The organism is Streptococcus mitis NCTC 12261 (assembly GCF_000148585.2).
Classification (GTDB): domain Bacteria; phylum Bacillota; class Bacilli; order Lactobacillales; family Streptococcaceae; genus Streptococcus; species Streptococcus mitis.
Genome location: NZ_CP028414.1, coordinates 810,388 through 868,058, shown reverse-complemented (window position 1 = coordinate 868,058; position 57,671 = coordinate 810,388). Strand labels below are relative to the sequence as shown.

At 40.1% G+C, this 57,671-nt stretch carries 41 protein-coding genes and 1 other annotated feature (2 of these 42 only partly in view); of the genes, 3 read left to right on the top strand and 38 right to left on the bottom strand.

Annotated features, from left to right (window positions below; genetic code table 11):
• From SM12261_RS04560 to gyrA, 5 genes are all read right to left on the bottom strand, one after another.
• Positions 1 to 393: the 5' portion of a DUF2130 domain-containing protein gene (locus SM12261_RS04560; RefSeq protein WP_001002655.1), read on the bottom strand. It extends 882 nt beyond the left edge of the window; only the first 393 of its 1,275 coding nucleotides appear in the window; the start codon lies at positions 391 to 393; its stop codon lies off the left edge, out of view.
• A gap of 95 nt (positions 394 to 488) precedes the next feature.
• Positions 489 to 1,769: an O-acetylhomoserine aminocarboxypropyltransferase/cysteine synthase family protein gene (locus SM12261_RS04555; protein WP_000196309.1), complete on the bottom strand. Its 1,281-nt coding sequence runs from the start codon at positions 1,767 to 1,769 to the stop codon at positions 489 to 491.
• A 147-nt stretch (positions 1,770 to 1,916) separates the two neighbouring features.
• Positions 1,917 to 2,714, bottom strand: coding sequence for a formate/nitrite transporter family protein (locus tag SM12261_RS04550; protein WP_000254780.1), 798 nt, complete (start codon positions 2,712 to 2,714; stop codon positions 1,917 to 1,919).
• 142 nt (positions 2,715 to 2,856) lie between these two features.
• Positions 2,857 to 3,600, bottom strand: coding sequence for a class A sortase (locus tag SM12261_RS04545; RefSeq protein WP_000018498.1), 744 nt, complete (start codon positions 3,598 to 3,600; stop codon positions 2,857 to 2,859).
• Complete coding sequence (gene gyrA, locus SM12261_RS04540; RefSeq protein ID WP_135781822.1) at positions 3,600 to 6,068, bottom strand: DNA gyrase subunit A; 2,469 nt, start codon at positions 6,066 to 6,068, stop codon at positions 3,600 to 3,602. The genes SM12261_RS04545 and gyrA overlap by 1 nt, the downstream gene beginning before the upstream one ends.
• A gap of 194 nt (positions 6,069 to 6,262) precedes the next feature.
• Between gyrA and SM12261_RS04535 the strand changes: the two genes are divergently transcribed.
• A complete protein-coding gene (locus SM12261_RS04535; RefSeq protein ID WP_000204728.1) occupies positions 6,263 to 7,249 on the top strand; it encodes an L-lactate dehydrogenase in 987 nt (328 codons plus the stop codon).
• A 318-nt stretch (positions 7,250 to 7,567) separates the two neighbouring features.
• Here SM12261_RS04535 and pyk read toward each other — a convergent pair whose 3' ends face one another.
• The 4 genes from pyk to SM12261_RS04515 form a co-directional block, all read right to left on the bottom strand.
• On the bottom strand, positions 7,568 to 9,073 hold the full coding sequence (gene pyk, locus SM12261_RS04530; protein ID WP_020902894.1) for a pyruvate kinase: 1,506 nt from the start codon (positions 9,071 to 9,073) through the stop codon (positions 7,568 to 7,570).
• A gap of 56 nt (positions 9,074 to 9,129) precedes the next feature.
• Complete coding sequence (pfkA, locus tag SM12261_RS04525) at positions 9,130 to 10,137, bottom strand: 6-phosphofructokinase (RefSeq protein ID WP_000820863.1); 1,008 nt, start codon at positions 10,135 to 10,137, stop codon at positions 9,130 to 9,132.
• 81 nt (positions 10,138 to 10,218) lie between these two features.
• Positions 10,219 to 13,320 (bottom strand): DNA polymerase III subunit alpha, encoded by a 3,102-nt coding sequence (locus SM12261_RS04520; protein ID WP_000561494.1) that lies wholly within the window; start codon positions 13,318 to 13,320, stop codon positions 10,219 to 10,221.
• Between the two features lie 133 nt (positions 13,321 to 13,453).
• A complete protein-coding gene (locus tag SM12261_RS04515) occupies positions 13,454 to 26,428 on the bottom strand; it encodes a mucin-binding protein (RefSeq protein ID WP_115262376.1) in 12,975 nt (4,324 codons plus the stop codon).
• Between the two features lie 253 nt (positions 26,429 to 26,681).
• On the opposite strand from SM12261_RS04515, the gene SM12261_RS04510 reads away from it, so the two are divergent.
• Positions 26,682 to 28,964, top strand: a complete 2,283-nt coding sequence (locus SM12261_RS04510) for a Xaa-Pro dipeptidyl-peptidase (protein ID WP_001211996.1) — start codon at positions 26,682 to 26,684, stop codon at positions 28,962 to 28,964.
• A 466-nt stretch (positions 28,965 to 29,430) separates the two neighbouring features.
• Positions 29,431 to 29,901: an arginine repressor gene (locus SM12261_RS04505; RefSeq protein WP_001043026.1), complete on the top strand. Its 471-nt coding sequence runs from the start codon at positions 29,431 to 29,433 to the stop codon at positions 29,899 to 29,901.
• Between the two features lie 43 nt (positions 29,902 to 29,944).
• Here the strand turns inward: SM12261_RS04505 and SM12261_RS09490 are convergent, their stop codons facing one another.
• The 29 genes from SM12261_RS09490 to ybeY all read right to left on the bottom strand — a co-directional run.
• Complete coding sequence (locus tag SM12261_RS09490) at positions 29,945 to 30,103, bottom strand: hypothetical protein (RefSeq protein ID WP_004239381.1); 159 nt, start codon at positions 30,101 to 30,103, stop codon at positions 29,945 to 29,947.
• 9 nt (positions 30,104 to 30,112) lie between these two features.
• Entirely contained in the window at positions 30,113 to 31,423 is a 1,311-nt protein-coding gene (gene obgE / locus SM12261_RS04495) for a GTPase ObgE (protein ID WP_000061642.1), read from the bottom strand.
• 63 nt (positions 31,424 to 31,486) lie between these two features.
• Complete coding sequence (locus SM12261_RS04490) at positions 31,487 to 31,621, bottom strand: DUF4044 domain-containing protein (protein WP_000863852.1); 135 nt, start codon at positions 31,619 to 31,621, stop codon at positions 31,487 to 31,489.
• A 58-nt stretch (positions 31,622 to 31,679) separates the two neighbouring features.
• Positions 31,680 to 31,871 (bottom strand): PspC domain-containing protein, encoded by a 192-nt coding sequence (locus tag SM12261_RS04485; protein ID WP_000744434.1) that lies wholly within the window; start codon positions 31,869 to 31,871, stop codon positions 31,680 to 31,682.
• A gap of 14 nt (positions 31,872 to 31,885) precedes the next feature.
• Positions 31,886 to 33,211 (bottom strand): glycosyltransferase family 4 protein, encoded by a 1,326-nt coding sequence (locus tag SM12261_RS04480; protein WP_001219441.1) that lies wholly within the window; start codon positions 33,209 to 33,211, stop codon positions 31,886 to 31,888.
• Positions 33,212 to 33,226: 15 nt separating this feature from the next.
• Positions 33,227 to 34,270 carry an alpha-galactosylglucosyldiacylglycerol synthase gene (gene cpoA / locus SM12261_RS04475; protein WP_000412287.1) on the bottom strand — a complete coding sequence of 348 codons (1,044 nt, stop codon included), beginning with the start codon at positions 34,268 to 34,270 and terminating at the stop codon, positions 33,227 to 33,229.
• Positions 34,271 to 34,382: 112 nt separating this feature from the next.
• Complete coding sequence (locus SM12261_RS04470; protein WP_000331925.1) at positions 34,383 to 34,712, bottom strand: metal-sulfur cluster assembly factor; 330 nt, start codon at positions 34,710 to 34,712, stop codon at positions 34,383 to 34,385.
• Between the two features lie 14 nt (positions 34,713 to 34,726).
• Positions 34,727 to 35,836 carry an RNA polymerase sigma factor RpoD gene (gene rpoD, locus SM12261_RS04465; RefSeq protein ID WP_000201903.1) on the bottom strand — a complete coding sequence of 370 codons (1,110 nt, stop codon included), beginning with the start codon at positions 35,834 to 35,836 and terminating at the stop codon, positions 34,727 to 34,729.
• 2 nt (positions 35,837 to 35,838) lie between these two features.
• On the bottom strand, positions 35,839 to 37,599 hold the full coding sequence (dnaG, locus tag SM12261_RS04460) for a DNA primase (protein WP_000227853.1): 1,761 nt from the start codon (positions 37,597 to 37,599) through the stop codon (positions 35,839 to 35,841).
• Positions 37,600 to 37,688: 89 nt separating this feature from the next.
• Positions 37,689 to 38,447 (bottom strand): ABC transporter ATP-binding protein, encoded by a 759-nt coding sequence (locus tag SM12261_RS04455; RefSeq protein WP_000125442.1) that lies wholly within the window; start codon positions 38,445 to 38,447, stop codon positions 37,689 to 37,691.
• Positions 38,444 to 39,310 carry an ABC transporter permease gene (locus tag SM12261_RS04450; RefSeq protein ID WP_025169771.1) on the bottom strand — a complete coding sequence of 289 codons (867 nt, stop codon included), beginning with the start codon at positions 39,308 to 39,310 and terminating at the stop codon, positions 38,444 to 38,446. The genes SM12261_RS04455 and SM12261_RS04450 overlap by 4 nt, the downstream gene beginning before the upstream one ends.
• Positions 39,311 to 39,385: 75 nt before the next feature.
• Complete coding sequence (gene trpX, locus SM12261_RS04445) at positions 39,386 to 40,381, bottom strand: tryptophan ABC transporter substrate-binding protein (RefSeq protein WP_000792146.1); 996 nt, start codon at positions 40,379 to 40,381, stop codon at positions 39,386 to 39,388.
• Between the two features lie 110 nt (positions 40,382 to 40,491).
• Positions 40,492 to 40,709, bottom strand: a binding site (T-box leader).
• 96 nt (positions 40,710 to 40,805) lie between these two features.
• Complete coding sequence (gene ppc, locus SM12261_RS04440) at positions 40,806 to 43,502, bottom strand: phosphoenolpyruvate carboxylase (RefSeq protein ID WP_078228389.1); 2,697 nt, start codon at positions 43,500 to 43,502, stop codon at positions 40,806 to 40,808.
• 24 nt (positions 43,503 to 43,526) lie between these two features.
• Positions 43,527 to 44,750, bottom strand: coding sequence for a cell division peptidoglycan polymerase FtsW (gene ftsW, locus SM12261_RS04435; RefSeq protein WP_000703370.1), 1,224 nt, complete (start codon positions 44,748 to 44,750; stop codon positions 43,527 to 43,529).
• Between the two features lie 160 nt (positions 44,751 to 44,910).
• Positions 44,911 to 45,849: a peptidylprolyl isomerase PrsA gene (gene prsA, locus SM12261_RS04430; protein ID WP_000727954.1), complete on the bottom strand. Its 939-nt coding sequence runs from the start codon at positions 45,847 to 45,849 to the stop codon at positions 44,911 to 44,913.
• 66 nt (positions 45,850 to 45,915) lie between these two features.
• Positions 45,916 to 46,629, bottom strand: coding sequence for an O-methyltransferase (locus SM12261_RS04425; protein ID WP_004239376.1), 714 nt, complete (start codon positions 46,627 to 46,629; stop codon positions 45,916 to 45,918).
• A gap of 1 nt (position 46,630) precedes the next feature.
• Positions 46,631 to 48,433, bottom strand: a complete 1,803-nt coding sequence (pepF, locus tag SM12261_RS04420; protein ID WP_000244089.1) for an oligoendopeptidase F — start codon at positions 48,431 to 48,433, stop codon at positions 46,631 to 46,633.
• A gap of 18 nt (positions 48,434 to 48,451) precedes the next feature.
• Positions 48,452 to 49,405, bottom strand: a complete 954-nt coding sequence (locus SM12261_RS04415; RefSeq protein WP_000495920.1) for a competence protein CoiA — start codon at positions 49,403 to 49,405, stop codon at positions 48,452 to 48,454.
• 72 nt (positions 49,406 to 49,477) lie between these two features.
• Positions 49,478 to 50,338, bottom strand: a complete 861-nt coding sequence (tehB, locus tag SM12261_RS04410) for an SAM-dependent methyltransferase TehB (RefSeq protein WP_000413782.1) — start codon at positions 50,336 to 50,338, stop codon at positions 49,478 to 49,480.
• 14 nt (positions 50,339 to 50,352) lie between these two features.
• Positions 50,353 to 50,820, bottom strand: coding sequence for an SsrA-binding protein SmpB (smpB, locus tag SM12261_RS04405; protein WP_001051750.1), 468 nt, complete (start codon positions 50,818 to 50,820; stop codon positions 50,353 to 50,355).
• On the bottom strand, positions 50,783 to 53,137 hold the full coding sequence (gene rnr, locus SM12261_RS04400; protein WP_000654876.1) for a ribonuclease R: 2,355 nt from the start codon (positions 53,135 to 53,137) through the stop codon (positions 50,783 to 50,785). Before rnr ends, smpB begins: the two co-directional genes overlap by 38 nt.
• Positions 53,138 to 53,238: 101 nt before the next feature.
• Positions 53,239 to 53,472: a preprotein translocase subunit SecG gene (gene secG, locus SM12261_RS04395; protein WP_000282517.1), complete on the bottom strand. Its 234-nt coding sequence runs from the start codon at positions 53,470 to 53,472 to the stop codon at positions 53,239 to 53,241.
• Positions 53,473 to 53,511: 39 nt separating this feature from the next.
• Positions 53,512 to 53,661, bottom strand: a complete 150-nt coding sequence (gene rpmG / locus SM12261_RS04390; protein WP_001809104.1) for a 50S ribosomal protein L33 — start codon at positions 53,659 to 53,661, stop codon at positions 53,512 to 53,514.
• Positions 53,661 to 54,860 (bottom strand): multidrug efflux MFS transporter PmrA, encoded by a 1,200-nt coding sequence (gene pmrA / locus SM12261_RS04385; protein WP_000136129.1) that lies wholly within the window; start codon positions 54,858 to 54,860, stop codon positions 53,661 to 53,663. The genes rpmG and pmrA overlap by 1 nt, the downstream gene beginning before the upstream one ends.
• A complete protein-coding gene (gene coaE, locus SM12261_RS04380) occupies positions 54,847 to 55,452 on the bottom strand; it encodes a dephospho-CoA kinase (protein ID WP_000516209.1) in 606 nt (201 codons plus the stop codon). Before coaE ends, pmrA begins: the two co-directional genes overlap by 14 nt.
• Positions 55,452 to 56,276: a DNA-formamidopyrimidine glycosylase gene (gene mutM / locus SM12261_RS04375; RefSeq protein ID WP_001114620.1), complete on the bottom strand. Its 825-nt coding sequence runs from the start codon at positions 56,274 to 56,276 to the stop codon at positions 55,452 to 55,454. The genes coaE and mutM overlap by 1 nt, the downstream gene beginning before the upstream one ends.
• 48 nt (positions 56,277 to 56,324) lie before the next feature.
• Entirely contained in the window at positions 56,325 to 57,224 is a 900-nt protein-coding gene (era, locus tag SM12261_RS04370) for a GTPase Era (RefSeq protein ID WP_000143254.1), read from the bottom strand.
• Positions 57,225 to 57,240: 16 nt separating this feature from the next.
• The gene (locus SM12261_RS04365; protein WP_000378165.1) at positions 57,241 to 57,636 is read right to left on the bottom strand and encodes a diacylglycerol kinase family protein; all 396 of its coding nucleotides are present in this window, start codon (positions 57,634 to 57,636) and stop codon (positions 57,241 to 57,243) included.
• Positions 57,617 to 57,671 carry the end of an rRNA maturation RNase YbeY gene (ybeY, locus tag SM12261_RS04360; protein ID WP_000275156.1) on the bottom strand. The gene runs 443 nt beyond the window's last position, so 55 of the gene's 498 nt are visible here — the last part of the coding sequence; the start codon falls outside the window, past its right edge; the stop codon is at positions 57,617 to 57,619. The genes SM12261_RS04365 and ybeY overlap by 20 nt, the downstream gene beginning before the upstream one ends.

Here is a 57,671-nt window from a genome sequence, read left to right as displayed (position 1 = left end):
TCGTTCTTTTTCTAGGTCAGAAAGGGTCTTTTGCAGTTGATTTTCATGTTCCAAACGCAAGGTGGCCAATTGGTTTTCCAAGGCCTGTACTTCCTTATCCTTAGCCAATAAGGCCTGATTGCTTGTCTGTTCAACCTCTTTCTTGGCCAATTCTTTTTCTGTATCAAAGTTTTGGATTTGACTCTGTAATTGCGCAATTTCTTGGTCTTTTTGAGCTAGTTTAGACTGTTGCTCATTCATGGCCTTTTGCTCAGCCAAGGCCAGTTCCTGCTTCATGCGATCGTGTAGTTCCTTATCAAACTCTGCTGTTCTCACTTGGGACAAAAGTTCAACATACTGACTTTCATTTACTGTAAAGACTTCCCCACAGTTGGGGCATTTGATTTCGTTCATATCGTTCCTCTTTCTAGACTTCTGTAACCATTATATCATGCCTGAAGGAAAATCAAAAACAGTGAGTCGAAACCCACTGTTTATCTTTTTTTACTTTAAATTTTTTCCAAGGCCAAGCGCAAATCTTCGATCAAATCATCTACATTTTCAAGTCCAACAGACAAGCGGATTTGGTTTGGTGTGACACCTGCTGCTTCTAGGTCTTTTTCTGACAATTGACCGTGAGTGGTTGTTGCTGGATGGACAACAAGAGATTTAGCATCTGCTACGTTTGCAAGGTCAGAGAAGATTTCCAAACTATCAATTACCTTGCGAGCTTCTGCCTCCCCACCTTTGACATGGAAGGTAAAGATTGAGCCCACACCTTTAGGCAAGTATTTCTCAGCCAAGGCATGGTAAGGACTATCTGCAAGTTTTGGATAATTGACTTTTTCTACCTTAGGATGGTTGACAAGGAAATCAACAATTTTCTCTGCATTTTGCACATGACGTTCGACACGAAGAGAAAGTGTTTCCAGTCCTTGAAGCAAGAGGAAGGCATTAAATGGTGACAAGGCTGCACCTGTATCACGAAGCAATTGGACACGGACAGCGATAATAAAGGCTGCTGCACCCACATCACGAGTATAGCTCAAGTTGTGATAGCTTGGATCCTCGTCAACAAATTGAGGGAATTTCCCTGAAGCCGCCCAGTCAAAACGACCACTATCAACGATCACTCCACCAATAGTCGTACCATGGCCACCGATAAACTTAGTCGCAGAGTGAATGGCAATATCTACACCGTGAGAAAAGACATTAATCAAGTAAGGTGTGGCAAAGGTATTATCCGAAACAAGTGGAATTTGGTACTTATGAGCAATCTCAGCCAATTTTTCCAAGTCAGGAATGTTTATCAAGGGATTCCCCAAGGTTTCAATCAAAACTAGCTTGGTATTGTCTTTGATCGCTGCTTCTACTTCCTCCAAATTATCAACATCGACAAAGGTTGTTGTGATCCCATAACGAGGAAGGGTTTCTTTCAAGAGATTGAAAGTTCCACCGTAAATAGTTGAGGCTGCTACTACATGGTCACCAGCGTGGGCAAGTGCCAAAATCGTATAAGTCACTGCGGCCATACCTGATGCTGTTGCAAGAGCTCCAACACCACCTTCAAGAGCAGCAATTCTTTCTTCAAAAGCAGCTGTTGTAGGGTTGGTGATACGAGTATAAATGTTCCCTGGTTTTCTCAAGGCAAAAAGATCTGCACCTTCCTGCGTGTCATCAAAAACAAAAGATGTTGTTTGATAAATCGGCACTGCACGAGACTTGGTAGCTGGATCCACAACTTGACCAGCATGCAGTTGCAAAGTTTCAAATTTAAAATCACGAGTCATAAGGCGACCTCCAAATAGTTTGATTAAAGATATTGTAGCACCTTAAGGTATAGTTTACAAATATTAGTTTTCTATATTTTGATATAGTAAATAACTATTACCTTATTTTAAAAATGAAAAAAGCACGACTCAATCGTGCTCATTTTCTTAATCTACATAAGTATCTTCATTTTTATTGAGGAAGGCATATGGAAGACCCATCAAGAGGCCTCCTCCGATAAAGTTTCCGATGAAGGTTACACCCCAGTGGCGAAGCATATTTCCAATACCGAAGTTGGCAATTGAGTCAGCAGCAACACTGAATTTTACAATCGCGAAAGAAGCAAAGTTCGCAGCAATGTGCTCGTTTGTTAAGAATACAAACATGTAAATCGCTGATAAAACGAGCCATAGTTTAGCACCACCATCTTTGACCAAAACAAATGAAAGAATCGCAATATTTACGAAAATATTTGCCAAAATCGCCTCAAGCAAGATTAATTCATTTGAACGGCCTAACTTCATCTCAACAACCCCTGAGATGAAACTATCGTGAGTCAGATTTGCATAGGCTGCCGAATGAGCAAAGCCCCAACCTGCTATTAAAGCTCCGATAAGGTTGAATAAGGTACAGTAAAGTAAAATCTCAGCCGTTTTTCTCCAAGAAATTTTTTTCAAGAAACTACCAGCAGTCAAGAACATCATGTTTGATGTTACCAACTCAGCATTCAAGAAAACAATGTAGGCCAAGCCCCAAGCAAAGACAAATGGGAAGAGGAAGCGTCCACTACCTGGTGCAATTTTATTAATCAAGTCAGCCCCAACTGCACCAGCAGCAGTACTGAAGGTTAAAAATGCACCTGCGAACATAGAACGAATCGCATACTTAAATTTGCTTTGACTATAAAGACTTTCCTTCTTCTTGCAAGCAAATTCAATCTTTGAGATAAATTCTGAAGAAACCATAATAAACTCCTAAAATTTTTTTACCTGATAATTATATCACAAACTTTAGAATTAAGGAAACGTTTTCTGTATTTCATAAGAGTTTATTTTGAAATTCAATCTATAAAAAATCAGTAAAACCTAAGATTTTACTGATTTATCTTTAATAACGTTGTTTATATGGTTGATTGAAAGCTGTTAGAATTTCTTCAGGTGTTTGTGAATAATCTTTTGTATCTTTCAAGTCACCTTTTACGATAATACGTTCTGTCGCATCATAGTCAACACAAGTTACAAGTGTGATTTCATCAACTCCAGTACGGTCATCAATCTCATCAACGCGATCTGGAGTCACATGCTTCACTTCACGGATTTCATAGGTATAAACTTTATCCTTATCAGTAAGATAAATTTTCATCCCATTTTTAGCGCGTGATAATGGAGAAAAGAGCATTTGGCTGGCGTTTTCCGCCGTGAAGATGTGAAGGCTCGCAAGGGTATAGTTTCCTTTCCCCATCACTTGATCACGCTTCATTGTACCAGCTCCATAGAAGAGATTGACATTATCAAGCCCCTTAAAAATAGGCAAGTTAATTTCTACCTCAGGGACAGCAATTCCACCGATAACTGGCAATTTTTGCGAATCCCATTGTGAGGATAAGACAGCTTCTGACGAGATGGCTTTTACGGAATCAAAGTCAAAATTCCCTTCTGTATCTTGATTTTCTTCCAATTTTTCTTTTGATACCTGGCTGACTTGGTATTTATTGGTATTCCAAACCATGAACATATCACGAATTTTTGAATTGAAAATCAAAGCTATTGACAAGATGATTAAGAATCCTGCCAAGATATTGATTAGTAAATTTTTACGATTTGTTTTCTTTTTATTCTTTTTATGAGACATTATGCTTCACCTTCTGTTTCGTTTTCTGTCCCAACTTCTTCTTTTTCTGCAGCTGCAACCGTAGTAAAGGTTACAATTTTAGCATCTTGGTCCAGGCGCATCACTTTAACTCCCATAGTTGAGCGACCTGTTTGTGAAATATTGGCAACGTTGGTTCGAATCATGACACCTGTATCAGTGATAATCATCAAATCTTCATCGCCTTTAACGGTCATAAGACCAGCAAGAGAACCGTTCTTTTCTGTAATCTTAGCGGTTTGCATCCCTTTACCACCACGACCTTTAGTTGGATATTCGGTCGCAACTGTGCGCTTACCATACCCCTTTTCTGTGATGATAAGAACCTCGTCCTGGTCTGTAATCACACTAGCACCAACAACTGTGTCTCCGTCACGAAGGTTAACACCTTTCACACCAGTGGCGATACGACTCATACCACGAACGGCTGATTGATTAAAGCGAATTGAATAACCAAACTTGGTACCAATGATAATATCCGTGTCCTCTTCTGTCAGTAAGACATTAATCAACTCATCTTCATCCTTGAGGTTCAAAGCCTTGAGTCCATTCTGACGAATATTAGCAAATTCCTTAACGCTGGTTCTCTTCACAATACCATGACGGGTTGTGAAGAAGAGGTAAGCATCATCACTACGTTCAGACTCAACATTGATGATGGTCTGAATACTTTCACCTTCATCCAATTTCAAAAGATTGACAATTGGCAATCCCTTGGCAATACGGCCATACTCAGGAATTTCATAGCCTTTCAGGCGATAGACACGTCCTTTATTTGTGAAGAAGAGCAGATGATCATGGGTGCTAGTTGACACTAATTCACGAACAAAATCGTCATCCTTAACACCAGTTCCTTGAACACCACGACCCCCACGTTTTTGAGCAGTAAACTCAGCTTGGTCCAGACGTTTGATGTATCCTTTATTAGAAAGAGTGATCAAGACATCAGCTTCTTCAATTAGATCCTCATCTTCAAGACTCAAGACTTCACCGACCATCAATTCCGTACGACGTTGATCACCAAACTTACGCTTGACTTCATCTAATTCATCCTTGATGATTTGAGAAACACGTTCGGGCTTAGCAAGAATATCTGCTAAATCTGCAATCAGAGCCAAGAGGTCATCATACTCAGACTGAATCTTATCGCGTTCCAAACCTGTCAAACGACGAAGACGCATATCAAGAATGGCTTGACTTTGACGTTCAGAAAGCTTAAACTTACTCATCAACTCAGCTTGTGCTTCAGCATCCGTTTCACTAGCGCGGATGATACGAATCACTTCATCAATATGGTCTAGCGAAATCAAGAGACCTTCTAAGATATGAGCACGCGCTTCTGCTTTTTCCTTATCAAAACGAGTACGACGAACAACCACTTCTTTTTGGTGCTCGATATAAGCATCCAAAATCTGACGAAGGGACAAAATCTTTGGTACCCCATTTTGGATTGCAAGCATATTAAAACCAAAGTTGGTTTGCATCTGGGTCATCTTGAAGAGGTTGTTGAGGATAACATTGGCTGAGGCATCACGCTTGACTTCAATAACAAATCGAACACCTTCACGGTTTGACTCATCACGGACTGCTGTAATCCCCTCAATACGTTTTTCCTGAACCAAACGAACAATATGCTCATGCACCTTTGTTTTATTGACCATATAAGGAAATTCTGTTACAACAATACGCTCACGTCCAGTCTTAGTTTCTTCAATTTCAGTACGTGAACGGAGGACAATCGATCCTTTACCTGTTTCATAAGCCTTATGAATACCGGATTTCCCCATAACAAGAGCACCAGTTGGAAAATCTGGCCCAGGCAAGACTTCCATCAAGTCCTTAGTGGTCACTTCAGGATTGTCCATGACCAACTTCACTGCATCAATGGTTTCACCAAGGTTATGAGGTGGAATATTGGTTGCCATCCCAACCGCAATACCAGTTGCTCCATTAACCAAAAGATTAGGAAAACGCGCTGGCAAGACCAAGGGTTCACGTTCATTGGCATCATAGTTATCAACGAAGTCAACTGTATTTTTGTTAATATCACGAAGCATCTCCAGAGCAATCTTGCTCATACGTGCCTCAGTGTAACGCTGGGCGGCAGCACCATCACCATCCATGGAACCAAAGTTCCCATGACCATCTACAAGCATGTAACGGTAACTCCACCATTGAGCCATACGGACCATGGCTTCATAGATAGAGGAATCCCCGTGTGGGTGATATTTACCCATGACATCCCCTGTAATACGAGCAGATTTTTTATGAGGTTTGTCTGGAGTAACTCCCAATTCATTCATTCCGTAGAGAATCCGACGGTGAACAGGTTTCAAGCCATCTCGAACATCAGGAAGGGCCCGCGCTACGATAACACTCATGGCGTAGTCGATAAAGCTCGTCTTCATCTCCTTTGTCAGATTGACATTCACTAAATTTCTATCCTGCATTAATAAATGCCTCATTTCACTATTAGTAATTAACTATATTATACCATAATGTCCGCTATATTTCAGACATCTAAAACCACTAAAACGTTTACATCAAGAACTGAAATGTATATCCGTGACAAAGCTTTTCAAAAGTGATAAAATTGAAATAACTGGGGAAATCCCTGAATAAAATTAAGGAGATGTTTAGAATAATGACTTCAACTAAACAACACAAAAAAGTTATCCTTGTCGGTGATGGTGCTGTAGGTTCTTCTTACGCTTTTGCACTTGTTAACCAAGGAATTGCACAAGAGCTTGGAATTATCGAAATTCCACAATTGCATGAAAAAGCTGTTGGTGACGCTCTTGACCTTAGTCACGCCCTTGCCTTCACTTCACCTAAAAAAATCTATGCAGCTCAATACTCTGACTGTGCAGACGCTGACCTTGTTGTAATCACTGCAGGTGCGCCTCAAAAACCAGGTGAAACTCGTCTTGACCTTGTAGGTAAAAACCTTGCTATCAACAAATCAATCGTAACTCAAGTTGTTGAATCAGGTTTCAAAGGTATCTTCCTTGTTGCTGCTAACCCAGTTGACGTCTTGACTTACTCAACTTGGAAATTCTCTGGATTCCCTAAAGAACGCGTTATCGGTTCAGGTACTTCACTTGACTCAGCTCGTTTCCGTCAAGCACTTGCTGAAAAATTGGATGTTGATGCTCGTTCAGTGCACGCCTACATTATGGGTGAACACGGTGACTCTGAGTTCGCTGTTTGGTCACACGCTAACATCGCTGGTGTAAACCTTGAAGAATTCCTTAAAGACACTCAAAATGTTCAAGAAGCTGAATTGATTGAATTGTTCGAAGGTGTTCGTGATGCAGCCTACACAATCATCAACAAAAAAGGTGCAACATACTACGGTATCGCAGTAGCCCTTGCTCGTATCACTAAAGCAATCCTTGACGACGAAAACGCAGTACTTCCACTTTCAGTATTCCAAGAAGGTCAATACGGAGTTAAGAATGTCTTTATCGGTCAACCAGCTGTTGTTGGTGCACATGGTATCGTTCGTCCAGTAAACATTCCATTGAACGACGCAGAAACTCAAAAAATGCAAGCATCTGCTAAAGAATTGCAAGCTATCATTGACGAAGCATGGAAAAATCCAGAATTCCAAGCAGCTTCTAAAAACTAATTTAGATAGAAATAACTCCTTGAGTCATCAGGGAGTTATTTTTTATCTCTATCTTAACTAAACATTTTATGAAGTTTACGTAAAAAACAACATAACTTTAAAAGCTATCATATCACAGTTTGAGCATAAATCCGAAAACTACCAATTAGATCTATCCTCACGTTACAAAAAGTCTGTAGCAAGCAGTATTTGACGAACTTGATACCGTCGCATTAAATCGAAAGTAAAAAGTTTTGCCCCCTTTTTGCCACCTAGACAAAAAAAGAGCCCATCATACAGGCTAGAAAGCTTGATATGATAGGCTTTTTTTAATTTTGATTAACGTACTGTACGGATACGCATTGTGTTTGTACGAACAGCTTCTCCAACTGGTACACCAGCTACGATAACGATATCGTCACCAGATTGTACAAGTCCTGCTTCAACTGCTTTACGTTCAGCGATTTCGAACATATCGTCAGTTGAAGATGGAGCGTCTGTCAACATTGGGATAACACCCCAGTTCAACATCAACCCACGTTCTGTCAATTCGTCGAATGTCAATGCCAAGATATCAGCATTTGGACGGTATTTAGAGATCAAACGTGCAGTGTGACCTGTCTTAGTAAGAGTTACAACCAATTTAATGTCCATTGAGTTAGTAGCATCTTTAACAGCTGAAGCCATTACTTCTGTCTTAGAGTTACGTTCAAATGAATCTGAGTTCAAACGTCCGTATTCGTTAAGAAGAGTTTGAGCGTTCTTGTCGATTGTAGCCATTGTAGTTACTGACTCAAGTGGGTATTTACCATTTGCAGACTCACCTGAAAGCATTGTTGCGTCAGTTCCATCGATAACAGCGTTAAATACGTCTGATACTTCTGAACGAGTTGCACGTGGTTTTTCAGTCATTGTTTCAAGCATGTTTGTTGCAGTGATAACAACTTTACCTGCAGCATTGACTTTAGTGATAATCATTTTTTGGTAAACTGGAACCATTTCGAATGGTACTTCGATACCCATGTCACCACGAGCGATCATGATACCATCAGCAGCTTCGATGATTTCATCCAAGTTATCGATACCTTGTTGGTTTTCGATTTTAGCGAACAATTGAACATGTCCATTTCCAGTTTCTTCACAGATTGCACGAACTTCGTTAACGTCTTTAGCAGTACGTACGAATGAAATCGCGATGAAGTTGATACCTTGTTCAAGACCGAAGCGGATATCATCGTTATCACGATCAGCAAGAGCTGGGAAAGGAATTTTAGTGTTAGGGATGTTAACACCTTTTTGTTTAGCAATTACGCCATCGTTTTCAACTTCAACTTCAAATTCACGAGTTGCATCATCTTTAGCAACCACACGAAGACCAAGTTTACCATCGTCAACCAAAACTTGACGACCAACTTCAACATCATCATAGATATCAAGAGCACCAGCAACGTTCAATGCAATCACATCACGAGTTGATTTGATTCCTTGTTTAGTCGCAACACGGATTTTCTCACCAGTTTTGTATGAATACTCTTTAGCTTCACCTTCGAACAATTCTGTACGGATTTCTGGTCCTTTTGTGTCAAGAAGGAAACCAACTTTTTTACCTGCAAGTTTTTCTGCAAGTTTAACAGTTGCCATACGCTCACCTTGTTCTTGGTGGTCACCGTGTGAGAAGTTGAAACGGAATGTGTTAGCACCAGCTTCAATCAATTTGGCAATGTTTTTAGCTGAAGCTTCAACATCAAGTTTTTCACCCCAGTATCCGTCATCACCAAATTTTTTACCACCACGGATTTCTACCGCAGGTCCCAAAGTTGCAACGATTTTTACACGTTTATTCATGATTTTTGTGACTCCTTTATATATGACCTTTTTGGTCTTATTAACTAAATTATAAATTATGACAAGCTCTTATTCAAGCTAGATAGCTCAAGGTCAGCCTTGTGTGGGTTGTTAACCACAATCTTACCATCTGCAGTAAGGCTAAACAATGCTCCTTCTTCTGCAGTTCCAAGAATAGGGTTTTCAACCATTTTCTCGTTACGGATACCAACCGCAACACCACCGATACCTTCTTTAAGAAGTTTAACAGCATGTGCACCCATACGTGATGCCAAAACACGGTCACGCGCAGTTGGAGAACCACCACGTTGAATATGTCCAAGTTCTGTCACACGAAGGTCGCTTGTATCCCCAGCTTCTTTTAGTTTTTGACCAAATTCAGCTGCTGACATAACACCTTCTGCCAAGACGATGATGTTGTGTTTTTTACCACACTCATAACCACATTTAATGCTTTCTACGATATCTTCAATCTTGAAGCCTTCTTCAGGAATGATGATTTCATCAGCACCAGTTGCGATACCTGCCCAAAGAGCGATATCACCTGCGTTACGTCCCATAACTTCGATAACAAAAGTACGACGGTGACTTGATGACGTATCACGAATCTTATCGATAGCGTCCATAGCAGTCGTAACCGCTGTGTCAAAACCGATTGTAAAGTCAGTACCAACGATATCGTTATCGATTGTACCTGGAAGACCGATAGCTGGGAAGCCATGTTCAGTCAAACGCATAGCACCGTGGTAAGATCCGTCACCACCAATAACAACTACACCTTCAATCCCGTGTTTTTTCAATTGCTCAATCCCTTTAAGTTGCCCTTCAAGTTGAGCGAACTCTGGGTAGCGAGCTGAGTGAAGGAAAGTACCACCACGAGAAATGATGTCCCCTACTGAAGCTGCATCTAGGGGATGAATTTCACCGGCAACCATACCAGCATATCCATCATAGATACCAAACACTTCCATTCCTTCTGAAATTGCTTGACGAACAACTGCGCGGATGGCAGCGTTCATACCAGGGGCGTCTCCACCACTAGTCAAAACAGCAATACGTTTCATATTGGTTATGCTCCTTTTTCTTTTAACATTCTTACTGATTATACCACATTTACGTTGAAAATTCTTCTATTTTCCGTAATTTTAGCGATAAATCGTTTTCATAACTATTCCATTCAATTTCGCTTCTAATTCATCAGATTTAGCTACAAAATGATGGGGAGAAACAATTGTTCTCTGTTCCTCTTCATACCTGATAATGACTGGGATTGGGCCTTTATACTGGTCTAAAATACGTGACATTTCTTGATCCGAGTCATGATTTTTCACCTGAATCCAAAAGCGCTCAGCCACTGCTTCTCTTATTTCTTGTGCAATCATTTGCAGACGACCGTCACGTGACTGGACTTTCCCTTTAATATAGTAGAAGGCTCCTTCTCTTACTTCCTGAGCAACCTGTCGATATAAATCTGAAAAGAGGGTAACATCCAATTTTTTCTTACTGTCATCCACCTGTAAGAAAGCCATATTTTCACCTTTTTTGGTACGAATTACTTTTATCTTCTGAACTTCAACCAAGATAATAGCATAGCTATTTTCTGACAAATTACTAATAGGAGTAATCGGATAAATAGCCTTACTTGCAATAGCTTGTAGAGGATGTTTGCTGACGCCTACTCCTAGGAGCTCTTGTTCCATGTAGAATTTTTCTTGCTCCGTCCAGTCCTCCGAATCTTGCCAACTATAGATAGTCTCTCCAAATAAGCTTCCTAATACTTTCACAAATTCAAATAGATTAACTAAATTATTGAATACTTTTTTACGATTTTTTTCAAATGAATCGAAAAGACCAACTTTTACCAAAGGTTCCAGCAAGGGAAGTTTCAAATAATTCTCAGGTAGTTTAGCTAAAAAATCTTCAATATTAGAATAAGGTCTATGTTCAATAATCCAAATAGCCAAATCCTTGCTGAGCCCCTTAATCGATTTCAAACCTAGATAGATAGACTTGTTCGCAATTTTATCGTGATAGGGAATAGTATTAATGGACAATGGGGCTACTTCAAAACCTGCTTCCAAGGCATCTGTTACATAATCACTGTTGGCAGAATTCAACATAATCTGATAAAAGATAGCTGGATAATGTGTTTTAAAATAAGCCAACTGGAAGGCCAAGGCTGAGTAGGCATAGGCGTGAGATCTATTAAATCCATAACCTGCAAACTTCTCCATAACATCAAAAACCTGCTCTGCTTTTTCCGCAGTATGACCAGCTTCTATGGAGCCTTGAATAAAGGAAGCCCTCATCTCATGCATGGCAGTGGCATCCTTTTTACCCATAGCTCGACGCAAAATATCAGCCTTCCCAAGACTAAATCCAGCAAATCGCTGAGCAACCTGCATAACCTGTTCCTGATAGAGCATAATGCCATAAGTTGGAGCCAAAATATCCTCCAGCACTGGATCCAGAACCGTCACTTCTTCCTGCCCATGCTTTCTAGCTACAAAATTATTGATATAATCACTAGCACCTGGTCGATTTAGGGAAGTAGTTGCTACTACATCTTCAAAACAGACTGGTTGAACACGCTTAAGTAGCCGAATGGCACCAGGTTGCTCAAATTGAAAGATACCTTTTGTATTGCCAGAAGCAAAAAGAGCTAGCGTTTCTTTATCTTCCAAATCGATTTCTTCAATTTTCAAGTGAATATCTTCTGTTTCAGCAAGCAATTCTTGCATCTTCTGGACAAAGGTCAAATTTCGTAGCCCCAGAAAATCCATTTTCAAAAGTCCACTTGCTTCAACTCCATGAGCATCATACTGAGTCAGTGGAATTTCGTCACCATGCTTTAGAGGGATGTAGTTAGTCAAATCTTGGTCACTGATCACAACACCAGCCGCATGGACAGAGGTTTGTCTTGGATATCCCTCAATCTTGCAGGCAATTTCAAAAGCTTTTTGGTATTCTAACTTACTATTGATTTGCTGACGAAACTGGAGGTTACCCTCATAGGCCGACTTGAGATTATCACGAAAACTGATTTTCTTGGTAATTGCAGATAATTCATACTCTGGAACACCAAAGCGCTTCAAGACATCTCGCAAAGCTTGTTTAGCACCAAAGGTTGAAAAAGTAACGATTTGAGCCGCATGTTTACTGCCGTATTTATTACCAACATATCTGATAAAATCTGGACGATAAATATCTGGGATATCAATATCAATATCAGGCATAGTATAGCGTTCACGATTGAGGAAACGTTCAAAAATCAGATTTTTCTCTACTGGGTCAATCCCTGTAATGTCTAAAGCATAGGAAACCAAGCTACCAACTGCGGAACCTCGTCCCATTCCCATATAATAGCCATTCGAACGTCCAAAACGCAACAAATCCCAGACAACCAAGAAATAATCATCAAAGCCCATATCATGAATAACAGCCAATTCTTGGTCTAGACGGTCTTGATATTCTTTACCAGTTAACCCCTTCTGAGCAAGCCCCAATTCAGCACGTTCTCTCAACTCTTCTACTGCTGGTCTAGCTGGATTAAAGCGAGGCAATTTCAGACTAGTATCCAAGTCATAAGAGATGCCTGAAATAAGCTTTTCTAAATTGTCCAAGGCTTGCGGAAAACGTTCTTGGAATAGTTTCTCTAAAGAACTTGCTGATATAAAAACATCTTGTTTCGAACGCAAAGGGACTTCTCTGAGCGGTAGATTTTCTTTAATCGCTGTTAATACTTGAAGAACTTCTCTATCCTTACTTTCAAATGTATTGACCCGATACAATGGTAAAATAGGATGGTGAAATTCGCTGGCCAGTGTTTCTGGGTAAACCCCTATATAGTAATCACAGCCTAGATTTAACAACTCAAGCTCTTCAAAATAAGGCACAATTACCACAATATCCTCTAGATACTGAGATAGAACTGACCAACTTTTCTCCCCCTGCATCTTGGCTGTTGAAAGTTTCATCAACTGCTGATAGCCCACACTAGATAAAGCTAAAAAGCGCAGATTCACATCCTTATCATCTACAATCACATTCATTTCAAGCCCTAACAAAGGATGAATGCCGTATTTTTTTGTAACCTCTAGAAAGTCGAAAGCCCCATAAAGATTGTCAATATCCATCATAGCCAGATGAGTGTAGCCGAATTCTTTAGCTGCTCTCACATACTTGTCGATTGAAATGACACTCTCCATAAAACTATAGACTGTTTTTGTATCTAGTTGTGCGATCAATTTACACTTCTCCTCTATCGTTCTCACTATATTATACCATTTTCAAAAAGAGAAAGAAAAGAACCTGAGATAGTAAATCTCAAGTTCTTTCTTTATCTTTTTGCAAGTTAGCATTTAATGAAAATCAAAATGATTATTCTTCATCTTCTCTTTTCTTACGAGCAATCAATCCAAATCCACTTAGGGCTCCTAGAAGTCCAAGTGCTGCAAGGCTAGCATGATCTTCTGTACCTGTATTTGGAAGTTCACGTTGACCATCCATGTATTGAGGTGTAGAAGGCGCTACTGGTTGAGCTGGAGTTGTTGGAGTTCCATTATTATTTCCATTGTTATCTCCATTATCTGCAGGTGTTACAGGTTGTGGAGTTTCTGGTTCTGGTTTTGGCTCAGGTTTTGGTTCCGGCTTAGGCTCTGGTTTAGGAGTTGGAGCTGGAGTTGGACCTGGGTATGGAGTTGGATTTGGTGTAGGATCCTTAGGAATGTAGTTGATTGGTGTATCTTGCGTTGGATCACCAGGTACCTCTGGTACTTCGTATCCTTTCGTTGGATCCTTTGGATCAACTGGTTTCAATGGTTGACCTTCTGGGTCTACAGGGATAAATCCTGGTACATAAGGTACTTTAGGTTTATCTGTTCCTGGTTTAGTTGGATCTTTAGGATCGTTTGGATATGTGATTGGATTTGTTGGTGTTCCTGGGATATTTGGAATCCATGAACCTAACTTATCGTAAATCACTGTTTCATTGATATCCTTGATTGTATCAGGAGTTACTTGTACATCTTTAGTTGATGATTCTAGATCACCAGCTTTAGCGATGTATCCTTTCACAACTGGTACTTGGTAACCGTTGAAGATATCATCGTTACGATCTGTTGTCCACTCACCATATGTAATTTCACCAGTTACTAAGTTAACTTTTGCTTCACGAGTGAACTTGATTGTTTCAACACGAGTTTCAGAAACTTCTTTTCCGTTGCGATCTACATACTTGATCGTACGTGTAGCTGATTTCTCAGTTACAAGATCTTTCACAGTATTTGGCCATACTGGGCTGTTTGGATCGTTAGGGAATACTGGTTTACCTGGTTCTGGTGTAGATGGTGTCACAGGTGTTCCATCTGGATTCTTCGGTAAGTTTGGATCAGTTGGATCTATTGGTTTACCTGGTGTAACTGGAATAATTCTTTCAGCTACTGTTACAGTGAAGATTTGATCTACAGATTTATCTTTATCAAATACTCTATCTGTATCTTTAGATGGGAACTCGTTCTTAACGACTCTATAACCAGCTTTTTCAAATTTTTCAATAGTCTTAGTTACTTCATCAACTTTAGACTTAGTGAAGTTAGCTCCTGAATCACCTTCATCAATTACTGGAGTTGATACTACTTTACCTTTTTCATCTACGAAGTTAGTGATAGCTTTTTGTTTATCAGTTACGTAAGTGATTGGCGTATCAGTTCCTGGATCTGTTGGTACTGGTGGTACTTCATATCCTTTAGTTGGATCGTTTGGATCTACTGGTGTTAATGGAACTAGTGGGTTATCCGGACTAATTGGTTTAGTTGGATCTTTTGGCACCACCGGTGTAGTTCCTGGGATATAAGGCACTTTAGGTTTATCAGTTCCAGGTTTAGTTGGATCTTTTGGATCGTTTGGATACGTAACCGGAGGAACTGGTGTAGAACCTTCTGGTACTTTTGGAATCCATGAACCAAGTTTAGTGTAGACAACTTCGATATTTTCATCTTTAGAGTCTGCAGTTAATCCTGTTGTAGCTGCTACTTCTTTTTGTTTGGCATCTTTCAGGATGTAGCCTTTAACGACTGGTGATTCAACTTTATCGAATGTTGTATCTCCATCTTTAGCTGTCCAGTTACCGTATGTGATCTCACCTGTTACAGAGTTAATCTTAGCTTCACGAGTGAATGTAACTTTATCTGTTACTTTCTTAGCCACTTCCTCACCTTTTTCGTTAACGTATGTGATTGTACGGTTCACGTGGCGAGTTGTATCAATCTTCTTGATTAGATCTTCAGTCCATTTTGGTCCATCAGGGTTCTTAGGATCGATTGGTTCACCTGGTTTTGGTTTATTTGGATCATTTGGATTTTCTGGATCTACTGGTTTGATTGGCTCAACGTGTGGTTTAACTGTAACTACGAAGCTTTGATCTACTTTCGTATCTTTATCGTAGTTCTTATCTGTAGCAGTTGTGAATCCGTCACTCACTAAGTCATATCCTAGAGCTTTCAATTCAGCAAGTTTAGCTACTGTACTGTAGTCGATTGGTTCTCCAGATTTACCTTCTAGGTTATCTGTGTGAAGTACTGTTCCAGTTCCTTCTACCACATAAGTTACTTTTGCTTTCTGAGTATCTTTCTCATAAGTGATTTCAGTATCTTCTGTTGGGGTTTCAGGTGTTGGTGGAACATATCCTTTACTTGGATCGTTTGGATCTACTGGTTTCAGTGGGTTTCCATTTGGATCTTTTGGTGTAGTTCCTGGTACGTAAGGAACGATTGGTCTATCGTTTCCTGGTTTAGTTGGATCGTTCGGATCATTTGGATATGGAAGTGGATCAATTGGTGTTTCACCTTCTGGTACTTTCGGTACCCATGAACCAAGTTTAGTGTAAACTACTTCGATGTTTTCATCTTTAGAGTCTGCAGTTAATCCTGTTGTAGCTGCTACTTCTTTTTGTTTGGCATCTTTCAGGATGTATCCGTTAACGACTGGTGATTCAACTTTATCGAATGTTGTATCTCCATCTTTAGCTGTCCAGTTACCGTAAGTGATTTCACCTGTTACTGAATTGATCTTAGCTTCACGATTGAATGTAACTTTATCAGTTACTTTCTTAGCTACTTCCTCACCTTTTTCGTTAACATACTTAATTGTACGGTTCACGTGGCGAGTTGTATCAATCTTCTTGATTAGATCTTCAGTCCATTTTGGTCCATCAGGGTTCTTAGGATCGATTGGATCACCCGGTTTTGGTTTATTTGGATCATTTGGATTTTCTGGATCTACTGGTTTGATTGGCTCAACGTGTGGTTTAACTGTTACTACAAAGCTTTGATCTACTTTCGTATCTTTATCGTAGTTCTTATCTGTAGCAGTTGTGAATCCGTCACTTACTAAGTCATATCCTAGAGCTTTCAATTCAGCAAGTTTAGCTACTGTTGAGTACTCGATTGGGTCTCCAGATTTACCTTTTAGGTTATCTGTGTGAAGTACTGTTCCTGTTCCTTCTACCACATAAGTTACTTTCGCTTTTTGAGTATCTTTCTCATAAGTGATTTGCGTATCTTCTGTTGGATTTTCAGGTGTTGGTGGAACATATCCTTTACTTGGATCATTTGGATCTACTGGTTTCAGTGGATTTCCATTTGGATCTTTTGGAGTTGTTCCTGGAACATGAGGAATCACTGTTGTTGGTGTTCCTGGTTTAGTTGGATCTGTTGGATCATTTGGATATTGAGGTTTCTCAACTTTTGGAACTTCGAATCCTTCTGGTACTTTTGGTACATATTTACCTAGTGGTGAGTAAACAACGTTCACTACTGAATCAGCTGCATCATGAGCAACGTTCTCTACTTTTTCAGCTGCTTTAATGTCCGCAACATATCCTTCGATAACTGGAGAAGTTACTTCTGCTAATGTTTGTGGTGCTGTCCAATCAGAAGTATAAGTGATTTCACCTGTTACTTTGTTTAGGTCACCTTTACGAGAGTAACGAAGTTTTTGTTCTACAGTAGCTGCAGCTTCTTGACCACGTTTAGCTTCTTCTACTTTATCAGTATTCGCATATCTGTAGTTGATTGTACGATTTACTTCATCTAGTAATCCTAGTTGTTCGTATGTACGTTGTTTTGGATCTCCAGGTACTTTGTCTCCTGGTTTTGGAGTTGTATTTGGATTGTTTGGATCTAGCGGTTTATCTGGATCGATTGGATTGATTCCCTCTTTAACGATTACATAGTAAACTTGACTAATTCCATCATTACCTTTGTCATCCTTGTCATCAAATGTACGGTTAGCTTCTGCGTAGAATGCTACACGTTCTGCTGTATAAGCTGCATCAGTTGGAGCAACAACTTCATAACCTTTAGCTTCTAATTCAGCTTTAACGTTATCAATGTTTGTTGTCTTGATTGCTTTACCTGTATCTCCTGCTTCCGCAACTGATACGTGAACTGCAGTACCATCCTCTTTAATGAAGTGAACTAGAGCTACTTGAGAACCATCTTTAACATACGTAATTGTAGTGTTTTGAGTTGGATCTTCTGGCTGTTTCGGTACTTCATATCCTTTCGTTGGATCGTTAGGATCTTTCGGAGTTAATGGTTTACCGTTTGGACCTACTGGTGTTGTTCCAGGGATGTATGGTACTACTGGAGTTTCAGTAGGTGTTCCTGGTTTTGTAGGATCTTCACTGGTTGGATCTTCATATGGTTTTGGTGTTAAGTCAGCATCCGCTGGAGGTGTTACTCCTTCTGGAATTACTGGCACATATGAACCAAGTTTGCGGTAGATGATTGTTTCTTCGCTATCTTTATCAGTAGCTTTAACCTCTGTACGCTCTGTAGATTTAGCTGCTGAAGCTACATATCCTGGTTTGTTTGGAGTTGTTACAGCGTCGATTGTTGTATCATTGTCTTTAGCTGTCCATGTACCAAAGTTAGAGATTGCTCCTGTTACTGGATCTAAGTCAGCTGTACGAGTGAATGTTAATGTTTGTACATTGTCAGGGATACCTGCATCTGATCCGTCAGCTAGTTTGTAGTGAACTGTGTGTGTTACTTCTTCGATTAATCCTAATTCTTTGTAAGTACGTCCTTTTGGATCGTTTGGTACTTTGTCTTCAGGTTTAGGAGTAACATTTGGAGTATTTGGATCTACTGGCTTACTTGGATCGATATTTGCTGGTTTGGTAGTATAGATTACTGTTTCAGTAATATCCTCAGCAGTTGCTGTTACTTCTGTCGCTGGTACAGTCTCTTTATCTGGAGTGAAGTTTGTAACTTTTGGTGAAGTTACAGCTTCAAATGTTTGAGCTGGTGACCATTCTCCGAATGTAACCTTACCAGTTACTGGATTGATAGTTGCTGAACGTTTGAACTCTTTAGTTTCTTGTACTGAATCAGCAGCCTTTGAACCATCTGCGTAAACATACTTGATTGTACGTTTCACTTCCTCTTTACGTCCGTCTTCTAACTCTTTGATTAACTCTGGAGTCCATTTTGGTCCTGTTGGATTATTTGGATCGATTGGTTGATCTTTAGTTGGAGTTGGGTCGTTTGGATTTACAGTAATTGGCTTAGCAGTTACTAGGACTTTGTATACTTGGTTAGTCTTAGAATCTGCATCGAATGTACCATCTGTTGGGTAGTTGTTTTCTACAACTGTATAACCTTTAGCTTTTAGTGCTTCAATTGTTGCTGTTACATCTGCAGCTTTAGTGAATGCTTTTCCTGTATCACCAGTATCTACTACTGATTCTGCAACTGCACCTTTTTCAGTCTTATCCGTTTCACTGTTTACTTCGATGAAGTGAACAATCGCTACTTGTGATCCATCTTTAACATAGGTAATTGTAGTGTTCTCTGTTGGATCTGTTGGTAAGTCTGGTACTTCATATCCTTTGCTTGGATCGTTAGGATCTTTCGGTGTTAATGGTTTTCCATTTGGTCCTACCGGTGTTGTTCCAGGAATGTATGGAACTACTGGAGTTTCAGTAGGTGTCCCTGGTTTTGTAGGATCTGCTGGAGTTGCATTTGGATATGGTTTTGGATTTAGGTCAGCATCTGCCGGAGGTGTGATGCCTTCTGGTACTACTGGTACATATGAACCAAGTTTACGGTAGATAATTGTTTCTTCACTATCTTTATCCGTAGCTGATACATTTGTACGTTCTGTAGATGTTTTTGCTGAAGCCACGTATCCATCTTTATTTGGTGTTGTTACAGCATCAATTGTTGTATCTCCACCTTTAGCTTTCCATGTACCGTAGTTAGAGATTGCTCCTGTTACTGGATCTACCTCTGCGGTACGTGTAAATGTTAATGTTTGTACATTATCAGCGATACCTGCATCTGAACCGTCTTCAAGTTTGTAGTGAACTGTGTGTGTTACTTCTTCAACTAAACCTAGTTCTCTGTATGTACGTCCTTTTGGATCGTTAGGAACTACATCATCAGGTTGTGGAGTAACATTTGGATTTGTTGGATCTGTTGGTTTGTTAGGATCTACAGTTGTTGGTTTTGTAGAGTAGATTACTGTCTCTTCAAAGTCTTTATCTGTAGCCGCTACAGTTTTCGCTGGCACATCTGCAACTGTTGGTGTTACACCTGCAACTGCCGCAGTGTATTTCTCAAGTGTTGGAGAAGTTACTGCTTCGAATGTTTGATCAGCCGACCAATCTCCGTATGTGATTTCTCCTGTCGCTACATTAATCTTACCAGAACGTGTGAATTTAAGTGTTTTAACTTTCTTATCAGCCACACTTGTTAAATCAGATTCTGCTACTGGAGTACCATCTTCGTATACATACTTAATAGTACGTGTTACTTCTTCTTGTACTTTTACAGCGTTGATTAATGCTTCGGTCCATTTTGGTCCATCTGGATTATTTGGATCGATTGGCGTTACACCTGGAGTTGGTTTTGGATTGTCGTCACTTGATGGTTTAGTTGGATCAAATGATGGAACATCTACTACTTTAGCTTTGAATTTCACAACATATTCTTGATCAACTGCAGCATCTTTATCGAATTTATCTGTTGATACAAATCCGTTATTTACTAGTTCGTAACCTTTCTTAACTAGCTCAGCAATCTTATCTGTTACTGAAGTTGCTGTTGTAGCTGGGTAAGTAGCTTCAGATTTACCTGTTACTGCGATTGAATCTGCAAGACCTGGAGTAATGACTTTATCTGTATTAGTAGGATCTACTTCTACGAATTTAACTACAGCTTTTTGTTCCACTGGAGTATAAAGAACTGTAATCTTGTAGTCATCCGCTTCTGCATCGATTGCTGCAGTCGCTTCTACGGTAGCGTTATCTGGAACATAACCAGTTACTTCTGGAGAGTTAACAAGGTTGAATTTATCATCTTTAGCTTTTTCTGCATCAGATAATGTAATCGCATCGTTAGATGTTCCACCTACTGGAGTCCATGGTCCAAATGTAACGATTGATTTTTGAGCAGCTGTTGCATCTGCTGCAATTGCTTTGTTTGTGATGTGATCGTAGTAAACTGTACGAGCTTTGTATTCTTCTGGAGAATCATATCCACTCTTATCCAATACAGCCTTATAAGTAGCGTATTCTGTTGGATATTCTTTTGCAGCTAATGTGTAATCGATTGTACGGTCACGTTCATAGTGAAGTGTTTCAGTCACTGTTGGTGCTGCTGTTGTTCCACGTTTATCTGCTGGTACATCATCTGTACTTGCATATTTGTACTCGATTGTACGTGTCACTTCTTGGGTATCTTTAATTTTACGAGTAACTTTCTTGTGACGTAGGTAGACATTGAATGCTTGATCTACTTCTTTATCATCATCAAACTTACGTCCACCTTCTACAGCTGTACCTTGAGAGTTATTTGTATAGTCATCTGTTACTAATTCATAACCTTGGTCTTCATATTTTTTGATTGTTTCAGCTGTTGTATAAGGAATCTTCGTATGAGATTTACCTTGAAGCGTTGTAACACCATAAGTTGTTTTCGCATCTGCACCTGTTACAGGAGCTGGATTAGCGTTTTGAACTTCAAGAATACGAGCATCACCTGTTGCATCTAAATCGATATATGTTACTTTAGCTTTTTGAATATCAGCTTTGTAAACAACATACATATCGAAGTCATCTTTGTCGTCTGAACGAACTTCTGATACTAATGGTTCGTATGCACCAACATCTCTAGTATTGTCAGCTACTGGAGTATACAATCCAACAGGTTGTTTACCATTGTGGATGTGTCCCATCTTACCATCAGCATTTGGTGTGAAGTTAGCTGTTACTACTTCAGCAGTGTATCCCTTAACTGTTGGTGAGATAATTTCTTTAAATTTAGAGTTTGCATCACTTGAAGCAGTCCATTTACCGATGATAATTGAACCTTGATTGAACTGTGTTCCTGCTGGGATAGTATCTCCAACTTTATAAACATGCCCAGTTGCATCTGTAACTTGGTTCGCAGTTGTGATTGCCTTATCAGTAGTTCCCGCTTCAGAGAAAATCTTGTATTCACGAGTATAGTCGATCGTTTGTGTACGAGTAACTGGTGTATTATCGATTGCTACGATTGGAGCATTATCTTTATATGAATCTTGACTTGCTGGATTATCATTAGCATCTTCATATACATAATGAATTGTACGAGTGATTGAAGCTTTTGACTGTGGCTTAACGATTGGTGTATAAGTTGCTTTACCAAAGTCTGTACCATATTTACTTGTTACTGGGTCCCCAGCTACTTTATCGTTATAGTCAACATCTGGTTGTTGTTTTACTACACCAGTACCAGTTCCTACGAACTTAGGATCTGGTGTGAAAGTAATTTCACCAGTATCTTGGTTTAATGTGTAAGTACCTTCGTTTTCAATTACGATTTCTGTATCAGTTACTTTAGTGTAACGACGTGGAACACTTGTCACTTCTCCTGTTTGTGGATCGATGTGAACTGCATTTGGAAGAGTTACGTTCATTAAGTCTTCATATGTCGCAGCAGTACGAGTTCCTTTTGGAATCACATCATTATTTGCGTTGTAAGTTGTTCCATTAAGTGTAATACTTTCACCTTTTGGAACTAACTGATCTGCTGATGTTTCCTTGGCTAAAGTTGAAATCTTATTTCCGGTTTCACGCGGAATTGTTTGTCCAGTATTATAAGTTACATTGTCGAATGTATTATTAGCTGAATTAGTAAATGGCGTATTGATAGTAGCTCCTGCTGGAATTGTTCCTCCCGCTGGAATTGTTTGCTCTGTTCCATTCGCTAATGTTACTTTTACTTCCACTGGTGCTGGGTGATTGCTTTGAGGTTTTGCACCAGCAGGGATCGTAGTACCTGAAACTAATCGAATGTTATTTACAGTGACATTTCCTGTTCCTGTAACATTCACATCACCAGTATTCGCTATTGTAGTTCCTGCCGGAATTTTATCTGCTGGTTTATAAGTGACTGTTGTTCCATCTGTTAGTGTAACAGTTGTTTCCTTATCAACTTTTGTATCTTCTGTATATAATTTCCCTGGTGTTTCTTTTCTAGTTGCAAAAGTTGGTTTCTTAGTTTTATCTAGTATTACATAATCAGCTGTATACTTAACGTCTTCTACTTTATCATTCGTAACAGTTTCAACAGTTCCATAAACTGGGATAGTTGGATTAGATTTTTGAACAGCACCTTGAACATCCTCAGTAGTAGTATCTTCTCCTACTGGACGAACGTCGATTACCGTTGGAATATAACTAGTATCCATTGATTTGGCACCGTTATTTCCATTGTTTACATTTTCTAATACTTTATCTTTTTCAGCTAGAGTCGTACTTGTTAGAGATTCTTTAATTGTATCTTCTGTAGCTTCCCATCCAGTGTGACTTCCATTATCATCCCACGCGCGGATAGCTACCCCTTTAGCTGTACCTACAAATCCTGCTTCTGGTTGAAAACTAATCTTAGTAAAGCTTAGAGAACCTTGTGTAGTATTCTTACCTTCTGCAGAACCTTCATTTAGTTTATAAACCCCAACTTTATTCCCAGCTGTATCATATTCAGTATATTCAGATAAGTAATATTCAGTCTTACCTGTCAATTTATTCGTTACTTTAACAGCTGTACCAAGAGTATTTCCTCTTGCATCTTTAACAACAACTTCCGTACCGTTATAGATTGTTTGGCTTAAGTGGTCTTTTACTTCAACAGTCTTACCAGTTGGTTCTTCAGATTTAACAACCGTATCATTTAACACCATCTTAGGCGCCGTATTATTATCAATTTCCGCCCATTGTTTATAGTTAGATTCAATTGTTTTACCACTAGCCTTGAACATAGCGTTGGTAGGGAAATTCACTTCTTGTTTTTTCCCTTGAAAATCTTTTGTTTCATGACGTGTTCCACGAGGTGGGTGAATAACGTTCGCAACAAAGTCTTCTACTTCCCCTGAAGACGCTAATCCTGTTGGTAATCTTAAGTCGTTTTTGTCTACAGAAACACGTAAACGAACACCAAGATTATCTACTGATGTGTTTAATAATTGAGGTGTATTTTTGAAGGTGATATCATATGTTCCATCAGCATTAGCTGTTACTAATTCAGATGATTCATAAAGATCGAATTTACCGTTACCGTTAAAGTCAACCCATCCACGAACATAGGCTACATCATTATTGACACCACGGTTAACTTTGACACCTTTTAAGATATATTCATTTTCACTTGCATGACGTAGTGTGTACTTAGTCGCAACTGCTGGATCAAGAAGTTGTCCTTCTCCTTCATCTGGTAGATTCCCTACACCAAGTCCACGTGTAGCTTGGTTATACAATCCTTTAATTGGTAAACCATCTCCACCTTGTAATGTATTAGCTGTTGATAGAATTTCACCATTTTTAATCGCTACTTGCGTTCCATCAGCCATACGAATTACAGGGTTTTTACCATCTAATAAGTATGTTCCTGATTGACCTTTAGAGTTTGTAACTTGCGTTGAACCGCTAACAAGACTGATTTCTTTATAATCTTCTGAGTTCACTAAGTCATCAAGTACCCAAGCTCCATTCGGCTCAGTGATTGTTGTACGGAAGTCTGTATCTGCAGGAACATCTCCTAAATATGGTTGTGTCGCAGTTACTTGCGTTCCATTCTTATCTTTATTAAAGTTACCAATGATGTGTTGTGCTGAACCATAAGAGGCTGGTGCATCCCCACCATCATAAATAACGAAACCTACTGTTGCTGATTGGCTACCATTGGCATTAATGTAAACTCCTAAGTTCTCAACATTTTGAGTAAGACCTATAGGAAGATCATAACCATCATTAATACCTGAATTGAAAGGTCCGAACAATTGGCTTCCATAACCTGTTTCCGTTTTATTCGCCCACTCAGAAAGATTATAACCTGTTGATAACCTTGCATTTGTTTTTCTATCGAAAGTATATGTAAAGTTAGAGTTAATATTTCTATTAGGGAATAAACCTTTAGAAGCCGTTTTGTTTTTATTCAAACGCATGAACTCTTCCCAAGGTGTTCCATCAGATTCGAACTGAGTAAATTCTGCCGCACCTAAATCTTCTGAATCAACTGCAATCGCATTAACCGCGACTGGGCGTCCATTATATGTTGCTGATAATTGGAACTTAACCCCAACGTTACCACCATCATAAGCTGGAGCAAAGGCAGTTAATCGTTCACGAGTTACCCCGTTTGAATCTTCATATTTAGTTTCAAATCCTGCTAATCGTAAATGACTCCAGTTCGGATCTTGTCTTGTTACAATGACGTCTTCACGTTGAACAACACCATCAACAGGGCTTCTGTTGATATTTTCAGGTTCACCATTAGCTTTATTTAAAGTATATGTTTCTGTGGTAACTTTTTTACGAGAAAGGGAACTTACTGTTGCACTTAATGTATAACCTTTTACCTTAGTTGGTACATCGAAACGCATTCCTTCTTGAAGAACCTCAAATATTTCATTATTAAATCGTCCTTCAGATAGACCTTGTTGCACTTCATGTTTCACATGATCATATGTTTTCCACAATGTATATTTAGCTAATCCAGACGCTAAAAATGCCGGATCATTTGTTTTCTTACCTACTAACTCTGGATGAGTTGTAGATTCAAGAACTGTACGAACCATTGTAAAACGGCCGCGTTCTTGACGTCCTTTAGAGCTCGTGAAATCAACCATAGCTGGATTATTAACATATTCAACAGCACCTACTTTTGTTCCATCAGCATATGTAATAGACGCAGTAGCGAAGTCAAACCAGTTGATTGCTTCACGGAGTTGACTATAGTTTTTTTCACCAGCTGAACCATAAGCTACATCACCAATAGCAAAATTATATGTTTTACTACCATTTTGATCTACCTTACCATTAGCCAATGTTACAGTTGCTACGGCAGCACCTGTATTACCTTTTCGTTTAACTTCGATTTTATCTTCAGCTGTCAAGGATGGATTTGCAGTACGGATTTCTTTTTCAATGGCACGCGCTTCTTCTTCGGTAATATCGCCAACATTGTTAACAACAACTTTGTTAATAGGATTAGCAATAGCTACTGTAGAACCTGCTCCATCCGCCAATACTGCTTCAACTTTACCTACATGTCCTGCACGCTTCATCTCAGCATAGACTGCTTCGATGGCAGATGAGATACGTTGGAGTTGGGCATCCAATTCTTGCTTAGTGATTTCTCCAGCAGCAAGAGCTTTCTTAGAAGCTTCGATTTGAATTTTAGCTGAAGCAACTGCAGTTGCGATTGCTTCTTTTCCAGCTTTATCTTCTGCCTTTTTATTCGCAAAGTTTGAGGCAGTTGTGTTCAATACTTCTGCTTCAGATGTCAACTGTTCAAGGACAGTTTTAGTAGCAGTAATTGGGTTTTCTGCTTTCTTTTCGTCCTTTTTATCAGCTTTTTCATCAACTGCTTTATCAGCTTTTTTGTCTGTTGAAGGAGCAGTTAGTGTTGCTTTTTCTTTGTCAGCTGCTTCTGTTTTTTCAGTTGTAGCTGTTTCAGCTGCTTTATCATCTTTCTTAGATGCTTCAGCAGCTAATTTTGCAACTTCCTCATCACTCAAGGTTGGCTTTTCTATTACAGCCGCTTCTGTCGTAGCAGAAAGAGCTGGTGTCGTCACATTTGCGACATTCTCACCTGCCTTATCATCTTTTGGAGCAGATGCAACAGCTTCTGTTTTATTTTCAGTAGCTGTTTCTTCTGCCTTGGCAGTCGTTTGGGCAGCACCCAAAATCAAGGCTGTCCCCAACAGCACACTCGCAGCACCAAAATGATACTTACGAATAGAGAAACGTTGGCTCAAGCCATACCAATCAAAAGACTTATTTTTTTGTCTTTTTGATTTATACATAATGTTCACTTCCTATATTTTTTATGTAACTAAATTTTACAATTACATACGATATATTATACCATGCAATCGTATTCATTTCAAAGAATTTGAACATTTTCTATATCATTTGATAATGGAATTTTCTTTCGTTTTTAAAAATTAAACTGTTGTAATATATAATGGTAAATATCTTTCTACAGAAAGATTAATCTTGGTTTTTAGGCATTATTTTTGATATAATAATCTTAAGTAAAATTTTATTGGAGGTCTTATGCGTTTTAATCAATTCAGCTATTTAGCACTACCTAGAGATACAATTATCTTTGAATTAAAAAAGTATGGATTTGATTTACCAGTCAACATTACAAATAAACAAATGCTTGAAGCGTTTCTTATTCGTTTCTTTTTTAATTTTAAAAACAGCTCCTATCCTCTATCCAGTTTAGCAGTTGATAAAGAAACTGACTTATTGACATTTTTTCAATCAGATAAAGAGTTGACTGCAGATATTTTCTATACTGTGGCTTTTCAACTTTTAGGATTTTCTTATTTGATTGACTTTGAAGACGGCGAAGCTTTTCGCAAAGAGACTGGTTTTCCCATTGTATATGGTGACTTGGTTGAAAATCTCTATCAGTTACTCAATACTCGCACTAAAAAGGGGAACACTCTTATCGACCAACTTGTCAGCGACGGTCTTATTCCTGAGGATAATGACTATCACTACTTTAACGGCAAGAGTTTGGCTACTTTTTCTAGCCATGATGCCATTCGAGAAGTCGTTTACGTTGAGTCTCGTGTCGATACTGACCAAAAAGGTCTACCAGACCTAGTCAAGGTCAGCATTATTCGTCCTCGTTATGATGGGCAAATCCCTGCTATCATGACTGCCAGTCCCTACCATCAGGGAACCAATGACAAGGCCAGCGATAAAGCTCTTTACAAGATGGAGGGCTATCTTGAGGTTAAGCCTGCTCACAAGATTGAGCTAGAGGAACCCCAACTAAATCTCGTCCAACTCCAAGGTCAAGCTGAGCTTGTGTCAGAAGCTGAGGAAAAGCTAACACACATCAACTCTAGCTATACACTCAACGACTACTTCCTTCCACGAGGTTTTGCTAATCTCTATGTCTCAGGTGTTGGTACCAAAGACTCTACTGGTTTCATGACTAACGGGGACTACCAGCAAATAGAGGCTTATAAAAATGTTATCGATTGGCTTAATGGTCGTTGCCGTGCCTTTACTGACCATACGCGCCAGCGTCAAGTCAAGGCTGACTGGTCAAACGGAAAAGTTGCCACAACTGGACTTTCCTATCTAGGTACCATGTCCAATGGTCTTGCGACTACAGGTGTAGATGGTTTAGAGGTTATCATTGCCGAGGCTGGTATTTCTTCGTGGTACAACTACTACCGTGAAAACGGTCTAGTAACTAGCCCAGGTGGTTATCCAGGTGAGGACTTTGACTCCCTTGCTGAACTAACCTACTCTCGTAATCTCTTGGCTGGTGACTATATCCGTGGCAATGAGTCTCACCAAGCTGACTTAGAAAAAGTAAAAGTGCAACTGGATCGCAAGTCTGGCGACTACAATCAGTTTTGGCATGACCGCAATTATCTGCTTAATGCCCATAAGGTAAAGGCAGAGGTTGTCTTTACTCATGGTTCACAGGATTGGAATGTCAAACCACTTCATGTTTATCAGATGTTTCACGCCCTTCCTGATAATATAAATAAGCACCTCTTTTTCCATAATGGTGCCCATGTTTATATGAATAACTGGCAGTCCATTGATTTCCGTGAGTCCATGAATGCTTTGTTGACAAAGAAATTACTGGAACAGGAAACGGATTACCAACTTCCTACTGTTATCTGGCAGGATAATACAACTCCTCAGACTTGGTTATCACTTGATAACTTTGGTGGGCAAGAAAACTTTGAAACCTTCGCACTTGGTCAAGAAGAGCAAGTTATTCAAAACCAGTACTCAGATAAGGATTTTGAGCGTTATGGTAAGACTTACCAGACCTTCAATACAGAACTCTATCAAGGGAAAGTCAATCAGATTACTATTGACCTTCCTGTGACCAAGGATCTCCACCTGAACGGTCGTGCCCAACTCAATCTTCGTATCAAATCCAGTACAAATAAGGGGCTCTTATCTGCCCAACTGCTAGAATTTGGACAGAAGAAATACCTACAACCTTATCCAGCTGTATTAAGTGCTAGAACCATTGACAACGGTCGCTACTACATGTTGGAAAATCTTAACGAATTGCCTTTTCGTGAAAATGCACAACGCATCGTGACAAAAGGCTACCTCAATTTACAAAATAGAAATGATTTACTGTTAGTAGAGAATATTACTGAAGATGAATGGATGGATATCCAATTTGAATTGCAACCAACTATTTACAAGTTAAAAGAAGGAGATACTCTTCGTTTAGTCCTCTATACTACTGACTTTGAAATAACAATCCGTGACAATACCGCTTACCACCTGACTGTCGATCTAGAACAGTCTAGCCTTATCCTACCTTGTCAAAAGGTATGATATCAGACTTTCAATATGGAAGATTTCCACTTAAACAGTTGAAACAAACATAAACTTGGTATCAACTTCAATCCCAATATGGGCTTATGATAGGTCTACACGGGAGCTTAGACAAAAGATACTAAGACTCTAACCAACATGTGTACTCATTAATAACACTCGCTACCACACCACATGTTGGAAAATCTCTGTGATTTGACATTAATCGTAAATTCACAACAAGTCGTGACAAAAGGCTACCCTAATTGAATGATTTACTGTTAGTAGAGGACACCAATGTAGATAAACAGATAGATACCCAATTCATCTACACCCAACTAGTGACAAGTTAAAAGTGTGGGATTTTCTCCATTTAGTCCTATACTACTGACTTTGAAATCATCATACGTGACAATACCGCTTACCACCCGACTGACGCTTTCGTTCAGTCCACGCTTTCTGTACCTAGTACAAGGAGTAATATTTTATGAATAAATCTGAACACCGACACCAACTCATACGAGCTCTTGTAACGAAAAACAAGATTCATACTCAAGCTGAGCTACAAGCTCTTCTTGCCGATAATGATATTCAAGTTACACAAGCTACACTTTCGAGAGATATTAAAAGTATGAACCTTTCAAAAGTACGAGAAGAAGACAACTCTTACTACGTGCTCAATACAGGTTCTATCTCAAAATGGGAAAAACGTCTCGAAATTTATATGGAGGATGCTCTTGTCTTGATGCGCCCCGTTCAACACCAAGTCCTACTAAAAACCCTTCCTGGACTTGCTCAATCCTTTGGTTCTATCATTGATGCTTTGAGCTTCCCTGACGCTATCGCTACTCTCTGTGGAGATGATGTCTGTCTCGTCATCTGTGAAGATGCAGAAGCTGCTCAAAAATGCTTTGAAGAATTGAAAAAATTCGCTCCACCATTTTTCTTTGAAGAATAAGAAAATTCCGTGTCTCATGTGGCACGGAATTTTGTTATATTCTTTACTGAGATGGATTTTCTTTTTTAGTTCGTGCTAATCTCAGAGCACGATTTGGATTGAGACGATTAAATAGTTCTTCCAATTTCTTTTCATTCCAAACGTCTGCAGCGGAGACGAAGTTGCCTTCCGCATCTCGGAAAGATATCGGTTTATCTCCCATATCAGTCTCCTAGTCTACAAATTCAAACTCAAATTTACCAATGCGGACCAAATCCCCATCTTTAGCTCCACGCGCACGAAGGGCTTCATCAACCCCCATACCACGTAATTGACGAGCAAATTTCATGACTGATTCGTCACGATCAAAGTTGGTCATATTAAAGAGTTTCATCAGTTTTTCACCAGAAAGTACCCATGTAGCATCGTCATCACGACTAATTTCAAAGGCTTTTTCTTCCTCGTCAAATCCATAGTAAGCTTCTTCTTCCATATCTGACTCGTCGTAGAGCAAGAATTCTGGTGTCTTGTCTAACAATTCAGCTGTAGCATCCAAGAGCGTTGCCAGACCTTGCTTGGTCAATCCAGAAATCGGGAAGATAGCTGGTAGCTCTTCAAATTCATCATAGTTTTCAGCTAATTTTTTCTTGAATTCTTCAAGATTTTCCTGACTCTCAGGCATATCCATCTTATTGGCTACGATAATCTGTGGACGCTCCATGAGACGAAGATTGTATGACTCCAACTCCTTGTTAATAGCAAGATAATCCTCATAAGGATCACGTCCTTCGCTAGCTGACATATCAATAATATGAAGGATGACACGGGTACGCTCAATGTGGCGGAGGAACTGAGTTCCCAAACCGACACCCTGACTAGCCCCTTCAATCAAACCTGGTAAATCAGCTACTGCAAAGGATTCACCTGATTGGGTACGAACCATACCTAGATTTGGCACAATGGTCGTAAAGTGGTAGGCACCAATTTTAGGTTTAGCTGAGGTAATAACACTTAAAAGTGTTGATTTCCCAACAGATGGGAATCCAACTAAACCAACATCAGCCAAGATTTTTAGTTCCAATTGTAACTCACGTTCCTGACCTGGTTCTCCATTTTCAGAGATTTCCGGTGCAGGATTTTTTGGTGTCGCAAAGCGGATATTTCCACGACCACCACGACCACCGTGGGCTACAATAAATTCTTGACCGTGTTCAATCAAATCTGTCAAGACCTTGCCTGTCTCAGCATCACGCACAGTCGTACCTTGTGGCACTCGAACTCTAAGGTCCTCAGCTCCACGACCATGCATCCCTTTGGTCATTCCTTTTTCACCAGAATCAGCCTTGAAATGACGATTGTAGCGGAAATCCATGAGAGTACGTAGACCTTCGTCTACAACGAAGACGACATTACCTCCACGACCACCGTCACCACCCCAAGGACCGCCATTAGGGACATATTTTTCACGGCGAAAGGCAACCATACCATCGCCACCATTACCAGCCTTGACCTTGATCTTGGCTGTATCTAAAAACATACTCATTTTTTCTTCTCACTTTAAAAAAGGGCTGGGAAATCCCAGTCACAAAATTTTCTTGAATCTATTTTATAGATTACTGAGGGCACCAATTGCAGTTGCAAAAATACCCAAAATACTTGCTACTAACATGATAAGTACGATAAGCAAGGTTAATTTCTCAAACATAGTTTTTTTACGTTTTCCATTATCTCCAAATGCCATTTTTATCTCCTTCGTTACATTCTATTTTCTATTATCTTAGCATGAATTTAGCTAGTTTTCAATAGTCACTTGCTACCGGCGCAATAATCCATAAAATGATATAAGCTACAATTCCTGCCCCATAACAAAATGCAAGAACACCCCATATTACACGAACAATAGTCGGATCAATATCAAAATAATTTGCGACCCCAGCACATACTCCAGCAATTTTTTGATCACTACCACTTCTCATCAATTGTTTTTTCATAGCTATTCCTCTTTCTATTCTTCATGGTCTTTCCAATAATCTCTGATGCTGATTAACTGTGTTTTTGAAGCCCTCAGCATTCGTCTAGAGCCTTTTACAGGCACAGCAACCACCTGTTGCGGTAGATACAAAACTGTCTTAAAGATACGCTGACTGACCGTATCATCTTTTGCTAAATCTTTCTGGAAGTTATTTGAAATAATGGCATCCAGATAAAACTCATGCACTCGTTTTCCAAAGTTCTCAGCTGAAATCTCGTACAATTTCTCTGATAAGGTATGCTCATCCATATCTGGAGTTGCAATCAGGGCTTCCAAAATAGCTCCAGCCAAATCATGTTCCCCATAGTACAAGGTTCCAAACATTTTATCACTGATAAGATTATCCAGATAAGGATTTCCATGAGCAATGACAGGCGTTCCACTGGCTAAGCTTTCCAAGTATGTCAAACCTTGCGTTTCACTTGTCGATGCCGAGATGAAGAAATCCGCCGCCTTATAGTAAAGAGCCGTCTCACTAGGAGCAATCATGCCTGTAAAGATGACGTAGTCTTGAATCTCTAGTTTCTTGGCTTGCTCTTTGAGGTCATCCAGATAAGGACCATCCCCAGCTACCACCAGTTTGACCTTGTCTTCTTCTTTCAGAACTTCTGCAAAGGCTGCTAGTACTGCTTGAATATTTTTTTCATAGGAAATTCTGGAAAGACTAAGCAACATCTTTTCATCATCTTGAATTCCTAGTTTAGTACGCAGTTCTGTCAAATTTTCCTGCTTGATTTCCGGACGCTCAAACTTAGCTAATTCAATCCCAGTTGGAATGACCCTTTTCTCAACCTTGACTTTATAGTCAGATAGCAAGTCTCGGACAATCTCACTCGGGCAAATCACCCCATCCACATCATGCAAAAAACCTCTAACCAGATACTTGACCATACTAGGACGAATCAACATCCCCTTGGCAATATAATGTACATAGTCTTCGTACTGGGTGTGATAGGTATGAATAACGGGAATCTTCAATTCACGCGCAATCCAAATCCCCAACAAACCAAGAGAAAATTCTGTCTGAGTATGGATAATATCCAGTTGATACTGTTTAGCAATTTCAAGCGCCTTACTGAATCCTCGATAGGCAAAGCGACGATCCTTAAAAGCAAAGAAAGGAACACTTGGAATGCGGATAATTTGCCAATCTTCATAACGATTGACATCCTTATCTGTCGTCGTAAAGATAAAAACAGCGTGCCCCTGCTTTTCAAGTTCTGTTTTCAAGGTCCGAATACTGGTCGCAACACCTGAAACCTGAGGAAAATAGGTATCTGTAAATAAACCAATTCGCATAGATTACCTCACTTTTTACTTTCTCCCTAAAGCGGCTTGTTTCTCATAAAAGTCCAACCAGATTTGTAACAGATGCTCTTCTGAATACTCTCTAGAAATATTCTTAGCTTTTTCTTTCAAATCTTTTAAAGCAGCAGGATTCGCTTGATATTCCAGAATAGCTTCTTTCATCTCTTCTCTATCTGCTGTCGCCCGATAATCTCCCTCCAAAATTACCTTATAAAGATCTAAATCACGCAACATAATCGGAGCTTCACAACTGGCAGCCTCTAAAATCGTCATCGGAAAGAGCTCATTATAACTAGGCAACAAGAAAAGATCCGCTAGGGCATACAATTCGCGCATCCGCTCTGGCGATACAATACCTGGAAAAATCAAATTTTTAGGGGGATTCTCCATGATTTTCTTATAACGTTCATAACCATCTGTCATACCACCAAAAGAGAAACCACCCGCCCATATAAAGGTAATCTGAGGCAATTCCTCAGCCAGACGGATAAAGTCATCAATTCCTTTACGTTTCTGAACTTGACCAGCACCTACTACGATAAACTGATTGTCACTAAGACCTAGCTCTGTACGCAATCTCGCTACCTCTTCCTGTGGAAGAGGATGCCATTTTTCCTTGTTTACAAAGTTAGGAATATAGGTCACTTTTTCACGTGGAATACCAGCTGCCACCAAATCCTCGATAAACATCGGATTGACCACCACCAAGTGCTCCATCCGGTTGTAAAAAGAAAATACATAGCGTTTCACAATTCCCTTTAAGAAAAATGGAATTTTCAAACTCCCCTCAAGTGTATCAGGCAAGAAGTGCACATAACCAATTTTCCTTCCTGAGCGTTTCTTCTGGAATGTTGATAAATAATAGGGGAAATCAATTGTATGAAAGTGAGTCACATCTGCCTCTATTGGAAGATTTTCTGTAACAATCAATTGGTCCTTGGCATCACGGTGAAGAAGACGAACTAATTCACGGTAAGCACCTGAAACTCCTTGTCCTGCTACTTTCTCACTTGAACTCAACATATTGATGCGTAATTTCTTTTTTTCCATAACTACTATTATATCATTTTCTTTGAATAAAATCAGCAAAAGAAAGGAGAGACTAGGGAAAAGAGGGGAAATTTCCTAGCTTTTCCAATAATCTCTCACATGTTTTATATGTTTACTTAATGCCTAGGGCAATGCGTGCATAGCGACTCATTTTTTCAACAGTCCAGGCTGGATACCAAACCAATTTGACCTCAGTATCCGTTACTTCTGGAACCTCTGTCATAGCATCATAAATCTGGTCTGTCAAAAGGTCTGCTAGAGGACAACCCATGGTTGTCAAAGTCATATCAATCTCTGTTTGTCCTGTGTCGCCGTCAAAACGAATCTCATAGATCAAACCAAGATTGACAATATCGATTCCCAACTCAGGGTCAATAACTTCTTCCAAGGCTGATAAAATTCGTGTTTTGATATTTTCAATTTGCTCTTCTGTATAAGCCATATTCATCCTCACTCTTAGTCTTCAATAAAATCACGAAGCGGTTTGCTGCGACTTGGTTGGCGTAGTTTTCTCAAAGCTTTAGCTTCAATCTGACGGATACGCTCGCGAGTCACGTTAAAGACTTTACCCACATCTTCAAGGGTACGCATTTTCCCATCATCTAGCCCAAAACGCAGACGCAAAACATTTTCTTCACGGTCTGTAAGAGTATCCAAGACCTCATCCAACTGCTCACGCAAGACGATACGAGTTGTATAGTCGACTGGATTCTCAATCACTTCATCTTCGATAAAGTCTCCAAGGTGGCTATCATCCTCTTCACCGATTGGAGTTTCAAGAGATACTGGTTCTTGGGCAATCTTCAAGATTTCACGAACCTTATCAGGTGTCATATCCATACGTTCAGCGATTTGTTCTGGTGTCGGATCTTGTCCCAATTCTTGAAGGAGATTACGCTGTTCACGAACAAGCTTGTTAATGGTTTCAACCATGTGGACTGGGATACGGATAGTACGAGCTTGATCCGCAATAGCACGAGTGATAGCCTGACGAATCCACCAAGTTGCGTAAGTTGAGAACTTGAATCCTTTAGAATAGTCAAACTTGTCAACCGCCTTCATCAAGCCCATGTTCCCTTCTTGAATCAAGTCAAGGAACTGCATACCACGACCGACATAGCGTTTAGCAATAGAAACAACCAAACGAAGGTTGGCTTCCGCAAGACGTTGTTTGGCTTCGATATCACCAGCTTCAACTGCTAGTGCCAATTCTTTTTCCTCTTCATTGGTCAAAAGAGGAACGACCCCGATTTCTTTCAAGTACATACGGACAGGGTCATTGACCTTAGCCGAAGTTGAACCAATCAAATCCTCATCGCTGAGTTCTGGTTCTTCTTCAGTGCTAAGAACACGCGCACTCGGATTTCCTTCGTTATCTGTGATAGAAATCCCTGCATCCTGAATTCGTTGCAAGAGGTCTTCAATCCCATCAGCATCCAAGGTAAAAGGAATCACCAGACTAGCATTGATTTCATCATCAGTTGCTGTCCCTTTTTGTTTATGATTACGGATAAATTCTGCTACTTGTACGTCAAATGTTGTTACTTCTTTTTGTTTTGTTGCCATTATTACTCCATTCTTCTCTTTTGGGAAATTAAACGTTCCAATTCTTCTAAGGCTGTGTCTGTATCTCCTACATGGCTAGCTTCCTGCACCCTCTTTTTGATTCTCATATTGTCCTGATTCAAGAGAGCCTTGTTTCGAGTCATTTCTACTTCACTTAGTTCCTGCGGAGACATCTCAGCAGGCAAATCCTGAGCTAAGACTTGATACCAAGCTCTTTCAACTTCCTCTGGCTGCTCTGCTAGAACTTCTGGAGGAAGATTTCCATACTGGCCAAGCAAGTCATATAAAACCTGAAATTCAGGAGTGTCAAATGCAAAGTCTTCTCGCAAACGGTAATCATTCAAAACAAGGGGAGATTCCATCATTCGATAAAGTAGATGGGCTTCTGCCCTCATAATAGCCGATAACTGCTTGGTGACAGGCATAGTGATTGGCGTCGGTCTGGAAATTCCTTCCATACGATTCTGCCTTTGCGCCTGACGACTCTCATTAACAATCTGCTCAATCTGGGCATAATCAAAGGACGCCAGACTGTCAGCTAAAATATGTATATAGCTGTTTTGAGCAGTAATAGATTTTTCTTGAACAATCAAGGGAGCTATTTTTTCAATAAACTCAATCTGTGCCTGCAGATTTTCACTGTTTTCAGGCTTATACTGATGAATGTAAAACTCAATCGGACTAATACGAGTTTTCGTTAACAGATAGGCCAAGTCTTCTGGTCCATTTTTTTGTAGATACTCATCTGGATCCAAGTTATCAGGCATGCTGACGATTTGCACAGGCATATCACCAATTTCGTCCAGCGCTTTCAATGTCGCGGCTTGCCCAGCCTTATCACCATCATAAACAAGAACCAACTTCTTGGTTAACCTTTTTAGATGCTCAACATGCTCACGACTTAAGGCCGTTCCCATAGACGCCACAGCATTTTCGATTCCAGCACGATAGGCTGCAATGACATCCATGAATCCTTCCATCAGATAAATCTCACTGGTTTTTCCAGAAGATTTTTTAGCCCTATCCATATGATATAATTCGTAACTTTTGTTAAAAATTGCAGTCGATCGGCTATTTTTATACTTAGAAGTTTGTGAATCCGTTTTCTGCCAGATACGACCTGAGAAGGCAATAACCTTTCCCTGGTCATTTGTCAGGGGAAACATAATCCGATTGTGAAAGGTATCTACAAATTGATTAGCATCCGAGAGATAAAACAGTCCTGAATCTAGGAAATCCTCATCCCGATACTGACCAGACAAACGTTGATAGAGATAGTTTCGTTCTGGAGGTGCTAAACCAATCCGAAAATGCTTGAGCACTTCATCTGTCAAACCACGCTGATAAAGGTAGTTTCTGGCCTCTTCCCCCATGGTCGTTGTCATGAGAATAGCATGATAAAATTTGGCAGCATCTTCGTGCATATCATAAAGAGCTTGGTGGGGTGAAGCTGATTTCTGTTCACTATAAAGCGGTTTTTCTACCTCTATCCCGACACGCTGACCTAAGATTTGGACAGCCTCCATAAAGGGAATCCCTTGGTACTCCTCGATGAACTTAAAGACATCACCTGAGCGGCCACAACCAAAACAGTGGTAAAACTGCTTATCCTCAACAACGTTGAAAGAAGGTGTTTTTTCACCATGAAAAGGACAGAGCCCTAGATAGTTCCGTCCTGCCTTTTGTAAAGAAATCACATCTCCTATGACTTCCACAATGTTGGCATTGTTTTTGATTTCTTCAATGACTTGTTTGTCAACCATACACAATACCTCCATGTTATCATAGTTTACTTTATATAGTATACTTTATTTCAGAAAAAAAGTAAACCATTTCACTCATTTTCCCTACTTTATTCAAAGAGCTGATAATAATCAGAGATTTTCATTTTTGCTTTTTCTTCTTGGGTCAAATCTTGGATAATTCGTCCTTCTTTCATGACAATTAAACGATTGCCATATTTGAGAGCATCTTCCATATGGTGGGTAATCATAAGCGCTGTCAGCTGGTCTTTCTTGACAAATTCATCCGTCAATTCCATCAAGGCCACACTGGTCTTTGGATCAAGGGCTGCAGTATGCTCATCTAACAGGAGTAATTCAGGTCGCTTCAAGGTTGCCATCAAGAGACTCAAAGCCTGTCTTTGTCCACCTGATAAGAACTCAATCGGTGTATTCAAGTGTTTCTCAAGACCGTTTCCTACTTTTTCAATGGTTGCCTGAAATTCATCCTTATAACTAGACAAGCGTCGTGGTAACAATCCACGCTTTTCACCACGAAACTTAGCAATCAAGAGATTCTCTGCCACTGTCATACGGGGAGCTGTCCCCATCTTGGGATCTTGGAAGACTCGAGACAGATACTTAGCCCGCTTCTCTGGTGAAAACTTGGTAACATCTTCACCTAAAATACGGATGGTTCCACTGGTTAAGGATAAGGTTCCTGCAATAGTGTTAAAGAGAGTTGATTTACCAGCTCCATTTCCACCTAAAATCGTGATGAAATCCTGTTCAAAAATTTCTAAGGAAACATCATTTAAAATAATCTTTTCTTCATCAAAGCCATTTTTAACGACTTTGGTTGCATTTTTTAATTCTACAATTGCTGTCATTTGCTTAATTTGGCTCCTTTCAAGATTGTTTGCTTAAATGTTGGAATCATGAGGCAGACTGCTAAAATCACGGCACTGTACAAACGAAGGTAACTTGTATTAAAGCCAAGAGCGATAACTGCCCACACTAAGAATTGATAAGCGATAGAACCTACAACGATGGTAACCAGACGTTCTGCCAAGCTCAAACTCTTGAAGATAACTTCTCCAATAATCAAACTTGCAAGCCCCACAACGATCACCCCGATTCCTCGAGATACATCGGCATACCCTTCTTGCTGGGCAATAAGAGCCCCTGCAAGGGCAATCACACCATTTGATAAGACCAAGCCCATGAGCTCCATGCGTCCAGTATGAATCCCGAAACTTCTAGCCATATCAGGATTGTCACCTGTAGCAATATAGGCTTGTCCGAGTTTGGTATCCAAGAAAAAGAGCATGAGAGCAATAACAAGACTGACAAAGATGAGACCTGTCAAGAGTTGGTTCAAATCTGAATCAAAAGGCAAAACATCCTGGATTTGCTTGGTTCCAAGCAATCCTAAATTTGCACGTCCCATAATCAAGAGCATGATAGAGTGACAGGAAGTCATCACCAAAATCCCTGAGAGCAAGGTTGGGATCTTCCCTTTTGTATAAAGAAGGCCTGCTGCCATTCCAGCCAAACAACCTGCTGCAACAGCAACAAGTGTTGCTAAAAAGGGATTTACACCTTTGGTTATCAAAGTGACAGCAACAGCTCCCCCAAGAGGGAAGGAACCTTCTGTTGTCATATCTGGAAAGTTCAAAATCCTAAATGTCATAAAGATCCCCAGACCTAAAATAGCCCAGACAAATCCTTGAGAAATAATAGATAATATCATCTGTTTCTTAACCTTTTCTATATGATTTCTATTGTAAAAAATTGGAGGAGATGTCCCCAACTCCTCCATTGTAGATTATTCAATCACTTGTCCTGCTTCTTTTAGAACAGATTCAGGAATCGTAATACCTAATTCTTGTGCCAATTTTTTGTTAATCACTGACTTACCAGTTGAAAAGACATTGACTGGAGTATCAGCTGGTTTAGCACCTTTCAAGACTTCCGCAATCATTTTACCTGTTGCCACACCAAGGTCATGTTGGTCAACTACAACGGATGCCAAACCACCAGCTTCTACCATTGCAGTTGCACTTGGGTAAATTGGTTTTTTAGCGGATTGATTACTTGAAACAACAGTTGAGAAGGCTGAAGCAATTGTGTTGTCGATTGGAACCCAGATAGCATCAACTTTGCTAGTCATAACATTTACTGTTGAAGCAATTTCATTTGTTGAAGGAACAGCAAATGTTTCCACTGTCAAACCTGCTTTTTCAGCATAAGCCTTAAATTCTTCTACCTGTGTTTTTGAATTGTCTTCGCTGCTTGAGTAAAGGGCTCCGATTGTTTTCACATTTGGTGTCAAAGCTTTGATGAGTTCAACTTGTTGTTGAGCTGGGTTGTGGTCAGATACCCCTGTAATGTTGCCACCTGGTTTTTTCAAATCTTTGACCAAGTTAGCTCCGATTGGGTCTGTAATAGCGGCCATGATAACCGGTAGGTCTTTTGTGGCACTAGCCAAGCCTTGAGCAGCTGGTGTTGCAATACCAACCACAAGGTCATTCCCATTTGCAACCAACTGTTTGCTCATTGTTGCAACCTTACTTTGGTCACCTTCTGAGTTCATAAAGTCAATTTTCAACTGATCATCTTTATAGCCTTCTTCTGCCAGTCCATCTTGAATCCCTTTATAAATCAAATCAAGAGATGGATGGCTCACAAATTGAAGGACACCAACTTTGGCAACTTTCTTTTCATTTTTAGCTTCTGGTTTATTCATTGAAGAGTAAATCAAGCTTCCTGCTACTAAGACTGCTAATGCAGCGATAATTCCAATTAAACGTTTATTTTTCATTCTATTTCTCCTTTTATTCCTTTAAAATACTTCACTTATCTCAACAAGCTACGCCATCGTTTTCTTTCCATACTAACCTCCATCAAAAAAGTCCTCACACAAAAAACTTGTGTGAGGACGTCGATGCGCGGTACCACCTCAATTATAGGGAATTTCCCTATCGCTCTGTCTCGCAATAACGAGATGCACTGTAAGGTGTGCTCACCGAATTTTTATGATTTCAAATTCTAAATACCATTCAGCCCAATTTTCATCATCACACTTATCTGTTTTCAGCTACCACAGACTCTCTAAAAAGTTTATTATGATTACTTTTCTGAATGGTTAAATTATATCATTTTTCAACTACTTGTCAAGACTCTTTTAGCATTTTTTTGAAAGATTCAAAAACTTCCCCTATAGAAAAGAGGAAGTTTGATAGGCATCAGCCTGAATTACGCAATCCTGTTGCAATTCCGTTGATGGTTGTATGGATTAATTTTTCTTGATCGCTTGATAATTCTCCTCGGCGTTGACGTTTAATCAACTCCAACTGGATATAGTTGAGGATATTAAAGTAAGGCATACGGTAATCCAAACTTGCTTTTAGATATGGATTTTCAGCCAAGAGTTCATCGTAACCTTCAATAGCTAAGATGACTTCCTTGGTAACTTGCCATTCATTTAGAATAGTCTCATAGATTGCTTTGACTTCTTCATCCTCACACAGTTTGGCATATTCAAAAGCAATGTTCATATTTGATTTTGACAAGACCATGTCGACATTTGAAAGAAGCGATTGGAAGAAAGGCCAGTTTTGGTACATGTCTCGTAAGATAGCGATATTCTCTGGATTTTTATCGATAAATTCCTTGAAGCTTGAACCAACCCCATACCAGCCAGGGAACATGACGCGACTTTGCGACCATGAGAATACCCAAGGAATAGCTCGCAAACCACCGATTTCAGTAATAGTCTTACGAGCGGCTGGACGAGAACCAATGTTAAAGCTTGAAATAGCCTTGATTGGACTTGACTCGAAGAAATAATCATAGAAATGGTCATTGCCAAAGACCAAATCACGGTAGATATCGTAACTACGGTCCACCACTTGGTCCATAATAGCTTCATAACGATTGGATGTATTGGTATCGCTCTTCTTCTGAGTAATCATACGGTTAATGGCTGCAGATACTAGCATTTCAAGGTTATAGTAGGCTGCGTCTTTATTACCGTATTTATTTCCAATTACTTCACCCTGCTCCGTCAAGCGGATACGATCCTTAATAGACTTGAGCGGTTGAGAGGTGATGGCCTCATAGGTTGGTCCACCACCACGACCGACAGTACCACCACGGCCGTGGAAGAAGGTAACCTTAACGCCAAATTCATCTCCAATAGCAGTCAATTGTTGTTGAGCCTTGTAGAGGGTCCAACATGATGAAAGGTAACCACCATCTTTATTACTATCAGAGTAACCAAGCATGATTTCTTGGTAGTTATTACGTGAAGCAATCCATTTCTTAGCAAGAGGAAGTGAAAGGTACTCTCTCATGGTTTCTTCTGAGTGATCCAAGTCCTCGATTGTTTCAAAGAGAGGAACGATTTGGACACGAGCTCTTTCTTTATCAACTAGCCCTACTTCTTTTAGCAAGATAGCCAATTCCAGCATGTCTGATACGCTGGTTGCATGTGAAATGATGGTCTGACGAATGACATCATCTCCCAACTTATCTTTCAACTTACGAGCTGCCTTAAAGATTGCTAATTCTTTTTCAAGTAATTCTGATTTTTCAACATGAGTGGCAGAAAGAATACGTGGATCTTCTTCCAATTCTTTCAAGAGAAGCTGGCATTTTTCTTCTTCACTTAGTTCACTATAATGAGAATGAATACCTGCTGATTTCAAGAGTTCAGCTACACAGGCTTCGTGAACACTAGAATCTTGACGCATGTCAATAGATGCCAAATAGAAACCAAAAATTTCAACTGCCTGGATCAACTCAACAAAATCACCAGAAATCAGTGCTTCACCCTTATTTTCCAAGAGGGAATCACGAATAGTAATTAAATCCTTATAAAAATCATTAGCTGTTTCATAGCGAGCTCCAACTTCCTTATCTTCAATCAGATAGGTTTTTGTTGCTTGGATTTTTGATTGAATATCAAACAAGGCACGACGATACAGCTCTTTTTCACGATAAATAGAGTTGTCCTTGGATTGACGAGCCATTTCTCTAACTTGCTTGCTTACATTGACAATACTGGTTGAGAGAGAGAATTCACGATAAAGTTGGTAAATCTTTTCATCATAGTAGTTCATGATGACTTCACACTGAGTCATAGCAGATTGTTTCAAGGTATCTGCTGTAACAAATGGATTACCATCACGGTCTCCACCAATCCACATACCCATGGTAATTGGTTTAGGATGTTTCAACTCCAAGCCATGTTTTTTAGCCAGACGCTTGTACTCAGCAGTCAAATGAGGAACTGCCTTCAGGAATGAACTATTGTAGTATTCCATAACATTCGTGATTTCATTGGTTACTTTCAATTTCTTTTCACGAATCATATCTGTCTGCATGATAATCTCAATGTAACGACGGAGATCATTATGCCATTTTTCCTTATTAATCAAGCCTAATTTCACATCACGATACTTACGCAAGAGGGTGTGGATATGGTTGGTCAAATCCAACATACTCTTACGTTGCACTTGTGTTGGATGGGCTGTCAAAACAGGGACAACATTCAAGTGTTCAAGAATTTCAACCGCATTTTCTTTTTCAGCAACCATTTTGATTGTTGCTGATAATTTCCCAAGATAATCTTGATCGATATTATTTTGGTGGTTGATTTCATAAGCCAAATCCACGTCTTCTGAAATATTAATCAAGAGGGGCAAGATAGAGAAATAGCGTGAAATATAAGCCATTTCATCATTTGACAGACTCGTAACCAATTGGTTCAAGCCTTGATAATCTTCTTGAGTTGACAATTCTTTCAACTGCATGATTTTTTCAAAAGTCTCTGGTGCAAGCATATTTTTAGTGATATCTTCTAACAATTCTGTTAAAATCAATACTTCTTCTTGCACGACAGCTTTATTACTATAGTTTTCTAATTTTTGAAGAGACATAGGTCATCCTTTCCACTATCAACTCTACATATAGTTTGATGAGTGAGCTTCTAACTCCTCATATAATTCGGCACGTTTTTCACTTGCATCAATATTTAAGACAAAGGCGATGGCTACAGACAAGACTAGGAGACTGTTTCCCCCTTGTGATAAGAAGGGGAATGTTACTCCTGTCGAAGGAATAATGCCAGAAATTCCACCGATATTGACAAATACCTGTACCAGCATCATCCCCCCAACCCCAATCGCCATCATGGAATTAAAGGGATTCTTAGCACGAATACCGACTAGGATAATTCGTAAAATCAGGAAAAAGACAAGTGCTAAAATCAAGCTGGCTCCCACAAATCCAAACTCTTCAATGACAATTGAAAAAACAAAGTCTGTATGGGCCTCTGGTAAATAACCACGTTTTTCGATTGAATTTCCTAAGCCTAGACCAAACCAACCACCATTTACCATGGCAAAGTAGGAATTTGCAAGTTGGTGGCCTGCTCCTGCCAAATCAGCAAAGGGATTAAAGTAGGCACTGAAACGCTTAGCAACGTAACCAAATACTGGAACTTTTGAAAACTTATCAACCCCAATCATAGAAATAGCTGATAAGGATAGGGCTGAAACTCCTACCAATACACCGATAAAGGCTATAAACCAACGATGAGCAATCCCACTAACTGTATACATAATCAAGGCAACCAGAGCTAGGATAGTCGCATTCCCCAGATCTGGGAAGATAGCCAAACTTCCTATCATTACCAAGAGGACAAAGCGCCAATCATTAAAAGCACGAGGAATCCATTGATTTTGAGTTAAAACTTGAAAATCGTAAATACCAATTTCATCCTGTTGTTTTGAAAAACGTTGGGCCAAGTACCAGACGATGATTATCTTCAAATACTCAGCTGGCTGAATGGTCAAAGGTCCTACTGAAATCCAACCATAGGCTCCATTGACCGGCGTACCAATTAAGCGAGCCAGAGCCAAAAGAATCAGCTCAACAAACATAACAATAAATAAGAGTCGTTCTTTTCTTAAAAAATTCAGTTTCAGCTTATATATCAAGGCAATCAATATTAAACTAAATATCCAAAACATTCCCTGACTTCGAACCAATTGGAGGGCACTTTTACCTTCTTCGATAAGAATGGCACTGGTTGTAGAATAGACTACAATCAAACCCAAAATAGATAAAAGTAAGTAAGGAACTAGAATAGAATAGTTTAATAGGTGCCTCTTACTAATCTTCATAGTATCACCAATCTAATGAGAACAAAAGAAATTATTCCCAAATTCCGTTTATTTTCTAGTTTTGATTGCTATTATACCATTTTTTCCGAAAGAAAAAAACTCTTACCCTTAAGATAGAAGATTTTTTCATAAGAAAAAGAGCACTTGGCTCTTTTCTGTTTTATTCTTTTGAAGAACTGCTTGAGCTTGAATCTCCACCACCGATGTATTGAGTGAAGATATTTTGGAATGCTTGATCTTTAACCTTGATATTGGCTGCTTGCAATTCTTTTCCGATAATACTTTGAACAAATGATGCGTCGTTTTGTTTTTGAGTTAAGATAACAGTTTTTAATTTTTCTTTGTAATCGTCAATATTAGATGATTTTTCTGTTTTCTTAATCAGTTTAACAATGTAATATTGGCTGCTGTATGCTTGTGTTCCAGTAACACTAATCACATCAGAAACACCGTTTACATCTAACGCAAAAGCTGCTTTCTTAACTTGATCTGGTACTTCTGTTGAAGCAGAATCAAAGGTGATTTCTCCACCATTCGCTTTAGTTTTCTCATCTGTTGAATTATCTTTGGCTAATTGAGCAAAGTCTGCATCACTAGCTTTGGCTTTTTCGAGGACTTCTTTCGCTTTATCCTCATTATCAAGACGAATGATTTGAGCCGTTACATCTGGAGTGTACTCGTCATAAGCCTTCTTGTAAGCATCATCTGTCAATTCAGCTTCTGCTGCTTTCTTAACTGCCAACTCAACCAATTTACTTGTACGAATTTGAGCTTTACGTGTTTCAAGAGTCATTCCTGCTTGCGATAAGACACGTTGGTAGTTCTCACCATATTGTTTCTCTTCTTCGGCAATAGTATCGTTGACTTCTTTGTCATCTACTTCTGAGCCATATTGCTTCTCAAATACTTTTTGGATGGTCATGTTCAACAAGACTTGTTGTGCTGAAGGGTTGCTTTTCACTTGCTCATAAAATTGATGTTCTGTGATGACATCCCCTTTCATGCTGATAAGGTCTGCCCCTTCTGAACCTTTCGAACAAGCTGCTAAAGTTGCTACTGATAATAGTGTAATGGCACCTGCCAATAGTTTTTTCTTCATGTCTACTCCTTTGAGATAAGTGTTACCCTATCTATTTTACTATATTTTCTTAAATTTTTCTGAAAATCATTCGCTGTCAGGCAATTGAACATCTGCTACATTTTTACGAAGCATGAGAATACCGTCCCCCAGAGGTACTAATGTTGCGGTGAGTCCTGGATTGTCTAAGGTTGCATCAAATAGTCTTTGAAGTCCTCTGTAAATAGTTCGCTGACCACGACGGACTTCCATAATATCCTTGGCAACATCACCACCTTGGAAAATATCATCCAAAACAACCACACCACCGACTTCCAAATGTTTGAGGATTTCTGGCAGAAAGACGATGTATTTAGACTTGGCTGAATCCATAAAGACGAAATCATAGGACTCTGTCAAGGTAGATAAGACATCTACCGCATCTCCTTCTAGGAGCGTAATTTGCTTGCGACTGTCAAACTGGGCGAAATTTTTCTTGGCAAATCCAATCATCTCTGGATTGCGGTCAATGGTTGTAATCTTTGCCTTTGGCGCATGTTCTGCCATCAAGAGGGCTGAAAACCCGATGGCCGTCCCAATTTCTAGAATGTTTTTAGGTTGTATGGTTTCCATGAGAAAACGGAAATAAGCAACCGTTTCATGGGGAATAATGGGAATATTTTCCTTGCGGGCAAAGTCTTCCAATTCTTTCAAAGATCCTGTGACCTGCTTTTGGCGCTGACGCATCAAGTCTACAATTTCTTCCTTGACGACAGGGCGACGCATGTTATGGTTGGCATTTTTACTATATGATTCAACCATCTTATGCCATTCCCAATTTTTCAACAAGTGCTTCAAACTCATTTAAACGACGTTCAAAGACTGCAAAGGCATCGTTGAGGTAGTCTTCCTTCTCCATATCAACTCCAGCTTTTCTCATGACATTAAGTGGATAGTCAGACTTACCTGCCTTGAGATAGTCGATATAGCGGTCACGGTCTTCTTGATTACCATGGACAATCTTTTCAGCCAAGGCTGAGGCTGCTGCAAAGCCAGTTGAATATTGGTATACATAGTAGTTATAGTAGAAGTGTGGAATGCGAGCCCACTCGTATTGGATTTCAGGATTGTCTTCCTTACTCAAACCATAATACTCTTGGTTCAAGTCTGCGTAGAGTTTATTTAGGAAATCACTTGTCAAGACTTCTCCATTTTGGTCCGCTTGGTGAATCGCGTGTTCAAACTCAGCAAATTGAGTTTGACGGAAAACTGTCCCACGGAAACCATCTAGGAAGTTATTGAGAATAGCAAAGCGCGTTGCATCATCTTCCACTTCTTCCAATAATTTCTCCGTCAAGATATTTTCATTGGTAGTTGATGCAATCTCAGCCAAGAAGATAGAATAATCTCCGTAAACATAAGGCTGCGTTTCACGAGTATAGCTTGAATGCATACTGTGACCTGTTTCATGAACAAGGGTAAAGAGATTGTCTAAATTGTCCTGCCAATTAAGTAGCATAAAGGCATTGGTATCGTAAGAACCACCAGAGTAAGCACCTGAACGCTTGCCTTGGTTTTCGTAAACATCAATCCAACGCTCGCTGAAGGCACGTTTGACACGGCTCAAGTAATCCTCACCCAAGACTGCCAAGGCATCTTCTGCCTTTTTCAAGGCTTCTCGGTAGGTAAAACTGTATTCAACAGAAGAAAGTGGTGTGTAGACATCGTACATCTTGAGGTCTGAAATTCCCAGGATTTTTGAACGAAGGTTAAGATAGCGATGCAAGAGTGGCAAATGCTTGCGAACTGCTGCTACCAAATTGTCATAAACACTCTCTGGAACAAAATTGGCTGCTAGGGCTGCATGACGAGCGCTCTTGTAGTTGCGAACTTTGGCACGGTAGTTTTGCACCTTAACATTGGTTTGCAAGGTTTTGGCATAGGTGTGTTGGAATTGTTGATAAGTCGCATAAAGGGCTTGATAGGCACCACGACGAACCTCACGATTTTTAGACTCCATCAAACGTGTGTAAGTCCCATGAGATAGCTGAACTTCCTTACCATCATCGTCAAGAACATAAGGGAACACAATATCCGCATTGTCCAAGATAGCGAAGGTTTCACTTGCCGAACCAAAGATTTCCCCAGCTCCAGCCAATAATTCTTCTTCGCGTTGTGAAAGAACGTGATCCTTGCCTTGCAAAAGCTTGTCAAAATAGTGTTGATAAACCTGCAATTTTGGCTGAGCTTCTAAAAAGTCAGCATACTGCTCTTCACTAATCTCCATAAATTCAGGTTCATAGAATGAAAAGGCTTGGTCTAGCTGGCTATAGAGAGTCATGGCCTTGGCATAGTACTCTTGGTACTTGGCTTCACGTGTGTCTTGGTCATTCTTCATATGAGCATAAACGTAAAGCTTCTCCATTTGGCGTTCCATTTCAAGAGAAAATTCAGTAATTTCGAGTAGACTATCCGCACTATCCAGGAGATGGCCTTCATACTGGGCTACTGTCTCCAATTGTTCTGTTATATCTTTTAAGGCTTCTTCCCAAGCCTGGTCAGTTGGGTAGATCGTTGATAGATCCCATGTATCTTTTTCATTTATTTCATGTCTTTGTAATACCATTAGATTCCTCCATCCTTTCTATTCTACCATATTTTTTAAGAAATATTGCTGATAAAAGGCTGGTGGATAGAGCATTTGCCAATCATTTTGAGGATTTTCTTGATAATAGGTTTGAAAATACAGATAATAGCGAATCAAATCTTGCTCAATTTGGCAAAAATTACCTACTAGTGGTCGAATTTGTGGATACCATTCTTTTAGCCCATAAGTCAGGAGATTTTCTCCCTTTTTATAGGCTTCTGCTTGTTCTTTCATCCAAATGGGATTTTGATAGTACAGTTGTTGCCGGATATAACGACAGATGTCCTTGTCCTGAGAAACTGTAAAATGAGATATTTTTTGTTTCTTATAGGGAAAACGTAATATCTCCAGTAAACTACCGTGACCATAGGGAAATTCCTTAATCTGATAATGGAGTTTACCTCGGAGATCTTGGTGAATCAGGTATTTGAGTCTTAAAACTTGTTTTTCACTGTCTAATTCCCAAACATAAAAGCCCATGTTTTGACTGAAATAGAGAAAACCTTGTTGTAGACGAGTCAAACGCTCCTTGAGCCACAGTTTTTTTCCCAGCAACCACAGTACTTGGTAACCCTGACTACGATAGCCCTCGCTACGCTCTTTAAGAACTTTTTGAGGCAAGGGACTACATTGAACCTCTAAAGCTAGATTGCCATTTACAAATACATCCGCAATCTGTTTAAGCTCTGGAAGCAGGTATTCTAATTGCACCTCGGCCTCTTTTTTCAACCAGTGATAAAGGACTTCCTTATTTTCCAGATGTTCTGGACTTTCATTTTCAGAGGAAAAATCACAGTCTTTTAAGGTTTTGTGGGCAAAATGGATCCGGACACTTGGTCCTTGACGCAAACGGAGCTGACCTCCACAAGCTGGGCAGGTGTATGCTTGCTTCTCAAGCTTATCCTCTAACACATTTACCAATTCTCCCCTAGAATCTCTCGCAACAAACATGATTTCCCTCCTTTTCTATATTATTCGTAAAAAAGAAAAAAGATCAGGAAAATTCCTAATCTTCATTCATGTTTATTTGATTTTCTTAGCTAGCATGGTCGCAAAGCGTAGTTGAATACGATTGCCATTCTCATCGCGACGGTGAAGATGGCCAGGATTTTCATTGTACTTAACCAATTCCCAGTCCTTGTAATAGTCTGCCAATTCTCCTTCTTTAAATGTGAATGGGAAGTTCACAGAGCAAGGATAATCCTCCGTGTCCATAGCACAAACGATAAGATTGTAACCACCAACACTGGTTTTCTCCTGCATATTTTGAATAATAGCTGGAATGCGGTCCGCTTGTAGAAACATGAGAACAACTGTTGAAACGATAAAATCATATTCTTTCCCAATACTGGCTGAATTGATATCGTAAAGACCAACAGGCATATCTAGGTCTTCCTGCTCAACAATGCTTTGCAAGATTTCAAGAGATAATTCATTTTGATCTACAGCTGTCACATCAAAACCATTCTGTGCAAGAAAGAGAGAGTTACGGCCCTGACCACAGCCCAAATCCAAGGCTTTCCCTGGTTTTACTGTCTGCATTGCCTCTAGGACCTCTGAATGAACAGGATTGGTATTGTATTTCTTAGGAAAATAATCCTCAGGTTTACAATAAAATTCCAAGTACCATTCTACATCGTCTGTTACAGCCTCCACTCGGTGCCAGGCTTGTGGTTGCGCCATTGGATTGTCAGCCCCTGCTTCAAATAGGTGTTCAGCTAGAACCTCACCATCCTCTGTCAATTCAATAAACTTGAGAGTTCCTTTTAAAACAGTAATCTTGCTCCAAGTCCCAACCTTGGTATTGTGCTTTTGCTGAACAGCCTCTGGCATGGTTTCTTTAGTCCACAAAGGCATGCGTTTATAGGCAACTAGTTTTTCCATCTTCATTCCTCTTTTTATCGCTGATTAACAGCTTTCATAACACGCGCGATGTCGCGGTTTTGCTCACGTCGTTTGATAGACTCCCGTTTATCGTAGTCATGCTTCCCTTTAGCTAGGCCTAAAAGGAGCTTGGCATAGCCATCTTTGATATAGACTTTAAGGGGAACCAGGGTCATTCCTGTTCCTTTAGTCTCTTGTTCCAATTTTTGAATTTGCTTTTTATGGAGTAAGAGTTTTCGACGACGTTCTGGTTCTTGGTTCCAGATATTGCCCTCTTCGTAAGGAGCGATATGAACATTGCTCAGCCATACCTCCCCATTTTTTACTTGGGCAAAGCCATCCTTGAGATTGATTCGAGCTGCTCGTACACTCTTGATTTCAGTTCCAGTCAGGACCATCCCTGCCTCTAGCGTATCTACGATTGTATAGTCGTGACGCGCCTTTTTATTTTGTGCGACGACCTTTCCCTCGCCCTTTGCCATGCTTGGCTCCTTTCTTAGCTACTTCCTTGTAAAAAGGTTTCTTGCCCTTTTTCTTCTTGTCTTTTTGTGAATGCTTGCGCTTATCATTTGAGCGTCCTGATTTTCTCTTGTCTTCCTTCTTATCTGAACGACGATTTGAACCACGCCCTCTGTCTTTGCAACCAGCTTGTTTCAAGCCTTTTTCAATCACATCAAACTCACTTGGGATGTAAGAAAAGTCAATTTCACCCGTCATCTTGTCGGCTCTTTCAACTCGGATACGGATTTGCTGACCTACACGGAAGGTTGTACCCGATTTCTCCCCAAGCAGGGTCAAATCACGTTCATTGAAATGATAAAATTCAGGTAGATTAGTGATGTGAATCAAGCCCTCAACTGTATTCGGCAATTCAACAAAGAGACCAAACTTGACAATACTTGATACAACCGCATCGTATTCTTCGCCTACGTATTCTTCCATATACTCAGCCTTTTTCATGGCTTCGACTTCACGCTCAGCCTCAATGGCACGACGTTCACGGTTGGAAGACTGGGTCGCAATCTCTGGAATCACTTGCTCAAAATGCTCTGCTATTTCCTTAGAACGGCTGTAATCACGAATCATACGGTGAACAAGAAGGTCTGGATAACGACGAATCGGACTGGTAAAGTGAGTGTAATAGTCAGCAGCAAGGCCATAGTGGCCGTGATTGTGCTCCGAATAGCGAGCCTGCTGCATAGAGCGAAGAAGCATCATGGACAATACATCTGCATAAGGTTCCCCCTCAACAGCACGCATGATGTCTTGGAGGGCCTCCTGGCTAATCTCACTGGCAGTCCCATAAATACGCAAGCCAAAACTCGAAGCATAATCAATAAACTTCTGAACTTTTTCAGCCTTAGGCTCCTCGTGAATTCGATAGATGAAAGGTAGATCCAGCTTGCTAAAATGCTCGGCAACTGTTTCATTGGCCATCAGCATAAAGGATTCAATCATGCGCTCAGCAACACCACGCTGACGAAGAACGATATCAACAGGCTTACCTTGCTTATCCACTAAAATCTTAGCTTCATTGGTATCGAAATTGAGGGCACCACGTTTCACACGCATGTTTTCTAAAATTTCATGAAGCTTGGCCATGAGTTCGATACTAGGGACAATTTTCTGATATTCTTGTCTCTTTTCCACGTCGCCAGCTAGAATATCATTAACATCGTTATAGGTCATACGGAAGCTTGTCTTGATTACCGTTTGTGTAATGGTGTAATTGACCACACGACCATGTTTATCAATCTCCATAATGGCAGACTGGGTTAGGCGATCAACTTGAGGATTGAGGGAGCAGATACCATTTGACAGTCGTTCTGGAAGCATTGGGACCACACGGTCTGTCACATAGACAGAAGTTGCACGATTAAGGGCTTCCTTATCAAGGGCAGACCCCTCAGTCACATAGTAGGAAACATCTGCGATGTGAACACCGAGCTCCAAATTCCCATTTTTTAAAGCCTTGATATGCACCGCATCGTCCAAGTCTTTGGCGTCAGCACCGTCAATGGTAAAGGTAATCTCATCTCTTAGATCCAGACGGCCTTCCATATCCTTTTGAGACGGAACATCAGGCACACTTTCTGCTTCCTTGACAACAGCCTCTGGAAATTCTGAGACAATGTCCATAGACTCCAAAACCTCAAGAACATCAATTCCGACATCCGTTGAATGCCCCACCACATCTAGAACACTCGCGACAAAGAAATCATGTTTCTTGCTTGGGTATTTGTCGATAAAGACCTTGAGAACTTCTGTTCCCTCCAGTTTAAGGGCTGGTTTTTTTACATAAATCGGTTGGCTGATTTTCTGATTTTTCGAACGGATGTAGCCAGCATACTTAGGTTTTTCCTGATCTAGAACGATTTGACCGACAACAGTTGTCAAACTGTGTTCTAGGATATCGATAATTTTGGCTTCCGCCGCTGTTCCCTTGTTACGATCAGCGACTTTCTTGATGACAACCTCAACAGTATCGCCATCAATAGCATAGTTGACATCGTTTTTACCTACAAAAAGGTCGTCCTCCTCGCCTTCTAGACTGACAAAACCAAAGCCATTTTTATGGGCATGAAAAATCCCCTTGAGAGTAATCTCATGTTTTTTCTTAACTTCTAAGGTCAGAGTACCATCTTCTTCAAAACGAATCTGGTGCTTTCTTTCCATTAAGGATAAGGTTTTAATCAACTCACGAAAATCCTTGGAACCGTCTTTTCCCAAAGCCTGAGCCAAGTCATTGACAGTTACCTTTCCCTTATCTTGCAAATATTCTTTTATTCTATCTTTCATATTTTCTTTCTAGATTTTTTAATTTTCTTTTACTGTAAAACCTTTTCAAACATCCTTTAAAAATAAAAAGAGGCAAAGACCTAGTCCTGCCCATTATTTTCTTATCTACTTGATAATACCGTCAATGCTAAGGCAATGGCTAGCCAGAAAAAGACTAAAATCCCTGTCAAACGCTGCATTACAGCTTCAAAACCGCGTGCTTTACTGCGTTCAAACAAATCACCTGAGCTGGCATCAAATACATTGCTGGATTGGTTTTTGGTTGGTTGCATGAAAATCGCAATCACAATCACAACAGATAATACTAATAAAATGGTTAATAATAGGTTATACATATCAAACTCCTTAAAATCCCTATTATTTTACCATAAAATCTACTTAGATTCAAGATGTAGGGTTACTTTTCTTTCCTTGGGACAATACTTTAAAACCTCAATCTTGTCTGGATGGGTTTTGGAATTTTTACTGGTTAGGTAATTGATACTGCCACAAGAGGAGCACTTGAGATTAATTTTTACTCGCACTAGATTTCCTTTACTTTTAATAATGTTCGAAATTGAAGAAGGTTAAAGAGACAACTAAAGGCAACACAAAGGCTTGTCGCATAAAAGACTGCATGGTAGCCAAATTGACCTGCTACTGCAGAACCTGCCATGGGACCAACGACACCTCCCAGATAAAAGAATACCTGATTGAAGGCAAAGACCCTCGAAATGCCGGCTTTGGGAGTCATTTTGCTGAGTAGGGCATTAATCCCAGGAATCAGCGCACCGGTTCCCAAGCCAAAGAGGAAACGATAGAGTCCTAGTTGAAGGGGACTAGATGCATTGGCACAGAGGAGATAGATGATAACTGAATAAAACTGTGCTACAACCAAGAGACGATGATTGCCCACCTTGTCACCTAGCTTACCCATGACTCCTGCACTCATCATGCTGGAAAAGCCCATGCTGGACACAATCAAACCAGAGACAAAAAGAAGATTCTCTGTCTGCCCTAAGTCGCGTACATAAAGAGCCAAAATAGGGCCAATCGATTGGGCTGAAAATTGGATGACAAAACTGGTTAAAAAGAGATTGACCAAAAGATAGGGATATTTAACCGAGGTAAATAATTCCTTTGTTGGAATAGCCTTTTCCTTGGCTACTGGTTGAAAATCTTCCTGGATAAAGCAAATAGTCAAAATAGCAGCTAAAAACAGAAAACTACCAACCAGTAAGAAAACCGTACGAATGCCAAATAATTCTGCTATAAAGCCCCCGATAAAAGGACCAGTTAGAGTACCTGCAACTACGCCTGTAGACAGAGTACCTAAGGCAGAGCCTGATTTCTCCTTGGGAACCTGACTGGCTATCAAGGCCGTTGCATTGGGAACAAATCCTGCAAATACACCATTCAGTAAGCGAAGAAAGATTAACCAATAGATATTTGGGACAAAGGCCAAGCCCCCCATAGTAATGGTCATAGCAAGCCCAGCCCGAATCATCATGGGTTTTCGACCATATTTGTCAGCAAGAATACCCCAGATAGGAGAAAAGAGCGCCGCTGAAATAGCAGAGACAGAAATTGCTAAACCTGCATAAAAAGCGACTTGCTCACTCCCTACACCTAGATTTTCCACAAAAATGGGCATAAAGGGCACAACCAAAGAAATACTGGCTCCTGTCAGAAAATTACCAAACCAGGCAATGCGCAAATTATCCTTCCAGTTAATCTCTGTCATATTGCTTACCTCCCTCGAGAAGGATACGCACTTGAGTAAGAAGCTGGTCCAGATTTCCATTGTTATCTAAAACATGACTAGCCAAATCTTTCTTTTTGTCTAAAGGCCACTGGGCTGCTAGACGAGATTCAGATTCATCTTTGGACAAGTGGTCTCTTTTCATTAAACGTTCTACTTGGATATCTCGATCCACATAGACCAACCAAGTCTCATTAAACCAAGAAGCATAGTCCTGCTCAAAAAGCAGGGGAATATCCATGAAAAAGATAGCTTCTGTCTGAACCAACTGGTCTCTCAAAGTAGCCAGTTCCTCACGGATAATCTCTCCTTGAGTTCGCTTAGACCATTCCCGTTCATCAGGATTGGAAAAGATGTGACTAGCTAGGAGAGGGCGATTAAGTTCTCCATTTTCAAGGATGATTTTTTGACCAAAGTGCTGTACTAGAGCCTCAAACAGACGACCTCCAGGTTTCTGTAGTTGGTGGACGACTGCGTCAGCATCCACCACTTGAAAACCTTGCTGTCTTAGAAAATTTGTCACAGTTGACTTACCAGAGGCAATTCCTCCTGTAATTCCAATGATTTTTCCCATCAGTCCCTCCTTTGACAGTTTGGACAAAAGTGGGTGCCTCGTCCGCCTAGTTGCATTTTCTCAATCACAGTCCCACAGCGTGCACACTCTTGACCAGCCTTGTCATAGACCTGATGAAAATCCTGCATGGTTCCATCTTCCCCAAAGGCATTGGTATAGGTCCGAATAGTCGAGCCACCTTTTTCAACAGCCTGGCCCAAAACAGAAATGGTCTGGTCATGAATGGCTGACGCTTCTTCTGTCGTCAAAGTCTGGGAAGGTCTAGCTGGATGAACCTGAGCTCGCCAGAGGACTTCATCCACATAAATATTGCCAAGGCCAGCAACCAAGGTTTGGTCTAATAAGTGAGATTTGATAGGCTTTTTGGACTTGGCTAGGGCAGCTTGAAAGACCTGCAAATCAAATTCTTGTTCGCTTGGTTCAGGCCCTAATTTTTTAGAAATAAAGTAGGCTTCCAAAAGGTCTGGTGCAAACAGTTCCATAGTCCCAAACTTGCGTACATCCTCATAAACAAGCGTGCCACCGTCTTCAAACTGGAAGAAAACATGGGCATGCTTACGTTCAGGAACCTGGTCTGGATAGTAAAAATACTTGCCTTCCATGCGCAAATGGGAAATCAAGACCTTGTCTGTCAGGCAGAAAAGCAAATATTTTCCACGACGTCCCATGGACTCAACAATCTGACCAGGCACTTCCTTTTGAAACTCGTCCAAATTCGTCTTAATCATCTTGGGATAGCGAATTTCTATACTCGAAATCTTCTTTCCCAGAATCAATTTTTCTAAACCACGACGAACGGTTTCAACCTCAGGTAATTCAGGCATAAGTCCTCCTTCTGTAAAAACAAGAAGCAGGCATGAGCCCACCTCTACTTAGTATTCTTTTTCATTATAGCCAAAGTCAGCCAAATCTAGTTTTTTATCGCGCCAGTTTTTCTTGACCTTGACCCATGTTTCTAGGAAGACCTTGTCTCCTAGCATGAGTTCGATATCACGACGAGCCATGCTACCGATTTTCTTAAGCATAGCGCCACCTTTACCGATGATAATCCCTTTCTGACTATCGCGCTCCACCATGATAGTTGCACGGATGTGAACCTTATCTGTCTCTTCGTCTCGTTTCATAGAATCAACTACTACAGCAACTGAGTGAGGAATCTCTTCACGAGTTAGGTGCAAGACTTTCTCACGAACCATCTCTGAAACCAAGAAACGTTCTGGATGGTCTGTGATTTGATCAGACGGGAAATACTGGAAACCTTCGTCCAGATTTTCACTCAAAATATCCACTAGACGAGACACGTTATTTCCCTGAAGGGCTGAGATTGGAACGATTTCTTTGAAGTCCATCTGATTTCGGAAATCATCAATCTGAGACAAAAGCTGGTCTGGATGGACCTTATCAATCTTGTTTACCACTAGAATCACAGGAATCTTGGCAGCCTTGAGACGCTCGATAATCATGTCGTCTCCCTTACCACGCGCTTCATCAGCGGGCACCATGAAAAGAACGGTGTCCACTTCACGAAGGGTGCTGTAGGCAGACTCAACCATGAAATCTCCAAGGGCCGTTTTAGGCTTGTGAATCCCTGGCGTGTCGATAAAGACGATTTGCTCCTTATCGGTCGTGTAAATTCCCATGATTTTGTTGCGCGTTGTCTGCGCCTTGTCACTCATGATGGCAATCTTTTGCCCCATGACGTGATTTAAAAAGGTTGACTTCCCAACATTGGGACGTCCTAAAATGGCTACAAAGCCTGATTTAAAAGTCATAATTTCCTCTTACTGTTTAAAATATTAAGTCCCAGATTCGTGGGAGAAAAATCAATGCGCCTGTTAAGGCTGCGAAAAGAGAGACCACTAATACCGCGCCAGCCGCCATATCCTTGGCATTTTTAGCCAGCATAGAAAAGTGATAGTGACTGGCCAAATCCACCACATTCTCGATAGCAGAATTGATAATTTCAAAGGCTACTACCAAAAAAATGCTCAATAGGAGAAAGAGCCATTCGATTCGTGACACCTGAAAAACAAAACCTGCGAGGATGACCACGAGAGCCGTCACCGCATGTTTTCGCATATTGCGTTCTTCCTTTATGGCAGTAAAAATTCCTGTAAGAGCAAATTCTAAACTGGATATCAGGTCACGATTTTTCCATTTTCGTTTATTGTCTTGTGAGTCCATAGGCTGTCAAAATTTCTTCTTGTAAACCGAACATC

Bases quoted from the DNA above. Each gene is read 5' to 3' on its own strand.
- gyrA (WP_135781822.1), bottom strand. From the start codon at position 6,068: ATGCAGGATAGAAATTTAGTGAATGTCAATCTGACAAAGGAGATGAAG.
- tehB (WP_000413782.1), bottom strand. From the start codon at position 50,338: ATGGAAAAACTAGTTGCCTATAAACGCATGCCTTTGTGGACTAAAGAA.
- pepF (WP_000244089.1), bottom strand. From the start codon at position 48,433: ATGGTATTACAAAGACATGAAATAAATGAAAAAGATACATGGGATCTA.
- SM12261_RS09490 (WP_004239381.1), bottom strand. From the start codon at position 30,103: ATGGGAGATAAACCGATATCTTTCCGAGATGCGGAAGGCAACTTCGTC.
- cpoA (WP_000412287.1), bottom strand. From the start codon at position 34,270: ATGGAAAAAAAGAAATTACGCATCAATATGTTGAGTTCAAGTGAGAAA.
- obgE (WP_000061642.1), bottom strand. From the start codon at position 31,423: ATGAGTATGTTTTTAGATACAGCCAAGATCAAGGTCAAGGCTGGTAAT.
- mutM (WP_001114620.1), bottom strand. From the start codon at position 56,276: ATGCCTGAATTACCTGAGGTTGAAACCGTTCGTCGTGGTTTAGAAAAA.
- prsA (WP_000727954.1), bottom strand. From the start codon at position 45,849: ATGAAGAAAAAACTATTGGCAGGTGCCATTACACTATTATCAGTAGCA.
- SM12261_RS04490 (WP_000863852.1), bottom strand. From the start codon at position 31,621: ATGGCATTTGGAGATAATGGAAAACGTAAAAAAACTATGTTTGAGAAA.
- SM12261_RS04505 (WP_001043026.1), top strand. From the start codon at position 29,431: ATGAATAAATCTGAACACCGACACCAACTCATACGAGCTCTTGTAACG.
- secG (WP_000282517.1), bottom strand. From the start codon at position 53,472: ATGTATAACCTATTATTAACCATTTTATTAGTATTATCTGTTGTGATT.
- pfkA (WP_000820863.1), bottom strand. From the start codon at position 10,137: ATGAAACGTATTGCTGTTTTGACTAGTGGTGGAGACGCCCCTGGTATG.
- rnr (WP_000654876.1), bottom strand. From the start codon at position 53,137: ATGAAAGATAGAATAAAAGAATATTTGCAAGATAAGGGAAAGGTAACT.
- pyk (WP_020902894.1), bottom strand. From the start codon at position 9,073: ATGAATAAACGTGTAAAAATCGTTGCAACTTTGGGACCTGCGGTAGAA.
- dnaG (WP_000227853.1), bottom strand. From the start codon at position 37,599: ATGGTTGACAAACAAGTCATTGAAGAAATCAAAAACAATGCCAACATT.
- coaE (WP_000516209.1), bottom strand. From the start codon at position 55,452: ATGGGAAAAATCATTGGAATTACAGGAGGAATTGCCTCTGGTAAGTCA.
- SM12261_RS04470 (WP_000331925.1), bottom strand. From the start codon at position 34,712: ATGGCTTATACAGAAGAGCAAATTGAAAATATCAAAACACGAATTTTA.
- SM12261_RS04365 (WP_000378165.1), bottom strand. From the start codon at position 57,636: ATGGACTCACAAGACAATAAACGAAAATGGAAAAATCGTGACCTGATA.
- SM12261_RS04555 (WP_000196309.1), bottom strand. From the start codon at position 1,769: ATGACTCGTGATTTTAAATTTGAAACTTTGCAACTGCATGCTGGTCAA.
- trpX (WP_000792146.1), bottom strand. From the start codon at position 40,381: ATGAAAAATAAACGTTTAATTGGAATTATCGCTGCATTAGCAGTCTTA.
- pmrA (WP_000136129.1), bottom strand. From the start codon at position 54,860: ATGACAGAGATTAACTGGAAGGATAATTTGCGCATTGCCTGGTTTGGT.
- era (WP_000143254.1), bottom strand. From the start codon at position 57,224: ATGACTTTTAAATCAGGCTTTGTAGCCATTTTAGGACGTCCCAATGTT.
- rpoD (WP_000201903.1), bottom strand. From the start codon at position 35,836: ATGGCAACAAAACAAAAAGAAGTAACAACATTTGACGTACAAGTAGCA.
- SM12261_RS04535 (WP_000204728.1), top strand. From the start codon at position 6,263: ATGACTTCAACTAAACAACACAAAAAAGTTATCCTTGTCGGTGATGGT.
- SM12261_RS04515 (WP_115262376.1), bottom strand. From the start codon at position 26,428: ATGTATAAATCAAAAAGACAAAAAAATAAGTCTTTTGATTGGTATGGC.
- SM12261_RS04485 (WP_000744434.1), bottom strand. From the start codon at position 31,871: ATGAAAAAACAATTGATGAGAAGTGGTAGTGATCAAAAAATTGCTGGA.
- SM12261_RS04455 (WP_000125442.1), bottom strand. From the start codon at position 38,447: ATGACAGCAATTGTAGAATTAAAAAATGCAACCAAAGTCGTTAAAAAT.
- SM12261_RS04545 (WP_000018498.1), bottom strand. From the start codon at position 3,600: ATGTCTCATAAAAAGAATAAAAAGAAAACAAATCGTAAAAATTTACTA.
- SM12261_RS04415 (WP_000495920.1), bottom strand. From the start codon at position 49,405: ATGTTTGTTGCGAGAGATTCTAGGGGAGAATTGGTAAATGTGTTAGAG.
- SM12261_RS04425 (WP_004239376.1), bottom strand. From the start codon at position 46,629: ATGGTTGAATCATATAGTAAAAATGCCAACCATAACATGCGTCGCCCT.
- SM12261_RS04450 (WP_025169771.1), bottom strand. From the start codon at position 39,310: ATGATATTATCTATTATTTCTCAAGGATTTGTCTGGGCTATTTTAGGT.
- ftsW (WP_000703370.1), bottom strand. From the start codon at position 44,750: ATGAAGATTAGTAAGAGGCACCTATTAAACTATTCTATTCTAGTTCCT.
- SM12261_RS04550 (WP_000254780.1), bottom strand. From the start codon at position 2,714: ATGGTTTCTTCAGAATTTATCTCAAAGATTGAATTTGCTTGCAAGAAG.
- SM12261_RS04480 (WP_001219441.1), bottom strand. From the start codon at position 33,211: ATGCGAATTGGTTTATTTACAGATACCTATTTTCCTCAGGTTTCAGGT.
- smpB (WP_001051750.1), bottom strand. From the start codon at position 50,820: ATGGCAAAGGGCGAGGGAAAGGTCGTCGCACAAAATAAAAAGGCGCGT.
- ppc (WP_078228389.1), bottom strand. From the start codon at position 43,502: ATGTCTCTTCAAAAATTAGAAAACTATAGTAATAAAGCTGTCGTGCAA.
- SM12261_RS04510 (WP_001211996.1), top strand. From the start codon at position 26,682: ATGCGTTTTAATCAATTCAGCTATTTAGCACTACCTAGAGATACAATT.